We start from the raw sequence: 48558 nt of genomic DNA on the forward strand, positions 1-48558 counted from the left end.
TTCCAGACCTTCTGGCACATCGTTCTCCCGAATATCGGCACGGCTTTACTGGCGGGTGCCATTCTTGCCTTCTCACTTTCCTTCGATGAAGTCATCGTCACCACATTCACTGCGGGCCAGCAGGAAACGCTGCCGATCTGGATCCTTGGTCAAATGTTCAAGCCGCGCAGCCGTCCCATCACCAATGTCACCGCCATGCTGGTGGTGATCATCACCGCGCTTCCGATCCTGCTTGCGCAAAGGATCTGGCTGGCTCTTCCGACACCGAGGAAGCAATAAGTAATTTGTGATCGACTCGGATGCGAGCGGCGAGGAAACTCCTTGTCGCTCGTTTTCTTTGTATAATTCATCTCATGCGGAATCCCATCTGGAAGTTTGGATCGGACTTAACCAACCGCATGCTCATCTGGAGTATTCTCTCGATTCTTTCTGGACTTTATATCTGGTTCGCCGCAAATGAGTTTGGACGTGGCTTTGACATTCAAGCCTTTGTGGGGCTTATCGACGGCCTTGCCATTGTCGGCGCAAGAACTGCCGCTCGGCGCAAATCCACAGCCGACCCGATGCGTGAAGCGCTTTTCATCCGCAAAGTGTTGTGGATCAACTTTGGTCTCGATGTGTTGTATATCCTCGGTGGGGCTTGGGTCCTCCTAAATTATACAAATGTGTTCTGGCGGGGCACAGGCTGGGGGATCGTTTTGCAAGGCACGTTCCTGTTTTTCTTTGATCTTTTCCATGCCATAAAAATTCCTGTGGAGTTGAAATGACGTTTTCTTTTCTCAATCGAAAGTGCAAGGCGCGCGAACATCCCGAGGGCGGATGCGGCGTTTTTGCCACCGACTTTATTTCGAAAGGTGGAGTTGATCTCCTTGTGGGGCGGACATATCGTCCACCGCTCGAAACTGGATCCCGCCATGCCGCGCTTCACACAGCGCGTTTGCAGATCGACGAAGACCTGTATATTTTGACGGCTGAAAACCCCGAACCGAATGATTGCTTCAACCATTCCTGCGACCCAAATTTGGGCTTCTCTGGGCAGATCGGGTTGGTGGCGATACGCGATATTCTCAATGGGGAAGAGTTATGCTTCGATTACGCCATGTCTGATGGCGGGCCGTATGATGAATTTGAATGCTACTGCGGTTCGCCCATTTGCCGTAAAAAAAGTGACTGGCAACGATTGGAAACTGCCAGAATTGTGGGTGAGGTATGCGGGATATTTCTCCTTATCTTGCGAAGCGCATTGAGCAAATCAGGAAATGAAATATTTACTCGGTGAAAAATTGAATTTTGACTGGAAAGTGGCGGCTGTGACCATTGCTTCCACTTTGCTGCTGATGGTGGACCATTATCGTACGATCACACTTTATAAACACTGGGATCGTGTCATTCTGTATCTTGTTATTCCGCTTTTGGTCATCCTTGTTTTTTATCGTGAGAATCCGAAGGAGTATGGGTTTTCCTTTGGTGATTGGAAATTGGGTCTGACGTACACCGCGCTGGGTATTCTTTTCATGGCTCCCGTCATCTATTATTTGGGACGCGGAAATGCTGTGATGCGTGCGTATTATGCAGACTACCTGCCCGGCCTGCCGTGGACGACTTTTTCTCGATCTGATCGGTTGGGAGTTTTTCTTTCGCGGCTGGATTCTGTTTTCATATGCGCGCAGGTTCGGCCACGATGCGTTGTGGATTCATGCGGTCCCGTTTGCGTTGGCACATGTGGGCAAGCCTGAAGTCGAAACGCTTTCCACGATCTTCGGCGGGTTTGCTTTTGGATGGGTGGCCTGGCGTACACGGTCGTTCGTCTGGCCGTTTCTGATACACTGGTTTATTGCCACGTTCGTTATTCTTGTTGCTGCTGGAGCCTTGTAGAATTATGCCGCCTGAATCGATCCGTCCTGCCTTCGAATCAGAATCAACTCCAAATTAAGGACCTGATCAATTTGGTCGGGATCAACCCTACGGGTCTGGATTGGAAGCGTTTCGTCGTGGCGGTCAATGATAGTGGGCAGGTCATTGCCTGCGGGCAGATCAAGCCGCACGGGGTAGACATCCGCGAACTGGCTTCAATTGCAGTGCAGCCCGAATATCGCGGTCAAGGGCTGGCGCGTGCGGTGATCGAGGCGTTGTTGAGCCAGACACCGCGGCCTGTTTATTTGATGTGTATTGCGCACAATGGCCCAATGTATGAGAAATTCGGATTCCGCGCCATTGAAGGGGATCAGATGCCCAAATATTTCAAACGGATCAGGAAACTTTTTGATCTTGCCGTTGCTTTTCGTAAGACGGAAGAGAACTTGCTGGTGATGAAGTTGGAGTAAAATCGTCCCTATGAAAAACGTTTTGTATGTATTACTTGGTGTGTTTGTGGGATTTTTGCTGGGGGGCGTGATGTTGTTCGTTTCCCGCAAACCCGCGGGGGAGCCGATCGTTTTGCGGGCGGCGCCCACTTCCGCGCCCATTAAAGTGCACGTGGTCGGGGCCGTGCCGCGCCCGGATGTATACGAGCTTTTGGAAGGCGCACGCGTTCAGGATGCGCTTGACGCTGCTGGCGGCCCGCTCGCTGAAGCCAATCTGGATGGCCTCAACCTGGCCGCGCTCGTTGTGGATGGTCAGCAATTGGATATTCCATACAAAGACGGAGTCGAGCCGATCGAAACTGTTGAGCTGCCAGGTTCTGAAACCGCAACGCCCGATCCAAATGCGGGGGAGAGAATCAATATTAACACTGCCTCTCTCGAAGAATTGGATTCCCTGCCAGGCATTGGTTTGACCACGGCACAAAAGATCATCGATTACCGCCTTGCCAATGGACCATTTGCGAAAATCGAAGATATCCTGAACGTTTCGGGGATTGGCCCCACCACTTTTGAAGGTCTCAAAGACCTCATCACTGTCTAATGCCTTTCGATCATTTTGCAGCGATTGCTCCGATCTACGCGCGAGTCTCGTATTCGAAGCGTGACATCATGCGCGAAGTTGCTTCGCTGCCTGTCAGCGGACGTTTGCTTGATGTAGGCGGCGGTACGGGCCGCGTCTCCTCTGTTATTCGCGATCTTGTGAATGAAGTGGTCATTGCCGACGTTTCAATGGGGATGTTGAAAGAAACGCTTCATACTCCGCTGAAGCCTGTGTGCGGTGGTTCTGAATCATTGCCCTTCGCCGATGAATCCTTCGAGCGCGTCATCATGGTGGATGCATTACATCATGTCATCAACCATGCCGAAAGTGCGCGCGAGATGTTCCGCGTGTTGAAAACGGGCGGCGTGCTGGTCATCGAAGAGCCAGATATCCGTACCTTCGGCGTGAAGTTGATCGCACTTGCAGAAAAACTATTGCTGATGCGAAGTCACTTCCTCGCGCCAGATAAAATTGAAAAGTTGTTCGATACGGGGAAAAAGAGAATCAGGGCAGAGGATGGAACTGCCTGGGTGATCGTTCAAAAGTAAAGTTTGATTCCAAAAAATAATTAAATACGCTGATTTATGCTGAGGCCTCAGCATAAATCAGCGTATTTTAAAAGCGGATGCGATGTATTTTGCTGTTTTGTTATTCACTCGCCAGCACGTGACGGGCGATCACCAATCGTTGGATCTCGCTTGTGCCTTCGCCGATGGTCATCAGGCGGGCGTCGCGATACATTCTTTCCACGTTGTATTCGCGGCTGTAACCGTTCCCGCCGTGGATTTGGATCGCTTCGTAGCAAACACGTTCTGCCATTTCGGTGGCGTAGAGCTTGGCCATCGCGGCTTCCTTGTTGTAGGGGCGGCCTTGATCTTTCGTCCACGCGGCTTTGTGGAGCAGAGTGCGCGCCAATTCGATCTCGGTGGCCATGTTCGATAACTTGAATTGAATGGCTTGGAATTCTGAAATGCTCTGACCGAATGCTTTGCGCTCACGGGCATAGTCCACGGCGGCTTCGAGGGCGGCTTGTGCTAACCCAACCGAGATCGCACCGATGCTGATGCGGCCTGCGTCGAGTGTGGCAAGAGTCTGCTGCAATCCGCGCCCTTCCGCGCCGACGAGGTTTCCAAGCGGCACGTGGACATTATCGTAGCTGATTCCGCAGGCTGGTGAGCCGCGCAAGCCCATTTTCTTTTCGGGCGGGCCGATGGTCAGGCCTTTGGAATCGGTCGGCACGAGAATCATGCTCAACGATTTTGAGCCGCCTTTCGGGTCGGTGCGCACGAGGGTGATGATGTATTCGGCGATGCTGGCGTTCGTACACCACATCTTCGCGCCGTTGATGACCCATTCATCGCCTTGTTTTTCAGCTTTGGTGATCACGCCGCCTTGAATATCAGAGCCTGCCCCGGGTTCGGTCAGCGCGAGTGCGCCGAGTTTATTCTTTCCTTCGGCTACCAGTGGCAGCCATTTCTTTTTCAGTTCTTCACTTCCGTACAGGGCGATGGGAGCTGTGCCGAGTCCGTTGTGGGCGGTGAATGCCAGCGCGGTGGAACCACAGCCCCAGCCCAATTCTTCCATGGCGATGGATGAGGAGATCATATCCACACCTGAACCGCCGTAGGCCTCGGGGATGCTCATGCCCATCAACCCAAGCGGACCTCCCTTGCGAACCGCTTCCCAGTTGAATTCCTCATTTTCATCCACTTCACGGGACTTCGGTTTAACAACCTTTCCCACAAAATCGTGGACGGCTTTTTTCCATGCTTTCTGTTCTTCGTTTAGATCAAAATCCATTTTTTCTCCTGTTGAGTTTAAATCGTAATGACTTTTGCGGCTTTAATTTGTGCCTCGATGATATCAGGCATGCCACCGACGATGCCCAACTGTACCTGATCGCTGATGTTGTAAAAATCAAGGCAAGTGGAACAGATGATCAGACGTACGCCTTTTTCTTCCAATGCTTTTAATTGTTTCAGCACAGGTGAACCTGTGACAATCAGTTTTACCCCTTCAGCGTAAAAGCAGATTGCAACTGGCAAGCTTGTGTTTTGCGCAATTATTTCAAAATATTTAGCAGCCAGTTTGTGTTGAAGGGCAGGCTCTGCATTGCCCATGCCATTATTTGTGACAAGGATGACGGTGTCTTTCATGGTTTCATTTCCATTCTTATGATGATTTAGGGCTTGTTGAAGGCAATGAACAGGACTGTCCATAAAATGCTGACGATGAGTTGACGCACCCCGATGCGCACTGGTTTCCAGCCTGTGGCGGGGTGGGTAATGCCCCAAAGCGTTTCAAGCCATTGCACAAGAAATGCGGTGAAGATCAACTGCGGGATGATGCCTGCCCATCCAAGCAACAACGACACCAGCAAATTGAAGGATGTGTACAGGAAGGCGCGCCTGCCCATCTTCCATAACGCGCTTCTTTCCTGACCTTCGGCCTGGTCCCGTTGTTCAAGCCTGAGATATGCGTAGACAATGCTTGCGGCAGATTGAAGCCATGCCCAAACCCAAAGCCACCAGCCTGCGGGGTCATAGTGACCGAGTCCCACCCAGAGGGCGGCGGGAGCTACGAGAGCAAGAACGCCTGTGGCGATAATTTCCACGCCCGACTGTCTGCGCTCGGAGCGTTTGCTCACCAACCACAAATGCCACGCAAAGACAGGTCACCGGGGATGGCGAGATATAAGATATAGGTAAACCCTTCGAGAATGAGTCCGAGCAAGGCCAGGGCGGCGATACTGCCATAGATGAGCAACCAGAAACGGGCGGCGGGAAGATCCGTTTTTGGGCGGCGGCCAGAGATCGTTTTGACGATGACTGTCATCGGTTGGCGAATCATAAACGCAGACATCGCCGCAATAATGAGGTTGAATGTGGCGTAGGTGAAATGTTTCCCCGCAAAGATACCGATCAATAATGGACTGAAGATGAATACCCATGAGCCATGGTCTTGCGGGAGGGCAATTTGCTTTTTGAGGTATTCCTTCATAGTTGGCAAGCATACAAGAGAATCCGCCTGTGCGCAAGGTTGTTATAATAAGGCCAAATTCATTTGAGGAGAGATTTGGAATGGCAAAAAAGAAAATTGTAAAAAAGGCCCAGGCCCAACAATCTGACAGGACTATTCAATATGTGGTGGTGGCTTTGGCATTGATCGTGCTTGGATTTATTGCTTGGCCGTACCTTCCGAAACCGAAATCTAATGTTGAGGTTGGTGGTACGCCAGCCTGTGAAGTGTTCGATTCCATCACGGCCGCGGACCAGTATCCCTCTGCGCCGCCGTTGAGCATTGATGAGTCGAAACCTTATTTCGCGACCTTCAAAATGGAAAACGGCGGTGAGTTCGTTGTGCAGTTGTATTCCGATCAAGCTCCCATTACCGTGAACAGTTTTGTGTTCCTCGCCTGTAAGGGATTTTATAACGGTGTCACTTTCCACCGCGTGCTGGATGGCTTCATGGCGCAGGGCGGCGACCCGACGGGGACAGGCATGGGTGATCCTGGTTATGCATTTGAAGATGAATTCAGCGCTGACCTAGTTTTCGACCGACCTGGTTTGCTGGCCATGGCCAACTCCGGGCCGAATACCAATGGCAGTCAATTCTTCATCACCTATGGGCCGACTGAATTCCTGAACGGAAAACATACAATCTTCGGCGAAGTGGTGCAGGGCATGGACGTGGTCAATGCCCTCACGCGCCGCGATCCGCAGCAAAACCCCAGCTTTGAAGGCGACGCCATCGAAAGCGTAGTCATTACACAATAGAATTGGTTGGAATGCAGACCTAAATCCAGCAATCCTGCTCAGCGCGATTAATTGTTTTGGCGCAAGTGATGTGTTTGAACAGGCTGGAGTATTCTCTGGCCTGTTCAATTTTTGAAAGAAGAAAGGAAGTCGTTATGACAGAAACACATACCAAAGGCGAATCGCATGGTTGTATTGTGTGCGGAAAACTGTATCAGCTTTATGTCGTCACTGATGCACAGGGAAAATTTGTGGATGCCAAAGTGATGAGTGAGGGGGGTAGGCTGGTAAAACACCCTCAACGCGCACTTGTGGCCTGCGAAACCCATACTAAGGCCGAGGTTGAAGCGGCGGTGGCGCGGGCATATGGCATTCAAAAAGACGACGATGACGACTAACAAGTGCATGGTTTTTTCGTTGATGTTGGTGTATCATCGCCGTGTTTTGAGGCATTCACAACTCCCACATTCGAGGCTCCATGGCATCCACAAGCAAATTCATTCTCGCAATCGATCTGGGCACGTCAGGCCCCAAGGTCGCATTGTTTTCCACGCAAGGTGAATTGATCGGAAGTGAATTTCAAGAAACGCCAGTTATTCTTTTGCCGAACGGCGGCGCAGAGCAATCACCTGCTGTGTGGTGGAATGCGATCGACACTGCATGTAAACGTCTGCTTGCGAAGAAATTGGTTTCAAATGATGACATCGTCGCCATCGCAAACACCACGCAATGGTCGGGCACGGTTGCTGTGGATGCAGACGGCAATGCCATTGAAAATGCCGTCATCTGGATGGATGCGCGCGGCGCGCCTTATATCAAAAAGATCGCGGATGGTTTTCCAAAGATCGAAGGATATGGGCTTTCGAAAATCCTCAATTGGATTCGCTTAACGGGCGGTGCGCCAGGCAACTCGGGCAAAGACCCCATCGCGCACATTTTGTATCTCAAAGATGTCCGCCCCGATATTTATCAACGCACCTACAAATTCCTCGAGCCGATGGATTACATCGGCCTGCTGCTCACGGGGGAATTCGCCGCGTCGTTCAACTCGATCACATTGCATTGGATGACGGACAATCGCGACATCCAGAACGTGAAGTATCACGATGGCTTGATCCAGCTTGCAGGAATCGACCGCGCGAAACTCCCAGACCTGAAACCTGCGAATGCGCAATTGGGCACTCTGCGCCGTGAGATTGCCAGCGCATGGGGCTTGCGTGCTGACGTAAAAGTCTTCATGGGTTCGCCTGATCTGCATTCGGCGGCTGTCGGTTCTGGCGCAGTGCGTGATTTTGAGCCGCATTTATACGTGGGGACATCGGGCTGGATGGTTTGTCACGTCCCATTCAAGAAGACTGATATTTTTCATAACCTCGCTGCGTTGCCATCGGGAATCCCTGGGCGGTATTTGCTCACCAACGAACAGGAATCGGCAGGCGGATGTTTGCAGTATTTGCGCAACAATATCCTGTTCCCGCAGGATGAATTGTCTGTGGGCGAGAAGCCTGCCAATGTCTATCAACTGCTCGACCAAATGGCCGAGCGGACATCCGCAGGCAGCGGAAAATTGATCTTCACTCCCTGGCTGTATGGCGAGCGGACTCCTGTGGAAGATCATCTCGTGCGTGGCGGATTCTACAATCAGTCGCTCAGCACCACCCGCGCCGACATGGTGCGGGCCGTTTTTGAAGGTGTGGCGTACAATGCTCGTTGGTTATTGAAATATGTGGAGCAATTTAACAAACGGCCTGTCGAATCCATCAATATGGTCGGTGGTGGCGCAAAATCGAATATCTGGTGTCAGATCCACGCCGATGTGTTGAATCGTCCCATTCGTCAGGTGAAGGACCCGATCGAGGCGAATGTGCGTGGGGCGGCCTTGCTTGCTTCCGCTGGGATGGGGTATTTGAAATACGACGAGATCGGCACGCATGTGAAAATTGCGAATACATACACGCCTAACCCTGACAATCGTAAAATTTATGACGAATTGTTTCAGGGATTTCTTGCGATCTACGAAAGCAATCGCAAGATCTATGCCCGTTTGAATCGAATGCATTAATCTGGAGAAAAACATGAGTTGGATGGACACGTTGATGAAGCAGGCGGGGAAATTGAATCCGCGGGTGCTGGCGTTTTTGGAAAAACGCATGAAGAATATTCCCAGCGTCGCGAAAAAGATCGAAGGTGAATACGCCGAGATCATGACCGAGTTGGAAACTTCGGTAAAGCCTTACAAAAATAAATTCACCACGTTTACCCAGATCCCCGCAAAAGGACGAAGCCATGCCGAGATTCTGGGCGAAATGGAAGCGATGCGCGCGCTGGAGGAATCCCACTGGAAGGACGGGTTTATTTCAGGCGCGGTCTATCATGGCGATCAGGAGCATATTGATTTTCTAAATCAGGTGTATGCGCTCAACTCGCAGAGCAATCCGCTCCACGCGGATGTGTGGCCGAGTGCCACCAAATTCGAGGCGGAGATCGTTGCGATGACCGCGAACATGCTCAGCGGGGCGGGCACGGATGTGTGCGGTACCCTTTCTTCAGGCGGTACAGAAAGCATCATGCTGGCGATGAAAACCTATCGTGATTGGGCACGCGAAACGAAAGGCATCACCAAGCCTGAGATGATCGTTCCTGTAACGGCGCACGCAGCCTTCGACAAAGCCAGTCAGTATTTCAACATCAAGACCATTCATGTGCCAGTGGATGAAAACTTCCGCGCGGACTTGAAGGCCGTGAAAAAGGCCATCTCAAGGAATACGATCGTCATCGTAGGATCGGCACCTTCTTTCCCGCATGGCGCCATTGACCCGATCGCCGAAATGTCTGAGCTGGCGCGTCAGCACAACATCGGCTTCCACACCGATGCCTGCCTTGGTGGTTTCGTTTTGCCTTGGGCAGAGAAATTGGGATACAACGTACCAGCCTTTGATTTTCGTCTGGCGGGTGTGACGTCCATTTCGGTGGATACGCATAAATACGGTTACGCCGCAAAAGGGACCTCGGTCATTCTCTATCGCAATCAGGAATTGCGGCATTTTCAGTATTACACCACCACCGAGTGGCCAGGTGGGTTGTATTTTTCCCCGACCTTTGCTGGGAGCCGTCCCGGTGCATTGAGTGCCTCCTGCTGGGCGGCGCTGACAGCCATGGGCGAAGAAGGCTACCTTACCGCAACGAAGAGAATTCTTGAGACAGCCGAAAAGATCAAGCAAGGCATTCGGGAGATTCCCGAGTTACATGTTTTGGGTGATCCACTCTTTGTGGTGGCTTTTGCCTCAGAATCGATCAACGTGTATAAGGTGTTGGATCACATGTCTCATAAAAAATGGAGTTTGAACGGTTTGCATAAGCCGACCTGCGTGCATTTGTGCGTCACATTGCGACATACTCAGCCCGGTGTGGCGGAAAGATTCCTGACTGACCTGCGCGAGGCGGTTGAGTACGTTAAAGGACACCCTGAAGAAAAAGGCTCGATGGCTCCTGTCTACGGCATGGCAGCGACAATTCCCATGCGGGGCATGGTCAGTGACTTGTTGAAGAAGTATTTGGATTTGATATTCAAGGTGTAGGGTAGCGGAAGGAAGAAAGAAATCGCGCGAGATTATTCGCGCGATTTCTTTACTGATTACTTTTTATTGAAAACGGCTTCTATCCGCATCCGCCGCCAGATTTGTCACGTTTCAACTGTAACTTGATCTTGGCTTCGAATTCGAGCGATTCGTATTCGATGGGATTGGGGGAACATGATTCGTAACGGCTGCCCAATGCTGCGGGGAAGACAAAGCCCAATTGGTCGTCACCAGCATTCGGGTCGGGTTGAAGCGCCTTGTCGTCGTTGCCAAAGAATGCGATCCAGTTATTCACTCCGCCTTCGAGGATGTACACATTCGGTACACTCGATGCGACGAGGGTTTTCCAGGCTTGCACGGCGGCGGCTTCGTCGTTGCTCATCAAAATGTAGACGGTGTTCGCGGGTGGTTCGGTGAGTAGGACGGGAATGACCTCAGTCATGCGTTCAGCAGGGACGTTGACCGCGTCTTCGATGTGATACAGGTTGTAATCGGTTTCGGAACGCACATCGAGATAAACGGGATTCATGGATTGGTTGTATTTTGCCTTGAAGGCTTCGGCTGGTGTAATGAAGACAAGACGATTCGAAAGCATTTCATCGGCGGTGTAGGTTTTTGTTTCCGTGATCGGGTCGGCATTCAACTGTTCGATGGTTTCGGTGCGCGTGAAGGTGAGTTTGTTGTATTTATCTTCGAGAGACGGGCTGCCGATGAAGAATACAGCGAAGGCTGCTGCCGCAAGAAGCATTGCGCCAACGGGACGAAGTTTGGGTTCTTTGCTCAGGTCTTTTTTGCCGAAGATGCGTTCGAGTTGTTCTGCACCCCAGAACATGAAGAGTGCCATGAAAACAACCAGCACAACGACCGCACCGAGCGGAATGCCAAAGACCTGATCCAGTGTGACACGGCCAAAGTAACCCGCGTTGTTGTACCATTGGGTGAAGTATTGTTCGGTTTCGCCGAAGAGGAACGCACCGACAAATCCGCCGAGCATGAACATCATGCCGTCGATCTTGCCTGTGGATGCAGAGGCGAGTGAAGTGGTGGGGCAAAAGCCGCCGACAATGAATCCGACGCCCATGATCAGCCCGCCGACGATGCCAGAGGCGAGGTAGGTTGGGTTGACCCATACCTGGCTGAAATCGAGAAGGCCCAGGCCGACCGCGCCAAAGAGCAGAACCATCGCCACGACGATGGCGGTGAACATGACCTTGAGCACGGTCAATTCAGTGAAGTAAAACTGCGCCGCGAGTTTGCGCGAGTCGCCAAAGCCTGACATTTCAAGGGTATAGCCAAACGCAAAACCGATCACCGCAAAGAGGACATATGTCCACGGATTGGCTGCGCTGACTGCCACGAGAGAGGGGAGAGGAAAGTTCATGTGTGTCTCCTGAAATTACCATTTACCAATTACGTTACGGTTCTGGTAATTAGTGATTAGTAATTAATTCCAAAGCTTTCTGACAAAATATGCCAGTCCATACGCGCCGCCGAAGATGGCGAACATCACAACCCACGAACCTGCGGAGAGGGTCGCGCCGCCGGAGAGTGCCTGCCCCGAGGTACATCCGCGGGCCATGCGTGCGCCATACAGGAAGATCACACCGCCGAGGAAGGACATCAGCCAGCGTGTGCGGTTGGAAATGTTCGGTCCCTTGGTGGTCATGAACTTAAGGCGGCCATTGAAGAAGCCCGAGGAAAAACCGCCGAACAATGCACCAAAGAATACAGGCACGATCCAATCATCCAGCGGATTTTTGTCGCCGCCAGCCATTTTCAATAAATATGGATTGTTGTCCACGTGCGATGGGGAGATGCTATCCACGATCAATGCATCGATGCGGCTGGTCGCACCCGAAGACCCGAGCCCGTTGCCTGTCAGGAAGAAGGCGAGGAATAGCACAACTCCAAGCACGATCCCGCCGATATACGGATGCACATAAGGTTTTTCGGGTCGGTTGAAAATTGTTTTTCTTGTTTGAGTAGTCATTTGTTTACTCCTTTTTTTCTAAACACAAAGGTACAAAGGATTGAAGATGAAGGATGACTGATTCATCCTTCATCATTTATCCTTCACCCTTTTTTCTCATGCACTTCCACTTCCTCGTAGCCAGTCACCATTGCGCGCATTGCTTCGAGCGGAGTTGCGCCAGTGGTGGTCATATACACATGGACAAGGATGAATGTGCCGAACATCCATGCGACGAGCGAGTGGAACGGGGCCAGGAAGGGAAGCCCACCAGCGATCTCGGGCCATTTTTGTACAGCCCACATCATCACGCCTGTAATGATCTGCAATGGCAGGAGCACATTCAGGATCATGAAGTAGGTCATCTTTTGGATCGGGTTCATGCGGCTATCAGGTCGCTTTTCGAACGGGTGACCTTCGCCTTTGAAGATGCCAGCGATGTAAAACTTCGCCTGCACCATCGCATCGTCGAAAAAGCCATATGGGCGCGGAATGAATTCCTGAATGCGTTCAGTGGCAATATGATAGAAGAACGAAAGCGCCGCATTGATCACCAGAATGACAGCCAGAACATTGTGGACGGTCACCACGCCGCGGAACGAGAACGCACCGAAGATATCTGGTCTGTGAATGATCAAGCCTGTGAATAACAGGATGATGATGGATGCGGTTTGCAGCCAATGCCAGAAGCGGCGATACGGTTCATACATGTAGATCCGCTCGGTTCTTACTGGACCGTGAGCCTGTTTCTTCGACGAGAAGAATCTCAGCGTTCCGTGGCCAAGCACACCTAAAAGCGAACCCGCGAATGCGATCGCTCCGAACCAGTCGATCCAGCTGACGCGGCTCGAACCGAAGACATACATGTCATCGTTGGCGGGATTCGGCTGGTAGTACAACGCGCCGTCTTCGCCCTTGACGATTGCGCCTGTGCCGTTGACATTATTGCTCGTATCGAAAACAGGTATGGCCGGGGCATTGTCGGCAAGTTTGATGGATTGCGCAACGCGCGAGTCTGCATCGTGGCAGGATTGGCAATCATTGACCGCATCTTCGCCGCGTGTGACGTTGTGATTGATGCTGTACGGCTGTACCATGCCTTCGATGTGCGGATTATTCAGTCCCAGCGCGAGTAGTTTGGTTTTGACCGCTTCTTCCTTGGCAGGAGAGTCGATGGTAAGTTCTGCGTTGCTGAGTTTGCCGTCGCTGTTTGAATCAAATGCTGCGACAATATCACCAGCGTAGTTTCCGTTTTCAAGATATGCCGATTCGAGATCGATCAGGCGCACGGGGCGTTTGTTGCCGTTTGCGTCATCGTACACCCAATAGAAGGATGTAATCAGGTTATATGGGGCGAGCAGGGTGTTGCCGTCAATATTTGTGCGATTGAGCAGGATAGGTTCGTAGCCGGTGACCAATGAAGTTATTTCGTTGGGTGTGCCTTCCACGCCTCGGCAGGTTTCCACTGCATTGCCGTCGGTTGTGACCACGGTCCAGTCATAGGATTGGATGGCGGGCGCGTACATCTGCGGGATGTGACAGGTTTCGCAGGCGACTGCTTCCATGTGTGTGTCAATGTAGGGGAGCCAGTCGGAATGCCCCTTGCTTGCGTCATGGCAGTTTTCACATCGGCGCATGGTGCCTTTGTATTCGGGCGCAACATTGAATTGTGCGCTTTCGCCGCGGGCAAAGTTATGGTCTGGGCGCTGCAAATATTCATTTATTTCCAGTGAACGCGGATCGTAAACGAGGTGTTCAGGATTGGTGCCTTGCAATTCACTGGCGTGCGAGGGATTATTCAGTGCATAGTGACAATCGGTACATTGCAATTGGCGTTCGGCATGAATGTCCCACGAGCGATCGAGTTCGTTCTTGTTGGTTAGATTCACGCCGGATTGATTGATGCGCTGTCCGCTGACAACCTGACCCGTAGTAGCGGTTTGCGGATAGTTCAAGTCACATTGGCTGACGGTGAGTGGATCGCCTGAGTTGGGATGCACTTCGCCGTGACATGCCGCACAGTTTGCGTTTGTGGGGTCTTGAATGGCGAGCAGCTCGCTCTTGAGTTCGCCATTTACGTTGAAGGCTTCCGTATTCCATGCCCAGCCTTCGCCAGATTTGCTGACGATGTTCAGATCAAGCAGGGTGGCAGTGTTTGCGCTGCTGAAATTACCTGCATGAATCGCTTCGGCGCGGGCAGTGGTGTTGGGTGATTCGAGGTGGCACAGGAAGCAGTTCATTTCCATTGTGCCTGATTCGTTCCAATTCCAGGTGCTGACGTTGCCGTTTTCGTTCAGAAAGGCTGTTTCAGGATTGCCTTCACTGGCTTTTACATTCGTGAGGGAAACACCATCGCGGGATGTGGTGGCAGGTCCGCCGCCGACGATGCGTTCACCGTAAAGTTTGAGCCATTCGGCGGTGGAGAGGTCGAGGCGTTCGTCGCCGTTCTGCGAAAGATAGCGATAGGTGAGTGGGTCCCATTTGCCAAAAGTACCGTTGCTGGAATTCAGGTCTTTGCTTTCCTGATAATCAGACAGGCCAAGGTCGGCATGAAATGCATGGCTTTCGATAAAGGCGGTGTCGTGGCATTGTCCGCAGGTTTGTGTGGTGGAGACTGCGCCATTGCTTTCGAGCACATTCACGCCGTTCGAATCGAGCAGGATAAAGTTTGGGTGCAGGATCGAACCCTGTTGGGCAGGAGCAGGCTCGGGCGAAGCAAGAACCGTTCCGATTCCGATGGCGAGGACAAGGATGAGAAGTCCTGTGATTGTGAGGAGTTTGTATTTGTTCATAATGTCGTCCTTGTGAATTAGGAACTAGGGATTAGGCACTTCATAATTCCTAATTTACTTTCTTCCACCCCATTCGATCGGGTCGCCGGGGTAACCAAGTTCTTCCCAGTTGAGGCGGCTGTTTTCGCCGTGACAGGCGTCACACTGCAAAGCCTGCTCAGCAGGTTGGACCATGTGCGTAGTTGGCCAGTACATGTAGGTTGTGGTGAAATCGTATTGACCGCTGTAGGCGAGACCTGTGATGGGTTCGGCGAGTTCGAAGGCGCTGTTCCAATCGAAGGTTGTCCAGAAACCGTCTTTGCCGGATGTGATGGGCTGGAGCAGATAATTGTTTTGTACATCGTAAGGCTGCTTGGCGATATGTAATTTGAAGGGGAATATCTTTGATTTTTGATCGCCGATGCTGCCTGCGGGTTTGTTGATGTACGTGATGCCATCTTTGCCCAGCGGGTCGCCGAGGATGTAGCGATATTCATTGTTGCCGTTGAACCAGAGGTAGGTGGGTGCAAAATTCTTGTCGTAGACGAATTCACCCTTTAATCTTGAGATAGGTGAAGTGGTCATCGGTGCGGCCTTCCTGCCCAGCTTGTGACCAATCCCAGAAAATTTTTGTTGGGTCTTCGAGCGCAAGCGCAGGGATGTGACAGGTCTGACAGGCTACCGCGGAAAGATGGGTGTTGATACGTTCATCTTCGTGCTTTTGGTCCACGTGGCATTCTTCGCACGAGACTTGTTCCTGTGGGTCAATGGTGTAGTTGTCGGCGATCATGCGGCCAAGGATCTGATGATCTTTTGTCCAGTGACAATCTGTGCATTGCATATTGGCTTCGCCGCCCATGTGCACATCGTTGTTTTCGCCGGGGAAATAGAGGCTCTCATCGAGGTCGCCGTGCTTTACGCCGTTGCCGCCTCCGCCGTCGAAGTGGCATTTGCCGCAGTTCTCGCGGGTTACAGCACGGACGCTTTGGGCTGCGGCAAGAAGGTCAACGCCTTCAGCAGGGTTGCCAAATGTGCCTTTGCCGTAAGCGCCGGTATCTGCGTGGCAGGCGAGGCAGTCCACGTTTTCAGGATTGTCTTGCTGCGCTTCACGTCCCTGTTCCCAACCGTAGCCAGCGTGGCAGGACATGCACTTGTTCTCATTGCCTTGTGAGCCGATACAGAAGTTGTTGATCTGATTGGCTTTGCCAATGGTCACATCTTCATCGCGCCAGGGAACATCGAAAGCTTTTGATTCCCATGTCCAGTGGGTTGTTTTCATCAGTTGAGTTGCAGCATCTTCATGGCATTCGAGGCAGGCTCGGGTGACGTCCTGTCCCGTTTTGAATTCACCTTTGACAATATCCTTATGATCCACGTGAATGGGTTTTTCAGGAATGTATGCCGCAGGGTCGTTCTTCGATTGGGCACGGGGTAGGAAATAAAGGACTGGGACGAGGATCAGCAAAAAGATGCCGACCAGTCCAATGGTCCAGAGAGGGAAGCGTTTCTTCATTCACATTCTCCTTAGTTATTGATCAGGTTCGCTTGGTAAGCGAGTCGCTCGCGCATTACATTTCGTAACAGATCGAGCGCCTGAATAAGTCTTGGATCGGATAGATGATAGGTGATGACTGTGCCCGCGCGGACGGTGTACACAAGACCTCGTTCACGCAGAACCTTGAGATGGCGCGACGTAGTGGGTTGATTCAACCCGAGTTCAGTTGCCAGTTCCGTTACGTTGCGCGGGCCATCGTTTAGAGCATAAAGAATCAGCAGACGATTTGGGTCTGAAAGTGCCGCGCAAAAATTTGCTTCGAGTTGGGTGATTTCTTGTTGTAAAGTGGGTGTGACCATGAGAACCTGCCTATATGCGAATAAACGAATATTTCAATGCCATCATAATATTGTGATGGATTGTACAATAGTGGTGTGTGTCATATTAAGTATCGTTTAATGTCACATATAATTATGTTGGTGTATAATTCGGGCAAGTTCGGTAGGATTACAATTTGTAGTATGACGCCCACTTTGTTTTTGCAAGGAGTCAAAAAATGGATGTGTTTCAACGGGAAGCAAATTCAGTAGATGTTGCCTCAAGTTTGCGTGAGCTTCGTGAGGCGCGCGGTATTTCCATGCGGACTCTGGCCACTAAGAGCGGATTGTCTGCTAATGCGCTGAGTATGATCGAGCGAGGCAAAACATCGCCATCGGTCAGTACCTTGTATAAACTGGCAGATGCATTGGGCGTTTCGATTACTGCGTTCTTTGGCGCGGAGACCGAAAAGAAGCAGGTTGTCTTTTTGAAGCAGGATGAGCGCTCTCGCATGTCCTTTACGCGGGGTTTGTTCGAAGCGTTGGGCGGTGAAAAGTTTGTTGGGCGTGTGGAACCTTTCATGTTGACCCTTGAAAGCGGTGCGTCAAGCGGGCCTCACAGTATTGTTCATAGTGGGCATGAATTTATTTTTGTCTTCGCGGACATTTGGATTACACGGTGGAGAAAGAGGTTTTTCACCTGGGTGCGGGGGGACAGCCTTTTATTCGCATCCAAGCTCCAGCACAAATGGAAGAATCCAAGTAACACGGTCACGAATGCGCTGATCGTGATCTCAGGTTTTGCGGAGGGTGAGCAGCCTCATGCCATGCACTGGAAAAAAAGGGAGTAGGGCGGAAAGATGAATTCTCAGACAGTACTGGGCAAGTGTGAAGGATAAAAAAAAAAGACGCCATCCATTTTGGAGGCGTCTTTTTTTGACATTCAATTATCAACTTTTTACTTAAGCGTACATTCCCCAATCAAGCGCGGAGGGATCTTCCATCATCGAGAAATCCCACATGTCCATGCCCATTTCGATATTGACTGGCATGTTGAGACCTTCAGTGGCCTTGGCTTTGGTCATCTCGATCATGGCGGGGCCGTATGGGCAAAAGGGAGTGGTAAGGATCATCTTCACGTGGCCGATGTTGTTTTCGATCTCGATATCACGAACCAATCCCAATTGGATGATGTTCATGCCGATTTCGGGGTCAATGACTTCGGAGAGTCTTTCCCGTGCATTCTTCACCATTTCGGGGTGTGTTTTGTGGATGGTCCACTGGATCTCTTTGATTTCTTCGCTCATAGTTCCTCTCTATTTGCTTTTCACTTCCGCAACAGGCTGGACAACATAGGTACAGTGTGCGCCGCCATCCAAAATACACTGGACTTTGTTGGCGGGAAGCGCAAGCATTTTTGAAATTAGGGTTTGGTCGACAGTACACACCTCAGGGTGTGCGATACCGATTTGGTAATAAGGGCAGGAAATTTCGTGAATCTCGTAATTACCGTCTTTCTTTTCCCATTCCACGGTAAAGCCTTCCTGCGCCAGCATATCTTTGACGAAGTCAAGGCGTTCTTCCATACTCAGGTTTTTCATATCGCTTGCATATTGACTGGCAAGGTCTTCGGCGATCTGGTTGAACAATTTTGCGACCACAGGCCCGGGCATGGTCTCTTTCATCTGGGAAAGTAGTCGTGTAGTCAGAAGCATATAACGGGTAGGGAATCTCTCCATGCCTTCATCTGTCAGCACATAAACCAGGCGCGGGCGGCCAACTCCGTGGCGCTCTTCCTGACCTTCGACCAGACCTTCCATTTGCAGGTTGGTGAGGTGATGACGTACAGAAATCGGGTTAATGCCGACTGCTTCTGCCAGGTCATTGATAGTCGAACGTGGCTTTTTTAGTAAAGATTGTAAAATCTTGTCTCGCGTGGATTTCATATACGGGAGTATAACCAAGAGGTGGTAGGATGTCAATATACTAGATAAATATCATAAATATAGATTAAGGGAAATCGAAAGGTTTTGCTTTGAGTGCGATGTCTAGTTTCTTCAACTGATAGCTGAATAGAAGCAAGTTGATGTTTTTGTATCCGCTATAGCTACCGTCCATTGCTTGGGGGATGGGGTTTTTGCGGCAACTTAGGAAAACGGCAGTCTATGCCTCAAGTGCAGGTGATTCCCCTGGCAATGGGGCAAATTGGGTTTTTAAGGCATGATTCCCCTCTCAAACTGAATATACTAGAAAAATATCATAAATATTTGACAATTCTACCCGACCCTGCTATAATGCCTCTAACTAATATAAAAACGCCAGAAATGGCTTATTTTCAGGAGCTAACGAATGTCGCAACTCGAAATCAAGAATCTTCATGTGAGTATTGAAGATAAGGAAATTCTAAAGGGGCTTTCACTAACGATCAATCAGGGCGAAATCCACGCAATTATGGGTCCGAACGGTACAGGCAAATCCACGCTGGCTTACACTTTGATGGGGCACCCCAATTACACCGTAACAAAAGGCGAGATCATCTTCAAGGGGAAGAATGTCCTCGAACTTGAGCCCGATGAACGCTCTCGTGCGGCATTTTCCTCGCGTTCCAGTACCCGGGTCGCCATTCCAGGCGTGACCGTTGCGAATTTCCTCCGAACGGCAATCAATTCCCGCCGTCGCGCGGAAAATCCCCGAAGATAAGGGAATGCCCATTCCTGAGTTCCGTAAGATGCTCAAGGAAAAAATGGATACCCTCAAGATGGATCACAATTTTGCGGGCCGCTATCTCAATGATGGTTTCTCCGGTGGCGAAAAGAAACGCGCCGAGATTCTGCAGATGGCCACCCTCAAGCCTGAGATTGCCATCCTGGATGAAACCGATTCAGGGCTGGATATCGATGCGCTGCGCATCGTTTCTGAAGGCGTCAACGCTCTTTCTGGACCCGATCTTGGCGTGCTGGTTATTACACATTATCAGCGCCTGTTGAATTACATCAAACCGAACTTCGTCCACATTATGCTGGATGGCCGCATCGTTGAATCTGGCGGTGCCGACCTCGCGTTACACCTTGAAGAGCAGGGCTACGATTGGGTGCGCGAGAAATATGAAGAGCCTGCATAACCTTAGCGGTTAGAAATATCTGGAGATTCAAATGGCTGAAGAAATTAAAACTGACGATAACAAGATCCTTGAAGAGATCGGCGATTACAAGTATGGTTTTCATGATCGCGATGATAACTACGTGTTCAAATCCGAGCGCGGATTGAGCCGTGAAGTTGTCGAAAATATTTCGCGCATGAAGGGTGAGCCGCAATGGATGCTCGATTTCCGCCTCAAGGCATACGAGCATTACATTAACCGTCCCATGCCGAACTGGGGACCCACTCTCGACGAGATCGACTTCGACAATATTTTTTACTATGTCAAGCCGACCGAGAAGAGCGAAAAGAATTGGGATAATGTTCCTGACGATATCAAGAACACATTCAACAAATTGGGCATCCCCGAAGCTGAACAGAAGTTTTTGGCAGGTGTGGGCGCACAGTACGAATCTGAAATGGTCTATCACTCCATTTTGGAGCACCTCGAAAAGCAGGGAGTCGTCTTCCTTTCCATCGAAGATGGTCTCAAACAATACCCCGACCTATTCAAAGAATACTTCGGCACAGTCATCCCGATCGAAGATAACAAATTTGCGGCACTGAACTCAGCCGTTTGGTCCGGTGGATCATTTGTTTATGTTCCCAAGGGCGTAACTGTTGATTTGCCCTTGCAGGCTTATTTCCGATTGAACACCGCCAATGTTGGACAATTCGAGCGCACCCTCATCATCGTGGATGAAGGCGCATCCGTGCATTATGTGGAAGGTTGTACCGCTCCGCAGTACACCACCAACTCTTTCCATAGCGGCGTCATCGAGATCATCGTCAAAAAAGGCGCGCGTTCCCGTTATTCCACCATTCAAAACTGGTCGACGAATGTCTTCAACCTCGTCACCCAGCGCGCCAAAGTATTTGCGAATGCTTCTCACGAGTGGGTCGATGCAAACCTCGGTTCGAAACTCACCATGAAATATCCGTCCTGCTACTTGATGGAATCGGGTGCGCACGGCGAAATGCTTTCGATGGCATTCGCAGGCCCCGGCCAAACTCAGGATGCTGGCTCGAAGATGATGCATTTCGCACCGAACACCACCAGCAAGATCGTTTCCAAGTCCATCAGCAAGGGCGGCGGCCGCGCTTCTTATCGCGGCATGGTCAAGGTGTACAAAGGTTCGAAAGGCGTCAAATCCAATGTGGTTTGTGATGCGCTTTTGCTCGACCCCAAATCCCGTTCGGATACCTACCCCACCATCGAGATTGACGAAGATGATGTGACCATTGGTCACGAAGCCTCCGTCAGCAAAGTAGGTGAGGAGCAGCTTTTCTATCTAATGTCCCGCGGCCTTAGTGAAGAGGAAGCCACCACCATGGTGGTCTCTGGTTTCATCGAACCGCTTGTCAAGGAACTACCCATGGAATACGCAGTTGAAATGAACCGCTTGATCCAACTTCAGATGGAAGGATCGATTGGCTAACATGCAAGAGAAACCAAAAGTTACTGTAAATCGAACTCGACGTGAATCTGCCGCAAAGGAATTTACCTTCACTCAGGCGGATATTCCTGCGTCAAGCAATGGTCTCGCTTCTTTTCGTGCCTCGGCTTGGGATTCCTTCAACAGGCATTCCCTTCCCGTCAACACTGACGAAGCCTGGCGCCGCACAGACCTGCGATTATTACCCGCCGCCGATTTCAAATTGCCCAAAGATGGTGCGTTTGAAGATTTGCCAGCCGTTCCCGAATATTTGCTCCAGTCATTGACGGGCGATCAGCATGGCGGACAGATTACCCTGCTTCCCGGCGGTTCTCAGATCCAATTGGATGCGGAACTTTCGAAGAAGGGTGTGGTCTTTACCGACTTTCGTACCGCTGAAAAGGATCACGCTGACCTGCTCGCTAGGTTGATTGGTCAGATCGTGAAGCCTGACGATGGCAAATTTGCCGCTCTTGCTTCTGCTTTAGCTCAAAACGGTGTGTTGCTTTATGTTCCAAAAAATGTGCAAGTGGATTATCCGTTGCATTCCGTGCTCTGGGGGCCAGGTTCTGATTTAGCGCATTTCTCCCATTTGGTTGTCTATGTGGAAGACGGCGCTTCTGTGACCTACGTCCACGAAGCGGCTTCACCTGATGAAGTGGGTCACGCCATGCACGCAGGCGTTGTTGAAATTTATGTTGGCAAAGATGCCAACCTGCGTTTTGTCGAATTGCAGTCCTGGGGACGTCATGTTTGGAATTTCTCTCACGAGCGCGCTCGTGTGGAACGCGGCGGCAACCTCGACTGGATCTTCGGCGCGGTCGGTTCCCGCTTGACCAAGAACTTCTCCGATCTTGATCTTGCTGGTGAAGGCTCGGTGGGTCGTATGTCTGGTTTCTATTTTACAGACGGAACCCAGCACCTTGATCACGACACCCAGCAGAATCATCTCGCTCCGCACACCACCAGCGACCTGCTTTTCAAAGGCGCTTTGAAGGGACGAAGCCGCTCTGTGTGGCAGGGCATGATCTACGTAGCCCCCGGTGCACAGAAGACCGATGGATATCAAGCCAATCGTAATCTCGTCCTTGATGACAAGGCGCGCGCGGATTCGATCCCAGGCTTGGAAATTCTTGCAGACGATGTCCGCTGTACGCATGGCGCGACGGTGGGTAAACTTGAACAGGAGCCGCTCTTCTATTTGAAGTCACGTGGTATTCCACAACATGAAGCTGAAAGGTTGGTGGTTGAGGGATTCTTCGACCCGATCATGCAGCGTATTCCATTTGAAGGTGTGCGCGAAAGATTCCAGCAAGCCATTCAGGATAAGTTGTCGGCGTAGTAATTTGAGCCTGACAGGTCTACAGGGCCTGTCAGGTTTTCAGGTAAATTTGTCGGCGCAGTAAATGCCGATTTTGCTGAACCAGTTGTCAGCTAAGCGAGAGGCGGAGGGCGTCTCTTCAATCAAAGAACAGGATGTGAGTCATGGCAGTGAAATCAAAAAGCAAGCGTATGGTGAAGCCGAGTGTAAAGGCAAAAGCAGGATCGAAGTCACGGGTGGCAGTCAAATCGAAATCGACGGCAAAACAAAAAGGATTCAAAGAAAAGGCGGAAACGAATAAGAAGTTGGTAACGGCTTCCAAGACGACCGCTGTTGCAGCCCAGCCAGCAACGAAAAAGGAAACCGTACATTCAACGGCAGTTCACGCGCCGGTCGCGAAAGCAGTAACCCCGGTAGTGAAACGTGTTGTGACACAAATGGTGGAACGCCGCCGTCCAACCCCGCGCCCAAGCAGGGTGAATCAATTTGCCTTCATGAAGGCGCCCGGTCTTGAGCACGATTATGAAGTGGGTGGTGGTGTCGAAGTATTTTGCGACCATGAGAAGAATCGCGAACGCATCCGCGGATGGGTGAAGGGCATCGTGGTTCAGGTGGACAACAAGATGGTGGCGGTGCAATTCCGCTCGAATGTGTATCTTACCGACGGCTGGATGGTTCCCGATCGCATCCTGTGGTTCCCGTTGAATTCGGAACACATGCGCCCTGTGCCGGGCAAGAAGCCGCCGGTGAAGGATTTCATTCCAGAATATTAAGCCGAACGATTCTACGATGACACTCAATGTATCTCAGATAAGAAAAGACTTTCCGATCCTTGAGCGTGAAATACGCGCAGGGGTCGGTTTGACATATTTGGACTCAACGGCCACTTCGCAGAAACCGCTGGTTGTGATCGAGGCAATGAACGATTATTACCGCCGTTCGAATGCCAATATTCATCGCGGTGTGCATGCGCTGGCTGAAGAAGCAACAACCATGTATGAAGGTGCGCGTGAAAAGATCGCGAAATTCATCAATGCCGCATCTGCACGTCAGGTTATTTACACGCGCAACACCACCGAGTCGATCAACCTTGTGGCATATAGTTGGGCGCGTGCCAATTTAAAGCAGGGTGACCTGGTCATCCTGACTGAGATGGAACATCATAGCAACCTCGTGCCGTGGCACATGCTGCAAGCGGAACGAGGCATTGAAATGGACTTCATCCCCGTGACGGAAGATGGTGTGCTTGATCTTGGGATGTACAAAACGCTTCTTGACCGCCGCCCGAAACTGGTCTCGTTTACACACATGTCCAACGTTTTGGGAACGATCAACCCTGCCGCTGAGATCATTCGTCTGGCACATGAAGCAGGCGCGATCACGCTGGTGGATGCTGCGCAATCCGTCCCGCATTTGACCGTGGATGTGCAGGCGCTGGACGCGGACTTCCTCGCTTTCTCCGCGCACAAGATGTGCGGACCAACGGGTATCGGCGCGTTATATGGAAAGACTGCCTTGCTTGAATCCATGCCTCCGTTTTTAGGCGGGGGGGATATGATCAAGGAAGTAAAATTGCGTTCATTCCGCCCAAACACCCTGCCGCATAAATTTGAAGCTGGGACTCCCGCCATTGCAGAAGCCATCGGTTTTGGCGCGGCAGTGGATTACCTTTCAAAGATTGGCATGGATGCCATCGCCGCCCATGAACATGAGATCACCGAATACGCGCTTGAAAGACTCGAAGAGATCCCCGGCGTGAAATTGTTCGGCCCGTCTGCCGATAAAAAAGGCGGCGTGGCCGCATTCACTCTCGAAGGCGTACATCCGCATGATGTGGCGCAGATCCTCGATCAGGATGGCATTGCCGTCCGCGCGGGCCATCATTGTGCCCAACCTTTGCATGAAAAATTCGGCATCCCCGCCACCAGCCGCGCTTCATTCTATTTGTATAGCACAAAAGAAGAAGTGGACTTGCTGGTGAATGGGATCTATAAAGTGAAAGAAATGTTTGGGTAAAACAGATGGACGATCTCTATCGCGAAGTAATCATTGAGCATTACAAAAACCCCTCATATCGAGGAAAACTCGATCCGCATGATATCTCGTTTGCTGACAATAATCCCCTGTGCGGCGACCACATCCAAATCGATTTGCGTGTAGGCACAGACGGCCTCGTGACCGATGCCCGTTTCGACGGTCACGGATGCGCGATTTCTCAGGCCTCCGCCGACTTGTTGATGGAGTCCATTATCGGCAAACCGCTCGAAGAGGTGAAGAAGCTCAACAAGGATTCCATCCTCGAAATGCTCGGTATTGACCTGGGTCCTGTGCGTTTGAAGTGCGCCTTGCTCTCTTTGAAGGTGTTGAAGGCAGGTGTGTATGGTCTCGGCGAAGCAAGCGACTCCCTGGTGGAGTAAAAGATTCATCTGGGTGATTTCAAGTCTTTTTGCATGTGCATTTTTACTGACATCCTGCGATTCTGTTTTGCCTCAAAAAATGTGTACGCTGGTCGGGTGCAGCGGCGGATTGTCCATTGACATTGCAGACCTGCCGAGTGGGGCGGAGTATCAAGTGAATTTGATTTTGCCTTCTGGTGAGATGATCACACAAGTCTGTGATGCAAATCCTGAGGCCTCGTTTGAGAAGTCATGCAGTGAGAATGGGGTGTTCATTGCCTTGCCAACCGATGTTGATCCGCCAGAGTCGGTTACCATTGAAGTCGTTATAGATGGGCAAACCTACACCAAAGACTTTACGCCGACATACGAGGAATTCCAACCCAATGGGGAAGACTGCCCTCCCATCTGTTATAACGCGGACATTCTTTTTCAGATCACGCAATAAAAGGAATTTATGTTCAATTACACCGCCCTTGATGAATCCAAAGTTGAATATCTTGAGATCGCGCCCGTATCGGAACTTCCCAACGGCGAACGCCTATTCGTTGACCTGGGTGACAAACCGATCGTCATTTTCAATATTGCAGGCCAACTCTTTGCAATCGGCGACGTCTGCACCCATGATGATGGTCCGCTGGGGGATGGGGTACTCGAAGATCACAACATCGTCTGCCCGCGCCACGGCGCTGAATTCGACATACGGACAGGCAAGGTCATGTCCATGCCTGCCGTGGTGGATATCCCTGCGTATCCCGTGCAGGTAAGGGATGGGGTGATTTTTATCGGCATGCCGAAAGAATAAGACTGAAATCGTAAAAGGGACGTTCTCAGATGAGAGCGTCCCTTTTTTTTTCGTTGTTATGATGTGGTGGGAGGTGTTGAGCGATGCGAGTTAGCCCATTTTCGATCTCGTCGCTGGAGAGGGGAATATCATCTTCGGGGGGTTGATAAATATTCCTGATATGAATGTTTCCGCTGATGTCACTACCCGCGGAGATATTTTGCTTTTTGAGTTCGTCGGCTGAGTTAGTCATGGTTATCTCATCAAGGTGTTGGCGTTGGTGATGCCGTTGTTTCTGTCTGTAGCGACCATTGCTCGCAGGTTTTTCGGTAATCTTGATTTGGAAAGTAATCCCCCCATTCCACACGGGTGAAGTTGCGCCCTACCACGCTGCAGGCTTTTTTCAATAAATAATCGATCTGCAGATTCCACAAGTGGGCGGTATTGTCCCTGCTTCCCGTTGCCAGCCAGTTTCCATCCGGGCTGAATGCAAGAGTTGTGATGCGCTCCTCATGTCCCTTCAGAACAATGGGTCCTGCAGATGGATTGTGTATGTCCCAAGCTGGCGGTGTTTTCATACATTACTGTTGCCAGCCAATTTCCATCCTGACTAAAAGCAGAGAGGGTAGACCTTTGCCCCATTAGAACGATTGGTTTTGCGGATAGGTTGCGCATGTTCCACAAGCGGCGGTGGTCACCGCTACCTGTTGCCAGCCAGTTTCCATCGGGGCTGAAGGCAAGGGTGTCGATACCGCTTTCGTGTCCCTTCAGTACAATGGGCTGTGCGGATGGATTGCGCCTGTCCCACAGGCGTGCAGTAGTGTCGTCGCTCCCCGTTGCCAGCCAGTTTCCATCCGGGCTGAAGGCAAGGGGTGGTGATGGGGCCTTCATGTCCCTTTAGAACAATGGGCTGTGCAGATGGATCGCTTATATCCCACAAACGGGCGGTAGCGTCATCGCTTCCCGTAGCGAGCCAATTTCCATCCAGGCTGAAAGCAAGGATGGTGATGTAATCATCATGCCCCTTTAGAACAATGGGTTCTGCGGATGGATTGCGCATGTCCCACAAGCTGGCGGTCCCAATTTTTAACATGGTGTCTGTGAAGATGTTGCCGCTCCCTGCTGCCAGCCAGTTTCCATCCGGGCTGAAGGCAAGGGTATCAATGATGCCATCATGCTGCAGAACGATAGGCTGTGTGGATGGATTGCGCATGTCCCACAGACGGGCCGTATCACTCCCCGTAGCGAGCCAGTTTCCGTCTGGACTGAAGGCCAGAGCATAAATGCTGACAGGATAATCGATGTTCTCGTTTCCCCTCAGAACGATAGGTTCTACAGAGGTATTGGGCATATTCCACAAGCGTGCGGTAGAGTCCCAACTTCCCGTTGCCAGCCACTTTCCATCCGGGCTAAAGGCAAGGGTAGCGATGAAACTTTCATGTCCTTTCAAGACGATGGGTTTTGGTGGATCGACTAGGTACGTGTAAGGATCAGATATGTTCCATAAGCGGGCGGTATTATCATCACTCCCGGTTGCGAGCCAGTTACTGTCCGGGCTGAAAGCAAGGGTAGTGATGTTATCCTGATGTCCTCTCAGAACGAGGGGGGGCGTTGCGGATGATGGATCGCGCACATCCCACAAGCAGGCGTTATTGTCATCGCTCCCTGCCAGCCAGTTTCCATCCGGACTGAAGGCGAGAGTTTTCATATTACACTCTTGCACACTTATACTCAGACCTAGAAAGATTGGCTCTGCGGATGGATCGCGCATGTCCCATAAATCGTTCCCCGTTGCCAGCCAGTTTCCATCCGGACTGAAAGCGATTTTATCGTTGATTCCTGATGAGTGGTAGAACAATGGGCCTGTAGACAAATTGTGCATGTTCCACAAACGAGGTGGTGCGATCAGCGCTCTTCGTTGCCAGCCAGTTTCCATCTGGGCTGAAGGTAAGCGTGTAGATGGAATCGTCAGGTCCCTCCAGAACGATTGGGCGTGAGAATGGGTGGCGCATATCACACAAGCGGACGGGCGTGTCATCTCTCCCCGTTGCCAGCCAGTTTCCATTCGGAGCTGAAGGCAGAGTGGTGATAGGACTCTCATGCCCCCTCAGCGCGATGGGATCTACGGATAGGTCATTCACGTCCCACAAGCGAACAATAGAATCGTCGCTTATCGTTGCCAGCCAGTTTCCGTCCGGGCTAAAGGTAGGGGTGTAATTGGAACCTTCATCCCCCTTCAGAAAAATGGGCTGTGCGGATGGATTGCGCGCGTCCCACAAGCGGACGGTTGCATCCTCGCTCCCTGTAGCCAGCCAATTTCCATCCGGGCTGAAGGCAAGGGTGTAGATGATATTCGAATATCCAATTACAGGGGTTCGTTTAAAGTGATTCCGCTAATTTGGGAAAGCGAATCACGTATGGATTGTTCGGCTGAAATTCGGTCAGCAGAGGGGTAATCTTTAACCAAATTAAACGCCTCAATGCTGAGAAGCAGGTTTGTTTGTACTGCTGAAGGATTTGAGTTTGCATTTATTATTAACACCCTGCTTTTATAATGCTTAATGCGTTTGAGCGCCTCCCTGCATTTGCCTGAGCAATAGAGTTATTAGCAACTCCTAAAGGGCTTGCTGCTTGTGCGTCATTTCTACTCACAGTTGCCAAGCCCGCCTGCACAAACCCAAAAATCGCCAGTCCTGCCAATGCAATAATCCCCACAACGGATATCCCCATTGTGATTCTCCGCTGCCTGTCAGCGACCTGGCGGCTCTTATCTATGTAGTCACGCTGCAATTCAGTGGGATGTGGTTCCTTGGATGAGTTCGTGGCAAGTTGGAACTCAGCATCCTGCAAATCCTTGCCGCGCAGCAGAAAACTATTTTCATGATTGTTTCTTTCCCACTCCAGCGCCTTGACCTGCAAGCGGCGATGTGCCTGCATCCATTCATAGTCAGTATGTATGGCAGTCAATAATTTTTTCACTGCGGTATCGAAGTCATCATCTCTACTAAAGAAAATATAGTTTAGATGACCAAGTTGAGGCGGTGTATCCTGCCACTCGATCTCGCGCACCACAATCGGAATAATCCGTTTGCCATTTTTTACAGCGCAGTCTATTTCCAGTCCGCAGACTTTGGATGTGGCAGAATCAGGGCTGATGAGAAAGAGAAAAGCATCCGCTGACATCTCCGCCAATGGAAATTTCGCCGACAGCGATGCCGTTATTATCCGCTTGTGGTGCCTGTTCCTGTTTTTTCTGTTTGGCCATGCAAACCCTCCTTGTGAATAATTATGGCTTCCTGTCCCAAAGTTTGACATTCGCCCATGTGGCGTAATCATACGGAGACGAGTCCATTGATTCCACTTCAAGCCTGAAATCGTAGGTTCCGCTCGAAAGGCGGATTTGCTTTCCAGTTTCTATCGGCGCTTTTCCAAAGAAATACGGTTCTTCGATATATACCTTGCCGTTTATATAGACCCTGAAAATGACGCCTTCCACAGGCTCGACGATGATATCTTTAAACCCTGCGGTCAACTCAAGGTAGGCCTCTGGCGCTGGTCTGTCGATCTTTACTGTGTAATCTCCGAAGACCTTGAAATACTCGTATAAAGGATAGCTCAGTAAAACCTTGTCGTAGGATTCTCCATTCATTAAGCGAACGTTGAAATCCCAGCCTGTATAGGCGTCCTGATACTGGGTAATGTAAGACTCGGGGCTTGGCGTGAAAGGCTCATAGAAAAAAGTGAGGTCTTCTGTAAACTCGCCATCCGAAGTTGTGTAATATTTGAACCAATAGGATTCGTCCACTCTTTCCACGAAGTCATACAACAAGACTGGCACAGGAGTGTTTGTGGGGCGCGGAGTAAAAGTAGAAGTGGGTGGCACTGTCGGCGGCTGCTCGGGCTCCGGAGTCTTGGATGGGGGACGGGTTGGCGTGGGGCTGGCCGCTGGTACATCCGTAGGTGTATTCGTGGGCAGGATGATGGGAGGCGTAGGCAATAGCACGTTAATGACCAGCCAGGCCATCCCTACAAGCACCGTGGCCCCGATCCCTGCCGCCACGGCACAGGACAGGAATTTTCCGCATCCCGATCCGCCCTTGATGGTTTTTAAATTGTGTTCTGTCACCCGAAGCCCGGCCTTGTCGCCGATGGCTTTTCGGATGCTTTGCGCCTTTGTCAGCAGCGAATTTGCTTCTTGGGTCTGACCCAGATACAGGGCGCGGGTTCCGAGTTGATGCAATGCCCAGGCCTGCGTTTTGCTGTCGCTCAATGCTTTTGCCGCTTCGATGATCAACTTCAAAATATCCGCCCAGGCCTGCCAGCGCTTGAAATAGACCAGGAATTTTTCAAGCGCGCGCCCCAGCTGGATCACTTCACGCCACTTCTTCCTTGCGCCTGCAGATTTGATCGTGTGGATCAGCAGGTCCGTGGATTCCTCCACCAGCATGGATGAAGGCTGCTGGCTTAGCCATTTGATCGAATAATTCAACAGGGTGTCCTGCCACGAAGACAGGTCCCATGCTGCGGTGATGGAGGCGGCGAAGGCATCGGTCACGCTGAACTTTGGGCTGTGTGCCTGTACAAGCCCGAGCTTGATCAACCCTTGGATATCCGACTTTTTGTCGTCCCCCTTGAAAATCCCCTTGATGTGTTCAGCTGCGACGATATTTCCACCCGCCGCCGCAAGCAATGCGATGATCTGTTTTTCAGAATCGGAAAGATTGGCCAGGCTCATATAAGCCATGGTCTTGTCGTCCTTCTTCTCGTGTGTTATTTCATTGAGGATCGCTTCAAGGGATTTTCCGCTTTCGCGCGCGAGGGATGCTGATTGCAGGATGTTGAGCGGATGCCCCTGCAGCAGTTTGCAAATCTTCGGCACCGTGATCTTTTCATCCGTTTCAAGCGGACGGGATAATTCCTTTTCGAACAGCCGCACTGAATCCCCGACGGGCAATCCCTGTATTTGAACAGCTTCCCCTTCTCCCCAAAAACTGCGCTCGGCGGAAATAAGGATAAATGTGGAACTGGGCGCCGCATTCAAAATGGATATGGTTTCGTCCCGCCCGACCTGCAGGTCGTCGAGAAAAATAAGCGCGGAAATTTTTTGCAGCCCGTGAAGAATTTCCGCTGTGGTCGGTTTGTAGGAGCTGTCGCTTTCAAAGAAAGCATCGAATAAAGCCTGAAGCAGGTCTTCGTACCCGAGGCTTGAGACGCTGAGGTAGATCACTCCGTTTGGATATCTGTTGGTGGGAAGGGTGTGTGCCAGATGGCGGATGAAAGAAGTTTTTCCGATGCCTTGTTTCCCCCAAACGGAGACTGGAACCGAAAGCTCTGCCGCCTTTTTGATGGTTTCAGCTTCGTCTGTGCGATCCAGCAGCGACGGAAATGCGCGCGGCTTCAACATCACGGGCGCGGGGCGTGCCGAGACTTTCGGTTTGTCGGATGGCTTGATGATGTTCACCACGCCGCCGTTCACATCCCCGATCTTGACGACATAATTGTTGTTTCCGAAAACCATTACACTGTCTGTTACATTGCCGCCGATTGAAACATTTGCCATGCAGACCTCTAAAAGTTAACAGGTATGTTCACGGGATCTCGATGCTTTTTCCGTGTCAGTCATTGATGCGATTGTTGTTGCCGATTATGATTTTCCCGTCGACATTGCCGCCAATTTCTATTTTGTTAACGCTGACTCCCCCATCCGCAGACTTGGGTTTGTCGGCCTTGGATGATTTTTGTCCTTTGGCTGTGGATGCCGCTGTTTTTTTCTTCATTCTTTTGTCGATGGCGTTGTACAAAACCTCGAAATCAGAATCCTTGTGCATCTCCGGGGTGAGGGCGTTCATATCTTTTAAAACACTGGAAAGCCCCGAGATGTTATCACGGATGCGGTCGTACAGGTCCATGTCGTCCCGGATGCCATGTAAATTCGCAGGGTCCAGGGATTTCATGGCTTCGGCCAATTCAGACCGCTTGCCTTCCCAATATTTGACGTATTCTATTCTTTTTACGGGGTCGTAAATATTTGCATCCGCCAAAACGATCGGGAAGATGCGGTCGTGGAAGCGTTTGTTTTCTGCGATCTCGATCAACTCGAACATGCAGTTGGGGGAGCGCAGATATTTGTCGCTGACGACCACGATCACGCTGCTGCCCTGCCCGATGCGCTCCATGAATTCCTTGATGGATCCCTTGTATTCCAGGTCGCGCTTGTCACGCGTGATCTTGATTCCGCGTTTTTGCAGAGCTTTGTCAATTTGATCGACAATTTCTTCACGTTCACCGCCCCATGCGTACGAAATAAAAACGGTCTGTTCGTAATTTGACATGCAGAATCTCCTTGCTAATTTTTTCATTGTCCACCCTTTCATTTGATTATAGGTTTTCACACCACTGCTGTCAATCAATGTATCGTAGCCGAATGTACCATGCCGTCGTTATTTTTCGAAACTGCCTACGATCCTCAAAATATCGAATCCCTCCGCCAGCGGACGTTCCGCCAGCGCCCCGTGGCGGACCATGATCGAGCGGGTCAACTCGGAGTTGAAATAATAGCGGTCGCGGTAGGTTTCGTATTCAGCCAGGGCGTTGATCTTGGCATTCACATCCTCTTCGGTGACTTCCACCAAAAAGTGTGGAAAAAACCCGTATGAGGAGCGTACGACGTCAAACCCCAGAACCGTGATGCCGCGGAACGCGCGCAGGGCTTCATCGGTCATGGTGTTGTGATCCTGATGCACATCCTGTTTTGAGTGAGTGAAGATCAGATCAGGGTTGAATTCCTTACGCAGTTTCAGAAAATATTCGAGGATCTCCTGCCGTGCATCAGGAAAGACGCGGGTGGTGAACGGGCCGAGAATGATCTTCTCTTCGGGCACTCCCAATATCTTCATGGATTTGAGGTGCTCGCCTTTGACGTTTCTCAAGTCGGGGTTTTTCTGATTGTCTGATAGCGTGACACACAGAACGTCGGTCTCTTTGGCGATGTGATGAAGCAAGGCACCGCATCCCAACTCGATATCGTCGGGATGCGCGCCAAGGAAGAGCACTTTTTTACCGTAAAAATTCATCCGTTTTTGTCCGCTTTCCGCTTCACAATCCGTTTTACTATTTGGTCGCGAGAATGCCGCCAACGACCTTGGTCATCACCAGTTTGCCGTCACGCTCAAACCAGCGTGTAGCCACAGACTCGATCTTGCCGATCAAGGCTTCGTATTCATCCTTACCATTGAACATGGATGTCCACAGTTTGCGGTCTTCGCCCAGCGAGGCGCGGACATAATCAATGAACGGAGACACCTCGGGGAAGGTGAGGTGGTTCTCGAACTTGTGCAACTCGGTCTTCGCAAAGATCCCGTCGATGGTGTTGAAAATATCGCCCTTGAAGCGCGATGACCCAGGCATGGGCGGGATGGCGGCGCCGGTGGCTTCCTTGATGATGTCGTAGAACATCTGCTTGTTCTCGGGCAATGGTCCGGAGACGAAAAGCCGTCCGCCTGGATTTAGCACCCGATGAGCCTCACCAAATGTAAAGTCCAGATCAGAGGCGTAGTAGATGGCGAATGCGCTGGTACACAGGTCAAAGGTGTTATCCGCAAAGTTAAAGGGCTGGTTGAAATCCAAAAACTGGAAATCGATGTTCGCGCCTGTGTTTTTGTTTTTCTCGCGCGCCTTATCGAGCAGTTCATTCGAAAAGTCACCGCCTGTGATCTGTGCGCCGCCCTTGGTGTATTCATTGAAAAGGAAGCACAGTTTGCCAGCGCCGCAGCCTACATCTAAAATTTTCATGCCAGCCTGGGGTTTGAGCAGGTCGTTCGTCCAAACATCGATATTGGCCGAACCGTATTTTTCGTGGATGTCAATGCGCATCAACAGGTCTTTGCTGGGTTCCTGATAATCAATTTTCATTTTGTCTCCTGGTTGGTATTGACGACTACAGTCGTTTATAAAATGTTTTGTGATTATACCAAAACAAAATCAAAATTCAGTAACTGAATTTTGAAGCGGTAATCTTGTCCTGAGCGGAACGACGATTCCTTTTCGAGGAGTGCAGTCGAAGGACAGGTTTTATAAAAATATCTGTCGAATTGTCCGTGCCTTTGACTACGTTCGGCGGGGATTACTCATGATAAAATTCGCGCACTGGAGTCAATATGGCAAGCAAAATACAACCTGTAAAAGGCACGAGAGAATTCTATCCCGAGCAGATGGCGCTGCGGAATTTCATTTATGAAAAAGTCCGCGCAGCCTCTCAGAAATTTGGGTATCAGGAATGGGACGCACCCTTTATTGAACCGATCGATCTGTACGCGGCGAAATCGGGGGAGGAGCTTGTCAAGAAGCAATCCTTCACATTCACTGATCGCGGCGGTGATTTTGTCACCCTGCGCCCTGAACTCACGCCAAGTCTCGCGCGCATGATCGCGGCGAAGCAGGGCGAATTGACCTACCCCTTGCGCTGGTGGTCGTTCGGTCCGTTCTGGCGCTACGAACAACCGCAAAAGGGACGCTCGCGCGAATTCTTTCAATGGAATATCGACATGCTGGGAGTCAACTCTCCCGAAGCGGATGCGGAATTGATCGCTGTTGCGGCGACATTCCTGCGCTCGGTCGGGCTGACCCCGGAACGGGCTGCCATTTACGTGAATAATCGGCGCCTCATGGACTCTGAATTCGATACCCTCGGCATCGTCGCTGAAAAAAGACTCGACGTTTCCAACCTCGTTGACCGACGCACGAAAATGGACTCTGCCAAATGGGATGCGTACGCGCTTGAACTTGGCTTAAGTCAGGCACAATTGGATGGCTTGAAGAACATTCTCGGCAATTTCGATTTATGGAAAAACAGCGATGAACTGGTGCGTCTCTTTGCCACACTGGAGGCGTTGGGTGTCAGGGACTATGTGAAATTCGATCCGAACATCATGCGCGGTCTCTTGTATTACACGGGCACGGTCTTTGAGGCCTTCGAGACCAGCGGTTCTTTGAAACGCGCGATCATGGGCGGTGGACGGTACGACAACCTCTTGGCTGATGTGGGCGGACAGCCGCTTTCAGGCGTTGGCTTTGCAATGGGCGATGTGGTGGCGGGCATCATTTTACAGGAGGCTGGCCTTCTGCCTGAATTTGTCCCTACGCCTGCCGCGGTTCTGGTGACTGTCTTCGACGAATCAATGTGGCTGAAATCGTTTGAATTGGCAGCGCAGCTTCGTGATGCGGGCGTGAACGCCATGGTCTTTCCTGAACCAGCGAAACTGCAAAAGCAATTCAAGTTTGCAGACAAGATGAAGATCAAACTTGCGCTGACGATCGGCCCTGACGAAGCGGCCAATGCTCAGGTGGCGATCAAAAACCTGATGACTGGCGAGCAGGTTACAGTGAAGCGCGAAGCGGTCGTTTCTGAGATCCAAAAAATAGTCGGCTAAATCATGTCCATTTCACTTCGTCCTGTTACGGCTGAAAACTGGCGCGCCCTGATCAAGTTGAAGGTGCGCGAGGATCAAAGCCATTTTGTGGCATCGAATCTATATTCCATTGCCCAGGCGCAATTTGGGTTTGATGATGAAGGTCATTGGGATTTGTTCCCGTTCGGCGCGTATGACGGTGAAAAGCCTGTCGGCTTTTTGATGTATTGTTTCAACTTCAATCATTCGCGGTATCAGGCTTTCATTTTGCGCCTGATGGTGGATGAGAAGTTTCAAGGCAAAGGATATGGCCGCGAGATCATGACGCTGACTTTGGGTCGCTTCCGTGCGGACGAGAGAATTAAGAGCGTGGGCATTAGTTATGAGCCTGAAAATGAAGGCGCGCGAAAACTATATGCCAGCCTGGGCTTCGTGGAACCTGGGGAATTGCTGGAAGGCGAGACCCTCGCGGTGTTGAATCTGCGGTGAATTGTGGTAAAATTTTGCCGCTTCAAATATGGTGCCTGTAGCTCAATGGCAGAGCGCTACACTGTGGCTGTAGATGTTGAGGGTTCGAAACCCTTCAGGCACCCCTCGAAAGACCCTAAAGGTAGTGAAAACCTTTGGGGTCTTTATGTAAGGTAAAATAGCACCCATGCCAAAAACTATCAACGTACTTTTCCTTGCGGCGGAAGCCGAACCTTTTATCAAAGTGGGGGGATTGGGCGATGTGGCTGGTTCCCTACCACGTGCTTTGCGTGCCCTCTCGAACGATGAGATCACGTTGGATGTGCGCCTTGTGCTGCCGTACCACCCGGTGATAAAAGCCGATAACCTCAAGCCTGTGGGAATGTTCTCGATTCCGCGCGGCGGCTCCGAGGTCCAGGTGGAGGCGTTTGAAACAACCTTGAAGGGCATGCCCGTTTACTTTATCAACGGCGACGCGATTCGCGCCAATGGCTCGGTCTATTCGCTGGATGCAAAGCTGGATGCCGAGAAATATTCCTTTTATTCCATCGCTGCACTTGAATTATCCCGCCAGATCAACTGGTTTCCCGATGTGGTTCACGGCAATGACTGGCATACCGCATTGAGCCTGTATTACTCGCTGACCAAACGCTGGGAGGAAGGTGCGCGTCATGTGGCGTCTGTGCTCACGCTGCACAACCTTCCATTTATGGGCCCCGATGTGAGCGAAATTTTGAATAGCTACGGCTTGAAGCTGGCCCAAACCGACCTGCCCGATTGGGCGCGCGTAATGCCCCTGCCGCTCGGCCTGTGGTCGTCTGATGCGATCGTGGGCGTTTCACCGACTTATGCAAAAGAGATTCTCACTGAGGAATACGGTTGCGGCCTGAATGAGTTTTTGCAGCTGCGCCACGAAACGTTGAGCGGTATTCTTAACGGATTGGACACCGACTCTTTCAACCCTGAAACGGACACTGCCATCGGTGTGAATTTCGCCCTGGAAACACTTGAAAAACGCGCCGCCAATAAAAACCTTTTACAGGCCAGGCTTGGGCTGCCCCAAGAATCTGAGATACCCCTGTTTGCGATCATCTCGCGCATGGATGTTCAAAAAGGTGTAGACCTCGCCTTTAGCGCACTCAACACCATGAAACGCTTGAACTGGCAGGCTGTCATTTTGGGGACAGGCGACCCGAAGCTCGAAGAAGCGGCGATGAAATTGCAAAAGCTTTTCCCTGAACGAATCAAAGTTGAAACACGTTACGATGCGGGACTCGCGCGTCAAATTTACGCGGGCTCCGATATGTTCCTCATGCCTTCGCGTTATGAACCCTGCGGCCTCTCGCAAATGATCGCCATGCGTTATGGATGCGTCCCAATCGTCCGCGCGGCGGGTGGGTTGAACGACACCGTCCGTCACGGCGTGACGGGTTTTGTTTTCGAAAAGGCGCATCATTTGTCTTTGGTGGCAGCGGTCAAGAACGCCCTGAAAGTTTTTGCAAACCGCGAACAATGGCAGTCCCTTCAACGTGCTGGCATGGCTCAGGATTTCTCCTGGGAAAACTCTGCGCGGCAATATCTCAATCTCTATCTCTCCCTCATTAAATCATGACCTTCAAACGCTCCTCTGGAATCCTCCTTCACCCAACAAGCCTGCCTTCCCCCTATGGCATCGGCGACCTCGGTCCGCAATCATTTCGATTCGTGGACTGGCTTTCTTCAACAGGCTGCAAGCTCTGGCAGGTGCTTCCGCTCGGCCCCACAGGCTACGGCGATTCGCCTTATCAAGCCTTTTCCGCTTTTGCGGGAAACCCATATTTGATCAGCCCTGACGATCTTTTTGCTGATGGATTATTGACTCAGGAAGATCTCGATGGGATGAAAGACCTGCCCGCCTCAAAAGTGGACTTTGGCCTGTTCATTCCAAAAAAGCTTGATCTTTTGCAAAAGGCATTTTCCCGCTACCAATCCAACCCCGAGCATTTGCGCCAGGCCTTCGATTATTTCTGCGCTGAAAATGCCTCCTGGCTCGATGATTACACCCTCTTCATGGCTTTGAAGGAAGCCAACGGCGGCGGCGCCTGGAACGGCTGGCCCGAAGCCCTGCGCAAGAGAAAGAAGACCGCTTTGAGCAAGGCACAAAAAGAGCTTGGCGAAAGCATCACGCGCTATGCCTTTTATCAATTTATCTTTTTCCGCCAGTGGAACAAGCTGCGCACCTACGCAAATGAACGCGGAATTCAGATCATTGGTGACATTCCCATTTTCGTCGCTTATGATTCGTCCGATGTGTGGTCGCATCCCGAGTTATTCTATTTGGATCGGGAAGGTAATCCAACTGTCGTGGCGGGTGTGCCGCCGGATGAGTTTTCTTCGACGGGGCAATTGTGGGGTAATCCGCTTTATAAATGGGATGTACACAAAAAGGAAGGCTATGCATGGTGGCTGTCGCGTGTGCGTTCGTCCCTGCAGATCTTCGACATTTTACGCTTTGACCATTTCCGCGGTTTCGCTGGTTATTACGAGATCCCAGCCGATCATGCCACAGCCGAATTTGGCCGCTGGGTCACGGGTCCTGGTAAAGACCTTTTCCGCGCCGTCGATAAATTTCTCGGCGATGGCTTGATTACACACGGCACGGGCCTGCCTGTGATCGCCGAAGACCTCGGCCTTGTCACTCCCGATGTGATCGAACTTCTCGCTGCTTTTGACCTGCCCGGCATGAAAGTTTTGCAGTTTGCCTTTTCTGGCCCGGATAATCCTTTCCTGCCGCATAACTATGTTCCCAACAGCGTGGCCTACACAGGCACACACGATAACGATACCGCACGCGGCTGGTTCGAGCATGCCGCAGCCCACGAACGAGAATTTGCCCAACGCTATCTTGGCGTGGATGGTAACGACTTTGCATGGGACTTGATCCGTGGGGTCTGGAAATCCGTTGCGGTAATGGCCATTACTCCAATGCAGGACCTGCTCAACCTCGGCAGCGAAGCCCGCATGAACTTCCCCAGTAAACTCGGCGGTAACTGGGAATGGCGCATGGGTGAGCAAGACCTGCGCGAAGACATCGCCGCGAGACTGCGGGATTTGAATTGGTTGACTTACAGATAAACAAAGCGCCTCGAAAGAGGCGCTTTGTTTATCTGTTTTGAGAATTGTTTTATCCCCCAAAATTTGTACTTGTATTAGGGCAGAATCGTGTACACAGTGCCTGCCTTTTCAAAGAGCGTTTGTTCGCGCTGATCGCGGATCTGACATTCCAATCCAACTCCCCCGCTTCCTGGGGCAGGTTCAGAAAATGCGATCACTTCGAAGGCATAAACTCCGTCGGCAAATTGATCGAGCGCCATGCCGCTATCAAATCCATCTGGAGTGCCCAATGCGAATCCGCCAAAGTCCGCAAATGGGATGAGGTGGGCGGCTGTTTTGATACCGTTCGAGCCAAAGTATCCAGATAATTCGATTTGATAGAACCCTAGTTGGGGCGAGCCGCCTGGGTCAAATCCGGGCGCGGGTGTGACTGGATCCCAGGTGACCCCCAAGCCTGCTGTATCAACGCTTGTTGATACATTTTGCGGTGGTCCCATTGTGCAGCCAAACCAATTGTCAATTGTCGTTGAACCAGGTATCGGCTGTCCAAAAGCATCGAGCAGAGTAAAGCGATAGTTGGTGCTTGTTTGGGGAAGTCCAGGCAGGTTGGTCAGGAAACGGAATTCATTGATGAAATCCACAAAGGGTGAAAACAGGTCTGTGTAGAACGGGACTGTCAAAAAACTTCCGTCAGGCGCCTCGACCTTCATGCCCGAAGACACAATATTGGTGTAGCCCTCCAGGAGGGTGCCTTCATTCCTTTCTTCATCTGAATTGATATTTACGCCTGCATACACATCTGGGTGAAAGAACAAATTGTTATTTACCTGAACAGCAGGGCATTTGGGGTTGCGGCGGTCGTGGTGGATTGCTGACCAATTGCCTTGCTGGTCAGCGGTTTCCCAAGTGCCGCTGGCAAGATCATCTTTGACCTTTGCGGCAGATGTGCTTCCTGTGCCGACCAGTTTGATTACGAAGGCTTCGGAATTCGTGGCGGCGGTTCCAAAGAGAGTCAGGGCAAATTGCTCATTGCCAGTAATCAGCACTTGAGCTGATATTGGTGTGTAATAGGCGTTCTGCCCCACAGCTATGCATCCTCCATAGATCACAGTTAGTGGATCGTTTGGATCTGATTCGAATTTGTTTAGTAGAAGTGTGAAAGACTGGTTATCGCCTCGCAGGTTTGCGATTTCCCCATCCCAACGGCCGCGCAGGTGATCCACGCCATTGGGTGTCGCGGCCAATACGGAAACTGGCGTTCCGAAAGTCGCTAATACCATTGCCAATAGAACAAACATATTGGCAAAGCATCTGGTAAACATGGATACCTCCTTTGTATGTTAAAAGTTTATAGACAATTGGGAAATGTATTTTTTGCCATTCACCTCCAATCAAATGTGGCTCCCTTTTTTAGTATACATTTTATTGGAGGTGAATACAATATGAGCTGATTCTTTTTCAACGCGAATCGGCGTGCACCTTGTAGCCCGCCTATCCTGGTTTGGCATCTGGGTATGAAAATTTTAATTTGCACTGCTCCAAATTTATTTGTCAGACACTTGAAACAATGTGATCTGCATTCCGTCAGGGTCTTGAAGCCGAACGTTGGTATCGCCCCATGGGGTGACAATGGGCGGGTGAACCAGCGTCGCTCCATGTGCAAGCAGACGTTCCATGGCTGCCTTTAGGTCTGGCACTTGAAGTGCGAACCGAATCTGTCCGCTGATTCGTTTGCCTGCTTCGATCTGGTCGATCGTCTGTGCTTGTGTTTCGTCGAATATCTCAAGGGTGGCACTGCCCATGTTGAGGATCAGCGCCTGTCCCTGGCCGTTGTCCCAGATCGCGGCAGGTTCGATCCCGAGTCCATCACAATAGAATTTAACCAGACGTTCATAGTCGTTGGTTGTGACCGCGACACGCAATTCGATCACAGGATGATTTTGATTCGACATATTTGTTGGATCCTTTTTCGTAAATTATCAACGTCAGCGGCTTGAATTGACTAAAAACGCGGCGAATTCCACTTTCATCATCTGGGCACTGCTGTGGGTTGCAGAGGGTGCTATTTTAAATCCTGTAACCAAAGTTGTGTATCTTCTGCCTTTACCACTCGCTCTGCCTCAAGGATTAGCATATTCAGGCTTCTTCTGCGCCTGAATGGAGCATTAGGCGGTAAATAAGAATCAGGCAAAGGCGTTTGTTGACTGTTGTGCGATATATTGAGGCAGGGTGACCAGCGCTGGATAAGTAACCGCTCAGAAGCATTTAATTCATTTCTAACAACACTGAATTGCTCGGATTGTGAACTCAATAATTCGATCGTAAAGCTCATTGATTTTGGCCAATTACACCAGACAAAACGGCCGACCATTGAGTGGCCTTTGAAACCACTAATCAAATGTTCCCAGACGCGGGCAAAGGCAAGAAAAGATTGGCCAACATAGAATACGACGTTTTCGTCTCGTAGTAGATATAGATCCAGGCCTTTCCAGGATGCAGGGCATTGTTCGACGAGCAGGAATCGCTTTAACGGAATTACGATATTTTGATTACTCATGGCGATTGCATATTAAAAACAAAAAACTGCTTCTTTGTTGAGTTGAGTATGAAAATCAAACAGGCTAATGGCTTGTGTTTACCTGCTATGACGACTGGAGTACTCCGTGCAGATATTTGACAATGATAGTTTCATCAGGTGGGTAGTTTTGAGGCGCTACCGATGTGAGTTGCGCGAGAATGCACAGCCAGGTTTCTCCAGCACGGATATAAGTGTCCGTGTAGCATGTCATTCCTTGAATTTCTACATCGCTGCGGACTCGAGTCCATCTGTTTGTGGCGCTCACTAGTGCAACATCCCCTATCAGAGTAATTCGCTCGTCGCGCATATCCCAATATGTTATGACACCAGGGTCAAAACCGGTTGCCCATTCCTCTAAGTATGAAGCACGGTCCATGTGGCCGCCCTGTGTGTCAATGGTTCTAAATAAGGGATGCAGGATGGCGTTATGTGATGAAACATCATTTGTGACAAAGTTGTGAATGAAACGCTTGTTGAGAGTACTTAGTGTTGCAATGTCTGCTTGGACGGATGTCATAAAACTTCTCCTTGAAATGTTGATGGCGTTTATAACCTGCGTTATTTGTTGGTATAGGCAATTATAGATTCGCATTCTAAATCGGAAAACTGCATTTTTGCAACCCCCAAATATGATGGTCTTTTAATCTCACCTGAAGCCGAGTGATGAGCGCCTTACGCCCACGAAAGAGGTGAGTGGACCTAGGCTCTGCTTGTTAGTCCTGTATCGTAACCATAAGATGTAAAAAATAAGAACTTACTTTAGTATTAATTGATGAGATGACAGCAAATCGATAATTAGCGCTACATCTGCTCCAGCATGAAAGAGTACGGCCCCAATCAGGCTTCCAGTTTTTATCATTATCAGACTGCCGATAACGCCAATCATAACTAACGCGATCGTGAAGATAATTAAATTGGCTGGTGTGTAGCTGACATCGATGTGCGCTAGAGTAAATACCAATGTTGTCACAAATACGGCGGCGATAACGCCGATGTTTTCTTGGAAACTTTTTAAGAATATTGCCCGATACACTAGTTCTTCCCTAAATCCGTTTGCAAGGCTAAAAACTAACATCATTGGAATTGCTGCTCCAATTACCTTGGTTTCCAAACCCTGGCCTAATGCTTGTAAGACTCCAAATCCGCCAAGGAGTAAAAATCCTATGAGGCCAACAATAATTCCCCAATTCCCCTCACTCCATTGAAGATAAATTGTGGATAGTTCTTGATTTGAAATCAACCAGCCACTGATCACCGGCAGGGAAACCAGTAATGTACTGATTACCATTGTGTATGCAAAGCCTGATAATTCTTTGGCGTTCAAGGAAAATAGATCTTTAAATCTTCCAGTCAGGTAGAAATCCAACATCCAGCCCATAGAAACCAGGAAAAAAGCCCAGAAAACGTTTTTTTGATTTGGAAGATATCTTTGCGATAAGAAATACATAATCAGAAAGGGGATTGGCAAACCGATCTTGTAAATATCTTGAAATTTCTCGGGAATTGATTTCAAAAAGTTTAGACCCAAGAGAAAAATCAAACCTCCAAGTATCCCATAGAGAACAGACCATAATATTTGCATGCCCATTTTTTGCATTTGGATTCCTCTTGTTGATTTTCGCCTTATTGTCCGTTAATTATAGTCCTTTGGCAGCCAACAGTTTGTGTTACTTGCAAAGCGGGTGGATGTGGATAAAGCTCATTATATGGAATATTCTTTGGCGTACGAATCATTGAGAGTGATGTACTTTTGGGATACTGGTCAAGCCTCGGTTATTTTTCCGTGAGTTGCCATTGTTTTTCAAAGGTAATTAAAGCGGGCTTCCGTACATAGCCTATTTTTTCATTCATAGCCAGCATCGGTTTGTTTTTGGCGTCATTCTCCGCCTTGATGAGGACGTACCCACTAGACTGGGCATATGCGATTGCCCGTATTTTCATCGCCAACCCAATTCCTTGGTGCCGATATTGAGGTTTAACCCCCGTCAAGCCTTGATAAAGGGAAACATTTTTTTCGGATAATAAAAGATGACTCAGACCAATGAATTCTTCCCCTTTTGTCGCGACAAAAAAACCTTCTGGAAGAGCAGAAGGTCCTGTGATGGCATATTCGACATACTTTTCAAGTCCTCTTCGTCCGATGCCAGCTGCCAGATCTCCCGGCACACTCAGGCTGATTTCCCAATCTAGATCGTACAGTTTTTGATTTCGTTCGGGGTCATTTTCCAACTCCGAGAGTGTTTTGATTTCGATGCCATTATCTCGAAAACGATCCTCCAACCCTGCGAAGTGAGTCGGGTCAAAGGTTTGAACATTTAGTTCGGAAGGAACATCGCGGATGACCTCTTGAAAACTGCGCTTTTTCAGAAAACGGATACTTTGGGGGCGGTCTTCGGTTGTGCGGGTTCGTATTGCTAGAGGATCGAATTGCTGTAGCCCCTGCATGATGGTTTCGTAAAGCGCGGAGCCAATGCCACCTTTCTGATGCTTGGGGTGCACTCCAACCCAAATCATGAATTTTTGAGGGTGGGCGAACCAATTGGACTGTGTGAAATAACCTGCCCCAATGACCTCATCTTTCTCGATGGCAACCCAGCGCTGAGTCTTGAATTTTGGGTCACGCAATCGGTCTCCCTCAATGAAATCCGAAGCGGAGAGGTGTAGCTCCGGGTCAACAGAATTGTAGAGCGTAGCAATTCCTGGGTAATGATCGGGTGTGGTTGGAAGGATCTTCATTTTCTTTGTCCATGTTATAGGAAAACGGCTGACGCGTAGAAAATGCCAACAAAGGTTTGTTAAGGATGGTGTCGTTCGAATTTAAGATCGGCATGTTTGCTTTTTACCTTTTTAAAACCTGCTCTCTGCAGAACAGCCATGGACTCTGAGTTTGTAGGACTGGTGTATGCAATGATAGTATCTAGTTTCAATGTGTCAAACCCAAAAGCGACAATGAGTTTGACTGCTTCGGTCATAATGCCGAGACCGCGATACAAGGGGCGTAAAATATAGCCAATTTCACCTTTGTTTCGGTCGAACCCGCGATAATAACCGCAAGTTCCTGCAAGTTCGGATGAGTCTTTCAAGAAGATGCCCCAATGCAGCGATTTGCCATTCCTAACGTCAACGTTGATCTGTTCGAGGACATTAATGGCTTCCGTTGTATTCGTCGCGAAGACGCCGTTATATACCGATATATCCACTATTGAAGCAACGTCATGGGACTCGATTTCTTTTAGAGTGAGCCTGTCGCTGGTAATGACTGGCGTTTTTGCAAGACGATGTTTAACGAGAGTGAGTTTTGAGTTCAAGCAAGGAATCCTTTGTAAAGTTGATATGTGTCTTTACTAACAATTTTGAATATCACTCATGATTTCGACCTTGATGCCATCTATTTCTAAAGAGCCAAAGTAAGAGCGTATCTATTTGGAAGCTGAGAAATGAACCATTCCATGGGCCCCATGCTGGTTGGTCTGAATGTCTATGTCGTGGACTTCAATATCCACGCCTTGCAAAGCCATTCCTAAACTTCCTGTAACAACCCAACTGTTCTGACAATTGTTCAGCTGGGCACAAATTTTGCGAAGTGTACTGAGGTAATGCAACTCAATCATGGGATTGTTCCTTTTGCAAAATCCCTTTTAATAACTATTTTAGTATATTTTTTTTGCTTTTCAAGCAGATCTATTTGGCACGGACAGGCTAACGGTTTGCATCCGCGAACTTGCTCTGCTGGTTGCGACACTGGAGTGGGCATGGATTCTGTTTGGGAGCAGAACTCGAAGTCAGAAATATACTCGACGCGAAGTGGGGCGGCAAACCCACCTATTCAGTGAACGCTGTTCGACATATTTTATTTGCTGAGGAAATACTTCCCAGGTCAGTTTGAAGTAAAAGCACTCTGTAAACAAAAAATACCCGCCTCATAAAGGTGGGTATTTTATTAGAAAAGCAGACAAGCTGAAGAATATCTTTGTTTTTAGTCTAAAAGCGAACCAGGGATATTTCCGCCATTTGCAGCAATTTTCTTGAAGAGAGCTTTTCGTAGCGACTCGTTTTTCTCTGCGCTTCCGCTTTTAAAACTAGCGTCAACACCCAACTCGGTTGCCAGTGCATCTCGGTTTTCCCTGCTGCTGTTTGCGCCGATCAACTTCAAAAAATCGATAACGGAAGTTTTCCATTCAAGACCACTGCCCTTTGCTAGTTTATCGAGTTCGGCGGTAAGGTTAACATCGGATATGGTATTGGCACCGGGAACCAAGCCTTTGATCTTTCCAAGAATTTTGTTGAAGATATCAGTAAATATGCTCATATTACACTCCTTTTAGGTTATGTGTTATTCAATATGATCATACAATAGACACTCCTCGTCCGCATCCATCGACCGGGGAGTGTTGAACTCCACCACTTGGGGGGCAGGAGCAATTATTGACCTGATTTGAGGGAATAAAAGTGGATACTCTCAACTTGATGTCCCCAGCAGCCTGCCCTGAGCTTGTCGAAGGGCCTAGTATGCGCTGTGTTAGGTGGTTTTTGATTGTTGGATCACTGTGCAATGCATACAAATGAAAGCCAATTTCTCTTAGTTTGTGATGAGTTTATCTTGAGAATAGTAAACTTGTTGGTAGACAATATATTCCTCATCTCGTTTTCTTGATATCGTGCAAAAAACATTTTGTGCCTGGAATGGAGCCATCATCTCCACGAGGTGCAGTTGGGTCTACAGTCATGACCTCAACCGTAATTTTGCTTCCAATCTCGACATACTCATCGCTTACAACAATGATATTGTAAGTATCTGGATAATTTAATGAATATCCATATTTTGAATTGTTGTAGATATTTTTTAGAGCTGTCTGCGGTAGTGGGATGGATGTATTGGTAACGGGAAAGTAAGAGGCGTTGAGGAGTATTAGAGATTGGTAAATTACTACAAGCAGAGAGAATAACCACTAACAAGATTACGATATACTTTTTCATACCCCCCCCCTTGTTTAGAATGTAAGTATTTAGTCCTTGAATTAGCGACTTTTAAACATAAAAAATTATTATGCAATGATTGTATTCCGTTGCACAAGGGGCGTGCTTAACAGTTGGTGTTACCTGCGCTGGGGCGGGTATTACTTCCAATAAAAAGCGATTCCGCCTGGCAAGCCATTGCTGGTGCTAAAGATAAATACTTTTGTCACTTCTTTAAATTGAGACAAATTTGTTGGAAGTGCTTGTTCAACACCATCAAAACTTACAACCTGAAATCCCCACCCCCTGACAATCCCATCTTTGTAGTTTGGGCTGTAATTTGGGCATTTTTCTATAAAAGTACAAAAACTTTTTAAGTAATACTTTCCGTCGTGCGAGACAATAAGCGGCATATCACCCCATTCTTGAAAAATATCATCTGGTTGTATCTCGGCAGGCAGGTTTTGTAAATCAATCAGTTTCATAAAGTATGAAATTTGATCTGAAATAGTTACATATCCAATTAGAACGATTTTATTATCATTGACTTTTTCGGCAATTGAAACGTGAATTTTCCCGTTTTTTATTTCTTTGGAAAGTGTAGCGAGAGTAACAATTTGTGAATTGAGCGTGTCATATTGCCAAGCAAGTGCGTCATTCCAGTTTGACGGAAATGGAATGGCTGATATCTTTGCCTTATCCTTTTCCAAGATAATAAAATCTTGCAGAACCTGTACGGCATTAAATTTACTTAATATGCCCGTAGATACTGGCGCGAATGTTGCGGACTCTACGTTGTATGAATCTTTGCCGCCATAAATTGAAAACATTGTTCTGCTATCGGGAAACCAGTTAGTAAACCCGCTTTCATAAGAATTGGATGTCCCATCTTTTGTAGAAAAATAAGATTTTTGAAGTTGACCGTCTTCCCAAAGCACATCATACATGACGTATTCGCTGTCGTATGACCATTTAACATATTTTAGGGAATTTATTATTTCTGGTGTGCCGCCTTTGGGTGGATAATCGCCTAATTTTTTAGATTTTCCTGTTTCCAAATTGAACAAAAGAACATTCATCCTGGATGTGGCGGGGTCGGAATAAAGAATATTTTTTCCATCAGGAGACCAGAAAATATTTCCAGTTTGATAGTCTGCCGAGAGGGGTATTTTGAACAAAACCTCCCCCGTGAAAAAATCTCCGATTATGATACACGAGCCGCAATTGCCAGATGCATAAAATGCAACGAGCAATTGTCCCCCGCCTATTGGAATAGGCGTGACGGTGGGGGATGGTTCGGATGTGTTTGTGGGTAATGCTGGTAGGGTAGCAATAGTAGTCTTGGAAGGTTCGACTGATGGAACTTCAGTTGATGTAATAGAAGGATTTGAAGAACAAGCCGTCAAAATGATTGCGATAATAAAAAAGATAACTTTTTGTTTCATACTTTTCCCTTTTGAATTTTCTTTGTCTTACTTGTGACTTTTGTTGTGCACTGGTGTGCCTAACGGTTTGCGTTACCTGCTGGTGGGCGGGCGTGGACTCTGCCTGGGAGCAGTATAAACTCGAAGCTGGGAAAATGCTTGAAAGTGCGTGAAAATGCGGCGTCCACCTGTCCAGTGCACGCGGTGTTAGGCAGTTTTTGTTCATAAAGTGACAATGGGTTTCCAATTACTTTTCCCAGATTCGGTCTCGCCGGGATCATCGCTGTATTTCCCATCACCACGCACAGACAAAACAGAATTATCGGGTTTATAAAGAGACCAAATATCCCCATCGTTTTTTATGCTTATTCGTCGAATGGACAGTATAGCACCGAGGTCGAAATCCAATCGCGTTGTCGATGTTTGTGGATCAACACTGGCATGAATTAATTTTTGACCATCTAAACGAGTAAGAGCCATGTTTTTTCTTTTGTATGAAGTATCACCTGTCACTTCGTCATAATCTTTTATGGAAACTTTCCAATAACCATTTAATATCCAGAAAAACCATTCCCCATGCAGAGCTACACTTCTGTACTTGAAAGAATCACTCATCTTTTGCTACTTGATTTCACTTTTCGCGGTTCACGAATACTCAAAGAGGGTCGCCCGAAATTCATGCTTAAGTTGAGGTTGGCATCCCAATTTACTTTCCAGCAAACTGCGCCATGCAATTCTTGAAATTTAGATTCAACAATGTTCATTAAC

Annotated in this window: 54 protein-coding genes, 1 tRNA gene and 1 pseudogene; 25 read left to right on the forward strand and 31 right to left on the reverse strand. The window is 49.6% G+C overall.

What is annotated here, in order from left to right:
- The 7 genes from IPI86_RS00995 to IPI86_RS01025 form a co-directional block, all read left to right on the forward strand.
- On the forward strand, window positions 1-279 hold a 279-nt coding region (locus tag IPI86_RS00995; RefSeq protein WP_345296111.1), incomplete at its 5' end, for an ABC transporter permease subunit.
- Window positions 280-353: 74 nt separating this feature from the next.
- The gene (locus IPI86_RS01000) at window positions 354-767 is read left to right on the forward strand and encodes a hypothetical protein (RefSeq protein ID WP_345296112.1); all 414 of its coding nucleotides are present in this window, start codon (window positions 354-356) and stop codon (window positions 765-767) included.
- Window positions 764-1279: an SET domain-containing protein-lysine N-methyltransferase gene (locus IPI86_RS01005; RefSeq protein WP_345296113.1), complete on the forward strand. Its 516-nt coding sequence runs from the start codon at window positions 764-766 to the stop codon at window positions 1277-1279. Before IPI86_RS01000 ends, IPI86_RS01005 begins: the two co-directional genes overlap by 4 nt.
- Window positions 1260-1736: a hypothetical protein gene (locus IPI86_RS01010; RefSeq protein ID WP_345296114.1), complete on the forward strand. Its 477-nt coding sequence runs from the start codon at window positions 1260-1262 to the stop codon at window positions 1734-1736. The genes IPI86_RS01005 and IPI86_RS01010 overlap by 20 nt, the downstream gene beginning before the upstream one ends.
- Before the next feature lie 42 nt (window positions 1737-1778).
- Window positions 1779-2324: a GNAT family N-acetyltransferase gene (locus IPI86_RS01015; protein ID WP_345296115.1), complete on the forward strand. Its 546-nt coding sequence runs from the start codon at window positions 1779-1781 to the stop codon at window positions 2322-2324.
- A gap of 10 nt (window positions 2325-2334) precedes the next feature.
- A complete protein-coding gene (locus IPI86_RS01020; protein WP_345296116.1) occupies window positions 2335-2904 on the forward strand; it encodes a ComEA family DNA-binding protein in 570 nt (189 codons plus the stop codon).
- Window positions 2904-3452: a class I SAM-dependent methyltransferase gene (locus IPI86_RS01025; protein WP_345296117.1), complete on the forward strand. Its 549-nt coding sequence runs from the start codon at window positions 2904-2906 to the stop codon at window positions 3450-3452. The genes IPI86_RS01020 and IPI86_RS01025 overlap by 1 nt, the downstream gene beginning before the upstream one ends.
- Window positions 3453-3552: 100 nt before the next feature.
- Here the strand turns inward: IPI86_RS01025 and IPI86_RS01030 are convergent, their stop codons facing one another.
- The 4 genes from IPI86_RS01030 to IPI86_RS01045 are packed head-to-tail and all read right to left on the reverse strand — an operon-like array spanning window position 3553 to window position 5904.
- Window positions 3553-4704, reverse strand: a complete 1152-nt coding sequence (locus IPI86_RS01030; RefSeq protein WP_345296118.1) for an acyl-CoA dehydrogenase family protein — start codon at window positions 4702-4704, stop codon at window positions 3553-3555.
- A 17-nt stretch (window positions 4705-4721) separates the two neighbouring features.
- On the reverse strand, window positions 4722-5060 hold the full coding sequence (locus IPI86_RS01035) for a DsrE family protein (protein ID WP_345296119.1): 339 nt from the start codon (window positions 5058-5060) through the stop codon (window positions 4722-4724).
- A 26-nt stretch (window positions 5061-5086) separates the two neighbouring features.
- Window positions 5087-5551, reverse strand: coding sequence for a hypothetical protein (locus IPI86_RS01040; protein ID WP_345296120.1), 465 nt, complete (start codon window positions 5549-5551; stop codon window positions 5087-5089).
- Complete coding sequence (locus tag IPI86_RS01045; protein ID WP_345296162.1) at window positions 5548-5904, reverse strand: YwiC-like family protein; 357 nt, start codon at window positions 5902-5904, stop codon at window positions 5548-5550. The genes IPI86_RS01040 and IPI86_RS01045 overlap by 4 nt, the downstream gene beginning before the upstream one ends.
- A 299-nt stretch (window positions 5905-6203) precedes the next feature.
- Here IPI86_RS01045 and IPI86_RS01050 point away from each other — a divergent pair, with 299 nt between their 5' ends.
- The 4 genes from IPI86_RS01050 to IPI86_RS01065 all read left to right on the forward strand — a co-directional run bounded on the left by IPI86_RS01050 (window position 6204) and on the right by IPI86_RS01065 (window position 10237).
- Window positions 6204-6680: a peptidylprolyl isomerase gene (locus tag IPI86_RS01050; protein WP_345296163.1), complete on the forward strand. Its 477-nt coding sequence runs from the start codon at window positions 6204-6206 to the stop codon at window positions 6678-6680.
- A gap of 134 nt (window positions 6681-6814) precedes the next feature.
- Entirely contained in the window at window positions 6815-7057 is a 243-nt protein-coding gene (locus IPI86_RS01055) for a hypothetical protein (protein WP_345296121.1), read from the forward strand.
- An 80-nt stretch (window positions 7058-7137) separates the two neighbouring features.
- Window positions 7138-8721: an FGGY-family carbohydrate kinase gene (locus IPI86_RS01060; protein ID WP_345296122.1), complete on the forward strand. Its 1584-nt coding sequence runs from the start codon at window positions 7138-7140 to the stop codon at window positions 8719-8721.
- A 22-nt stretch (window positions 8722-8743) separates the two neighbouring features.
- Window positions 8744-10237 (forward strand): aminotransferase class V-fold PLP-dependent enzyme, encoded by a 1494-nt coding sequence (locus IPI86_RS01065; RefSeq protein WP_345296164.1) that lies wholly within the window; start codon window positions 8744-8746, stop codon window positions 10235-10237.
- A 79-nt stretch (window positions 10238-10316) separates the two neighbouring features.
- On the opposite strand, the gene IPI86_RS01070 is transcribed toward IPI86_RS01065, so the two are convergent.
- The 6 genes from IPI86_RS01070 to IPI86_RS01095 form a co-directional block, all read right to left on the reverse strand.
- Window positions 10317-11618, reverse strand: a complete 1302-nt coding sequence (locus IPI86_RS01070; RefSeq protein WP_345296123.1) for a YeeE/YedE thiosulfate transporter family protein — start codon at window positions 11616-11618, stop codon at window positions 10317-10319.
- 63 nt (window positions 11619-11681) lie between these two features.
- The gene (locus IPI86_RS01075; RefSeq protein ID WP_345296124.1) at window positions 11682-12227 is read right to left on the reverse strand and encodes a YeeE/YedE thiosulfate transporter family protein; all 546 of its coding nucleotides are present in this window, start codon (window positions 12225-12227) and stop codon (window positions 11682-11684) included.
- Window positions 12228-12310: 83 nt separating this feature from the next.
- Window positions 12311-14998 (reverse strand): cytochrome b/b6 domain-containing protein, encoded by a 2688-nt coding sequence (locus tag IPI86_RS01080; protein ID WP_345296125.1) that lies wholly within the window; start codon window positions 14996-14998, stop codon window positions 12311-12313.
- Between the two features lie 54 nt (window positions 14999-15052).
- Window positions 15053-15562, reverse strand: coding sequence for a hypothetical protein (locus tag IPI86_RS01085; RefSeq protein WP_345296126.1), 510 nt, complete (start codon window positions 15560-15562; stop codon window positions 15053-15055).
- The gene (locus IPI86_RS01090) at window positions 15528-16490 is read right to left on the reverse strand and encodes a multiheme c-type cytochrome (protein WP_345296127.1); all 963 of its coding nucleotides are present in this window, start codon (window positions 16488-16490) and stop codon (window positions 15528-15530) included. The genes IPI86_RS01085 and IPI86_RS01090 overlap by 35 nt, the downstream gene beginning before the upstream one ends.
- A gap of 11 nt (window positions 16491-16501) precedes the next feature.
- Entirely contained in the window at window positions 16502-16831 is a 330-nt protein-coding gene (locus IPI86_RS01095; protein ID WP_345296128.1) for a metalloregulator ArsR/SmtB family transcription factor, read from the reverse strand.
- A 197-nt stretch (window positions 16832-17028) separates the two neighbouring features.
- Here IPI86_RS01095 and IPI86_RS01100 point away from each other — a divergent pair, with 197 nt between their 5' ends.
- Window positions 17029-17640, forward strand: coding sequence for a helix-turn-helix domain-containing protein (locus IPI86_RS01100; protein ID WP_345296129.1), 612 nt, complete (start codon window positions 17029-17031; stop codon window positions 17638-17640).
- Between the two features lie 111 nt (window positions 17641-17751).
- Here IPI86_RS01100 and IPI86_RS01105 read toward each other — a convergent pair whose 3' ends face one another.
- Window positions 17752-18096 (reverse strand): iron-sulfur cluster assembly protein, encoded by a 345-nt coding sequence (locus IPI86_RS01105; RefSeq protein ID WP_345296130.1) that lies wholly within the window; start codon window positions 18094-18096, stop codon window positions 17752-17754.
- 9 nt (window positions 18097-18105) lie between these two features.
- Complete coding sequence (locus IPI86_RS01110) at window positions 18106-18735, reverse strand: winged helix-turn-helix transcriptional regulator (protein WP_345296131.1); 630 nt, start codon at window positions 18733-18735, stop codon at window positions 18106-18108.
- Between the two features lie 403 nt (window positions 18736-19138).
- On the opposite strand from IPI86_RS01110, the pseudogene sufC reads away from it, so the two are divergent.
- The 8 genes and pseudogenes from sufC to IPI86_RS01150 all read left to right on the forward strand — a co-directional run bounded on the left by sufC (window position 19139) and on the right by IPI86_RS01150 (window position 25885).
- Window positions 19139-19910, forward strand: a pseudogene (gene sufC, locus IPI86_RS01115) (Fe-S cluster assembly ATPase SufC).
- 31 nt (window positions 19911-19941) lie between these two features.
- Window positions 19942-21366 (forward strand): Fe-S cluster assembly protein SufB, encoded by a 1425-nt coding sequence (sufB, locus tag IPI86_RS01120; RefSeq protein ID WP_345296132.1) that lies wholly within the window; start codon window positions 19942-19944, stop codon window positions 21364-21366.
- 1 nt (window position 21367) lies between these two features.
- Window positions 21368-22705 (forward strand): Fe-S cluster assembly protein SufD, encoded by a 1338-nt coding sequence (gene sufD, locus IPI86_RS01125; protein ID WP_345296133.1) that lies wholly within the window; start codon window positions 21368-21370, stop codon window positions 22703-22705.
- Between the two features lie 143 nt (window positions 22706-22848).
- Window positions 22849-23457, forward strand: a complete 609-nt coding sequence (locus tag IPI86_RS01130) for a hypothetical protein (RefSeq protein ID WP_345296134.1) — start codon at window positions 22849-22851, stop codon at window positions 23455-23457.
- Between the two features lie 16 nt (window positions 23458-23473).
- Window positions 23474-24700: a cysteine desulfurase gene (locus tag IPI86_RS01135; RefSeq protein WP_345296135.1), complete on the forward strand. Its 1227-nt coding sequence runs from the start codon at window positions 23474-23476 to the stop codon at window positions 24698-24700.
- A 5-nt stretch (window positions 24701-24705) separates the two neighbouring features.
- Window positions 24706-25101 carry a Fe-S cluster assembly sulfur transfer protein SufU gene (sufU, locus tag IPI86_RS01140; protein ID WP_345296136.1) on the forward strand — a complete coding sequence of 132 codons (396 nt, stop codon included), beginning with the start codon at window positions 24706-24708 and terminating at the stop codon, window positions 25099-25101.
- 67 nt (window positions 25102-25168) lie between these two features.
- Window positions 25169-25528, forward strand: a complete 360-nt coding sequence (locus IPI86_RS01145) for a hypothetical protein (protein WP_345296137.1) — start codon at window positions 25169-25171, stop codon at window positions 25526-25528.
- A gap of 9 nt (window positions 25529-25537) precedes the next feature.
- Window positions 25538-25885 (forward strand): non-heme iron oxygenase ferredoxin subunit, encoded by a 348-nt coding sequence (locus IPI86_RS01150; RefSeq protein WP_345296138.1) that lies wholly within the window; start codon window positions 25538-25540, stop codon window positions 25883-25885.
- A gap of 25 nt (window positions 25886-25910) precedes the next feature.
- Here the strand turns inward: IPI86_RS01150 and IPI86_RS01155 are convergent, their stop codons facing one another.
- From IPI86_RS01155 to IPI86_RS01195, 9 genes are all read right to left on the reverse strand, one after another.
- Entirely contained in the window at window positions 25911-26117 is a 207-nt protein-coding gene (locus tag IPI86_RS01155; RefSeq protein ID WP_345296139.1) for a hypothetical protein, read from the reverse strand.
- A gap of 10 nt (window positions 26118-26127) precedes the next feature.
- Complete coding sequence (locus IPI86_RS01160; protein WP_345296140.1) at window positions 26128-26442, reverse strand: WD40 repeat domain-containing protein; 315 nt, start codon at window positions 26440-26442, stop codon at window positions 26128-26130.
- Between the two features lie 122 nt (window positions 26443-26564).
- A complete protein-coding gene (locus tag IPI86_RS01165; protein ID WP_345296141.1) occupies window positions 26565-27572 on the reverse strand; it encodes a WD40 repeat domain-containing protein in 1008 nt (335 codons plus the stop codon).
- A 118-nt stretch (window positions 27573-27690) separates the two neighbouring features.
- Window positions 27691-28143, reverse strand: a complete 453-nt coding sequence (locus tag IPI86_RS01170; RefSeq protein WP_345296142.1) for a hypothetical protein — start codon at window positions 28141-28143, stop codon at window positions 27691-27693.
- A 256-nt stretch (window positions 28144-28399) separates the two neighbouring features.
- Complete coding sequence (locus IPI86_RS01175; RefSeq protein WP_345296143.1) at window positions 28400-29047, reverse strand: toll/interleukin-1 receptor domain-containing protein; 648 nt, start codon at window positions 29045-29047, stop codon at window positions 28400-28402.
- Window positions 29048-29150: 103 nt separating this feature from the next.
- Window positions 29151-31424 carry a hypothetical protein gene (locus IPI86_RS01180; RefSeq protein WP_345296144.1) on the reverse strand — a complete coding sequence of 758 codons (2274 nt, stop codon included), beginning with the start codon at window positions 31422-31424 and terminating at the stop codon, window positions 29151-29153.
- Window positions 31425-31479: 55 nt separating this feature from the next.
- Window positions 31480-32196, reverse strand: a complete 717-nt coding sequence (locus tag IPI86_RS01185) for a toll/interleukin-1 receptor domain-containing protein (RefSeq protein ID WP_345296145.1) — start codon at window positions 32194-32196, stop codon at window positions 31480-31482.
- A 108-nt stretch (window positions 32197-32304) separates the two neighbouring features.
- A complete protein-coding gene (locus IPI86_RS01190) occupies window positions 32305-32937 on the reverse strand; it encodes a PIG-L family deacetylase (RefSeq protein WP_345296146.1) in 633 nt (210 codons plus the stop codon).
- 37 nt (window positions 32938-32974) lie between these two features.
- A complete protein-coding gene (locus IPI86_RS01195; protein ID WP_345296147.1) occupies window positions 32975-33775 on the reverse strand; it encodes a class I SAM-dependent methyltransferase in 801 nt (266 codons plus the stop codon).
- 245 nt (window positions 33776-34020) lie between these two features.
- On the opposite strand from IPI86_RS01195, the gene hisS reads away from it, so the two are divergent.
- The 5 genes from hisS (at window position 34021) to malQ (ending at window position 38853) form a co-directional block, all read left to right on the forward strand.
- The gene (gene hisS / locus IPI86_RS01200) at window positions 34021-35292 is read left to right on the forward strand and encodes a histidine--tRNA ligase (protein WP_345296148.1); all 1272 of its coding nucleotides are present in this window, start codon (window positions 34021-34023) and stop codon (window positions 35290-35292) included.
- A 3-nt stretch (window positions 35293-35295) separates the two neighbouring features.
- Window positions 35296-35760, forward strand: coding sequence for a GNAT family N-acetyltransferase (locus IPI86_RS01205; protein WP_345296149.1), 465 nt, complete (start codon window positions 35296-35298; stop codon window positions 35758-35760).
- Between the two features lie 31 nt (window positions 35761-35791).
- Window positions 35792-35863: transfer RNA gene (locus IPI86_RS01210), tRNA-His, on the forward strand.
- Window positions 35864-35926: 63 nt separating this feature from the next.
- Window positions 35927-37351 (forward strand): glycogen/starch synthase, encoded by a 1425-nt coding sequence (locus tag IPI86_RS01215; RefSeq protein ID WP_345296150.1) that lies wholly within the window; start codon window positions 35927-35929, stop codon window positions 37349-37351.
- A complete protein-coding gene (gene malQ / locus IPI86_RS01220) occupies window positions 37348-38853 on the forward strand; it encodes a 4-alpha-glucanotransferase (protein ID WP_345296151.1) in 1506 nt (501 codons plus the stop codon). Before IPI86_RS01215 ends, malQ begins: the two co-directional genes overlap by 4 nt.
- 74 nt (window positions 38854-38927) lie before the next feature.
- Here malQ and IPI86_RS01225 read toward each other — a convergent pair whose 3' ends face one another.
- From IPI86_RS01225 to IPI86_RS01270, 10 genes are all read right to left on the reverse strand, one after another.
- Window positions 38928-40154 (reverse strand): hypothetical protein, encoded by a 1227-nt coding sequence (locus IPI86_RS01225; protein WP_345296152.1) that lies wholly within the window; start codon window positions 40152-40154, stop codon window positions 38928-38930.
- 222 nt (window positions 40155-40376) lie between these two features.
- Entirely contained in the window at window positions 40377-40784 is a 408-nt protein-coding gene (locus tag IPI86_RS01230; RefSeq protein WP_345296153.1) for a VOC family protein, read from the reverse strand.
- Window positions 40785-40894: 110 nt separating this feature from the next.
- A complete protein-coding gene (locus IPI86_RS01235) occupies window positions 40895-41389 on the reverse strand; it encodes a hypothetical protein (RefSeq protein WP_345296154.1) in 495 nt (164 codons plus the stop codon).
- An 85-nt stretch (window positions 41390-41474) separates the two neighbouring features.
- The gene (locus IPI86_RS01240; RefSeq protein ID WP_345296155.1) at window positions 41475-41927 is read right to left on the reverse strand and encodes a nuclear transport factor 2 family protein; all 453 of its coding nucleotides are present in this window, start codon (window positions 41925-41927) and stop codon (window positions 41475-41477) included.
- A 237-nt stretch (window positions 41928-42164) separates the two neighbouring features.
- Window positions 42165-43007, reverse strand: coding sequence for a CPBP family intramembrane glutamic endopeptidase (locus tag IPI86_RS01245; RefSeq protein ID WP_345296156.1), 843 nt, complete (start codon window positions 43005-43007; stop codon window positions 42165-42167).
- 176 nt (window positions 43008-43183) lie between these two features.
- Window positions 43184-44146, reverse strand: coding sequence for a GNAT family N-acetyltransferase (locus tag IPI86_RS01250; protein ID WP_345296157.1), 963 nt, complete (start codon window positions 44144-44146; stop codon window positions 43184-43186).
- A 59-nt stretch (window positions 44147-44205) separates the two neighbouring features.
- Window positions 44206-44718: a GNAT family N-acetyltransferase gene (locus IPI86_RS01255; RefSeq protein WP_345296158.1), complete on the reverse strand. Its 513-nt coding sequence runs from the start codon at window positions 44716-44718 to the stop codon at window positions 44206-44208.
- A gap of 668 nt (window positions 44719-45386) precedes the next feature.
- Entirely contained in the window at window positions 45387-45719 is a 333-nt protein-coding gene (locus IPI86_RS01260; RefSeq protein WP_345296159.1) for a DUF3597 family protein, read from the reverse strand.
- An 808-nt stretch (window positions 45720-46527) separates the two neighbouring features.
- Window positions 46528-47811 carry a hypothetical protein gene (locus tag IPI86_RS01265; RefSeq protein ID WP_345296160.1) on the reverse strand — a complete coding sequence of 428 codons (1284 nt, stop codon included), beginning with the start codon at window positions 47809-47811 and terminating at the stop codon, window positions 46528-46530.
- Between the two features lie 201 nt (window positions 47812-48012).
- The gene (locus IPI86_RS01270; RefSeq protein WP_345296161.1) at window positions 48013-48405 is read right to left on the reverse strand and encodes a hypothetical protein; all 393 of its coding nucleotides are present in this window, start codon (window positions 48403-48405) and stop codon (window positions 48013-48015) included.
- Window positions 48406-48558 lie beyond the last annotated feature (153 nt).

This window comes from Candidatus Villigracilis affinis, from assembly GCF_016705895.1.
GTDB lineage: Bacteria > Chloroflexota > Anaerolineae > Anaerolineales > Villigracilaceae > Villigracilis > Villigracilis affinis.

Excerpts from the sequence above, each read along its gene's own strand:
- IPI86_RS01000 (WP_345296112.1), top strand. The coding sequence starts at position 354 with ATGCGGAATCCCATCTGGAAGTTTGGATCGGACTTAACCAACCGCATG.
- IPI86_RS01005 (WP_345296113.1), top strand. The coding sequence starts at position 764 with ATGACGTTTTCTTTTCTCAATCGAAAGTGCAAGGCGCGCGAACATCCC.
- IPI86_RS01010 (WP_345296114.1), top strand. The coding sequence starts at position 1,260 with ATGAAATATTTACTCGGTGAAAAATTGAATTTTGACTGGAAAGTGGCG.
- IPI86_RS01015 (WP_345296115.1), top strand. The coding sequence starts at position 1,779 with ATGGGTGGCCTGGCGTACACGGTCGTTCGTCTGGCCGTTTCTGATACA.
- IPI86_RS01020 (WP_345296116.1), top strand. The coding sequence starts at position 2,335 with ATGAAAAACGTTTTGTATGTATTACTTGGTGTGTTTGTGGGATTTTTG.
- IPI86_RS01025 (WP_345296117.1), top strand. The coding sequence starts at position 2,904 with ATGCCTTTCGATCATTTTGCAGCGATTGCTCCGATCTACGCGCGAGTC.
- IPI86_RS01030 (WP_345296118.1), bottom strand. The coding sequence starts at position 4,704 with ATGGATTTTGATCTAAACGAAGAACAGAAAGCATGGAAAAAAGCCGTC.
- IPI86_RS01035 (WP_345296119.1), bottom strand. The coding sequence starts at position 5,060 with ATGAAAGACACCGTCATCCTTGTCACAAATAATGGCATGGGCAATGCA.
- IPI86_RS01045 (WP_345296162.1), bottom strand. The coding sequence starts at position 5,904 with ATGAAGGAATACCTCAAAAAGCAAATTGCCCTCCCGCAAGACCATGGC.
- IPI86_RS01055 (WP_345296121.1), top strand. The coding sequence starts at position 6,815 with ATGACAGAAACACATACCAAAGGCGAATCGCATGGTTGTATTGTGTGC.
- IPI86_RS01060 (WP_345296122.1), top strand. The coding sequence starts at position 7,138 with ATGGCATCCACAAGCAAATTCATTCTCGCAATCGATCTGGGCACGTCA.
- IPI86_RS01065 (WP_345296164.1), top strand. The coding sequence starts at position 8,744 with ATGGACACGTTGATGAAGCAGGCGGGGAAATTGAATCCGCGGGTGCTG.
- IPI86_RS01070 (WP_345296123.1), bottom strand. The coding sequence starts at position 11,618 with ATGAACTTTCCTCTCCCCTCTCTCGTGGCAGTCAGCGCAGCCAATCCG.
- IPI86_RS01075 (WP_345296124.1), bottom strand. The coding sequence starts at position 12,227 with ATGACTACTCAAACAAGAAAAACAATTTTCAACCGACCCGAAAAACCT.
- IPI86_RS01080 (WP_345296125.1), bottom strand. The coding sequence starts at position 14,998 with ATGAACAAATACAAACTCCTCACAATCACAGGACTTCTCATCCTTGTC.
- IPI86_RS01085 (WP_345296126.1), bottom strand. The coding sequence starts at position 15,562 with ATGACCACTTCACCTATCTCAAGATTAAAGGGTGAATTCGTCTACGAC.
- IPI86_RS01090 (WP_345296127.1), bottom strand. The coding sequence starts at position 16,490 with ATGAAGAAACGCTTCCCTCTCTGGACCATTGGACTGGTCGGCATCTTT.
- IPI86_RS01095 (WP_345296128.1), bottom strand. The coding sequence starts at position 16,831 with ATGGTCACACCCACTTTACAACAAGAAATCACCCAACTCGAAGCAAAT.
- IPI86_RS01100 (WP_345296129.1), top strand. The coding sequence starts at position 17,029 with ATGGATGTGTTTCAACGGGAAGCAAATTCAGTAGATGTTGCCTCAAGT.
- IPI86_RS01105 (WP_345296130.1), bottom strand. The coding sequence starts at position 18,096 with ATGAGCGAAGAAATCAAAGAGATCCAGTGGACCATCCACAAAACACAC.
- IPI86_RS01110 (WP_345296131.1), bottom strand. The coding sequence starts at position 18,735 with ATGAAATCCACGCGAGACAAGATTTTACAATCTTTACTAAAAAAGCCA.
- sufB (WP_345296132.1), top strand. The coding sequence starts at position 19,942 with ATGGCTGAAGAAATTAAAACTGACGATAACAAGATCCTTGAAGAGATC.
- sufD (WP_345296133.1), top strand. The coding sequence starts at position 21,368 with ATGCAAGAGAAACCAAAAGTTACTGTAAATCGAACTCGACGTGAATCT.
- IPI86_RS01130 (WP_345296134.1), top strand. The coding sequence starts at position 22,849 with ATGGCAGTGAAATCAAAAAGCAAGCGTATGGTGAAGCCGAGTGTAAAG.
- IPI86_RS01135 (WP_345296135.1), top strand. The coding sequence starts at position 23,474 with ATGACACTCAATGTATCTCAGATAAGAAAAGACTTTCCGATCCTTGAG.
- sufU (WP_345296136.1), top strand. The coding sequence starts at position 24,706 with ATGGACGATCTCTATCGCGAAGTAATCATTGAGCATTACAAAAACCCC.
- IPI86_RS01150 (WP_345296138.1), top strand. The coding sequence starts at position 25,538 with ATGTTCAATTACACCGCCCTTGATGAATCCAAAGTTGAATATCTTGAG.
- IPI86_RS01155 (WP_345296139.1), bottom strand. The coding sequence starts at position 26,117 with ATGACTAACTCAGCCGACGAACTCAAAAAGCAAAATATCTCCGCGGGT.
- IPI86_RS01160 (WP_345296140.1), bottom strand. The coding sequence starts at position 26,442 with ATGAAAACACCGCCAGCTTGGGACATACACAATCCATCTGCAGGACCC.
- IPI86_RS01165 (WP_345296141.1), bottom strand. The coding sequence starts at position 27,572 with ATGAAAACTCTCGCCTTCAGTCCGGATGGAAACTGGCTGGCAGGGAGC.
- IPI86_RS01175 (WP_345296143.1), bottom strand. The coding sequence starts at position 29,047 with ATGTCAGCGGATGCTTTTCTCTTTCTCATCAGCCCTGATTCTGCCACA.
- IPI86_RS01180 (WP_345296144.1), bottom strand. The coding sequence starts at position 31,424 with ATGGCAAATGTTTCAATCGGCGGCAATGTAACAGACAGTGTAATGGTT.
- IPI86_RS01185 (WP_345296145.1), bottom strand. The coding sequence starts at position 32,196 with ATGTCAAATTACGAACAGACCGTTTTTATTTCGTACGCATGGGGCGGT.
- IPI86_RS01190 (WP_345296146.1), bottom strand. The coding sequence starts at position 32,937 with ATGAATTTTTACGGTAAAAAAGTGCTCTTCCTTGGCGCGCATCCCGAC.
- IPI86_RS01195 (WP_345296147.1), bottom strand. The coding sequence starts at position 33,775 with ATGAAAATTGATTATCAGGAACCCAGCAAAGACCTGTTGATGCGCATT.
- hisS (WP_345296148.1), top strand. The coding sequence starts at position 34,021 with ATGGCAAGCAAAATACAACCTGTAAAAGGCACGAGAGAATTCTATCCC.
- IPI86_RS01205 (WP_345296149.1), top strand. The coding sequence starts at position 35,296 with ATGTCCATTTCACTTCGTCCTGTTACGGCTGAAAACTGGCGCGCCCTG.
- IPI86_RS01215 (WP_345296150.1), top strand. The coding sequence starts at position 35,927 with ATGCCAAAAACTATCAACGTACTTTTCCTTGCGGCGGAAGCCGAACCT.
- malQ (WP_345296151.1), top strand. The coding sequence starts at position 37,348 with ATGACCTTCAAACGCTCCTCTGGAATCCTCCTTCACCCAACAAGCCTG.
- IPI86_RS01225 (WP_345296152.1), bottom strand. The coding sequence starts at position 40,154 with ATGTTTACCAGATGCTTTGCCAATATGTTTGTTCTATTGGCAATGGTA.
- IPI86_RS01230 (WP_345296153.1), bottom strand. The coding sequence starts at position 40,784 with ATGTCGAATCAAAATCATCCTGTGATCGAATTGCGTGTCGCGGTCACA.
- IPI86_RS01235 (WP_345296154.1), bottom strand. The coding sequence starts at position 41,389 with ATGAGTAATCAAAATATCGTAATTCCGTTAAAGCGATTCCTGCTCGTC.
- IPI86_RS01240 (WP_345296155.1), bottom strand. The coding sequence starts at position 41,927 with ATGACATCCGTCCAAGCAGACATTGCAACACTAAGTACTCTCAACAAG.
- IPI86_RS01245 (WP_345296156.1), bottom strand. The coding sequence starts at position 43,007 with ATGCAAAAAATGGGCATGCAAATATTATGGTCTGTTCTCTATGGGATA.
- IPI86_RS01250 (WP_345296157.1), bottom strand. The coding sequence starts at position 44,146 with ATGAAGATCCTTCCAACCACACCCGATCATTACCCAGGAATTGCTACG.
- IPI86_RS01260 (WP_345296159.1), bottom strand. The coding sequence starts at position 45,719 with ATGAGCATATTTACTGATATCTTCAACAAAATTCTTGGAAAGATCAAA.
- IPI86_RS01265 (WP_345296160.1), bottom strand. The coding sequence starts at position 47,811 with ATGAAACAAAAAGTTATCTTTTTTATTATCGCAATCATTTTGACGGCT.
- IPI86_RS01270 (WP_345296161.1), bottom strand. The coding sequence starts at position 48,405 with ATGAGTGATTCTTTCAAGTACAGAAGTGTAGCTCTGCATGGGGAATGG.